Raw genomic sequence first — 55,798 nt, 5'->3', positions numbered from 1 at the left:
TCAGCATCGGAAGCTCCTGGACCGTGGCGGGCACCATCGGCATCGGCCTGATGGGCGTCGCGGCGAGCATGAACCTGTCGCCGGAGATCACGGCCGGCGCGGTCATCTCCGGCGCCTATTTCGGCGACAAGGCCTCCCCGCTGTCCGACACCGCCAATCTGGCGACTGCGGTGACGGGATCCGGGATCTACGAGCATATCCGGGAATCGCTGTTCACCTCGGTCCCCGCCCTGCTCATCGCAGTCCTTCTCTTCGCGGGGCTGGGGGCTCCCGGTGATTTCGACGCGACTGCCATGCTGACGGGCATCGAAAGCCATTTCACGGTGTCGCTTTGGGCTTTCGCGCCGTTGCTGCTCGTTCTCGGCTTGTCGATCGCCCGGTTTCCGCCCTTCATCACGATCTTCTTCGGCGCCTTGGCGGGCGGCATCCTGGCGGTCGTCCAGGAGCCGGCGCGCGTCGTCGCCTTCGCCGCCACACCGGAGCTGCCGGCTGCCCTCGCCATGCTGAAGGGTGTGTGGGCGGCGCTCGCCAACGGATACGTCGCACACAGCGGCAACGAGTCCCTCGACGTCATCCTGACGCGGGGCGGCATGTCCAGCATGATGAACACGGTGTGGCTGATCATCACCGCGCTTTCGTTCGGCGCGACGGTGGAGCATGCCGGGCTTCTCAATCGCCTGATCGATCCGGTGATCCATCGGATGAGGTCCGTCGGCGGGCTTGTGACGGCTGTGGTCGCCACCTGCATTGGCGCCAACATCGTTACCTCGGACCAGTATATTTCGATCGCCTTGCCCGGCCGCCTGTTCAAAGTGGAATTCGCAAAGAGGGGCCTTGCCCCCGTGCTGCTGTCGCGTGTCGTCGGGGACTCGGCCACCGTGACGTCACCGCTGATTCCCTGGAACAGTTGCGGGGCCTATATGGCCGCGGCGCTCGGCGTGTCGGCGACCGGCTTCGCCATGTATTGCTTTTTCAACATCCTCAATCCCCTAATCACAATTCTCTTTGCCGCATGCGGTCTGCGGGTGTGGAGGACGGCCGTGGACACGCCGCCGGCCGACGCTCCGCCGCTGCGGGGCTAGAGCGGATTGATCGGCATCTGCATCGGGGATTTCCACGGCCGCGCGGTTGTGATTCAAGATTTGGACTGGTTGAAGGGGGCCAGTCTGGATGGCGAAAGCACTGTCGGTTGATCTTCGGCACCGTGTGGTGGAGGCGGTCGCAGCGGGAGCGTCTTGCCGGGCTGCGGCAGCGCGTTTCGAGGTTGGAGTTTCCTTGGCAATCCACTGGGTGGCGCTTGCGCGGAAGCGCGGAGACCTGAGCCTGGGCAAGCGTGGCGGCAATGTCCGTTCGCAGCGGATCGACGAGCACCGGGATTTGATTCTGGACTGGACGAAGTGAAACCGGATCTGACCTTGGCGGAGGCATTACCGCCCCTATGACGCTCGACGGCGCCAGAGGCGGCGTGGCCTTCCTCACCTATGTCGAGCTTGTTCTGGGGCCGACGCTGAGCCCCCGAAACGTCGTGGTGATGGACAACTTGCCCGCCCACAAGCTTCCGGCGGTGCGAGCGGCAACCGGGCGGACGGGTGCCACATTGAACTCCAACTGCACCGATCTTTTCAAATAGGCAGAGAGCGGCTTGAGGCAGCGGCAGAAACGGCCACGCGGTTCTGCCCACCTGGGTCCGCTTTGCGCCACGAGCGGACAATCCGCCTCCGATGGCTACACTCCTGAAGCCGATCCACCGCAGCCGTTGCCCTATCGCAGTGCGTTCCTGGCTAGGCTATCCGGTGCCGGCGCCATTTCGCTGCGGCGGACTGGCTGCGATGGAAAGTCGGTTCCGTGGCGTCAAAGCCGTTTACGGACTTCGGCGGCCACACGCTCGGGCGTGATGTCGAAGTGTGTATAGAGATCCGGCACCGGCCCTGAGGCGCCGAAGCCACTCATGCCGACGAAACCGCCGTCCTCGCCGATCCAGCGGTCCCAGCCCTGGCGGATGGCGGCCTCGACGCCGACCCGCATCGTGCAGCGTCCGATCACCTGCTGGCGGTAGGTGGCGTCCTGCTCCTCGAACAGCTCCCAGCAGGGCATGGAGACCACGGCGGTCGGGATGCCCTCGGCCTGGAGGATGCGGCGGGCTTCCCGCGCGATGGCGACCTCGGATCCGGTGGCGAGCAGCGTGGCGCGGCGCGGGCCGCCCTCCGCCTCCTCCAGCACATAGGCGCCGCGGCGCGATAGGTTTTCCGTGGCGTCGGACCGTGCCGTCTCCAGCGGTTGGCGGGAGAAGACCAGCGAGACAGGGCCGCTCCGGTGTTCCATGGCGATCTCCCAGCACTCCGCCGCCTCGACGGCGTCGGCCGGCCGCAGCACCAGCATGTTGGGGATGGCGCGGAAGGCGGCCAGGAACTCCACCGGCTGGTGGGTCGGGCCGTTGGTGCCGATGCCGATGGAATCGTGGCTGAACACGAACTTTACCGGCAACCCCATCAGTGCCGCCATGCGGATCGCCGGCCGCTCGTAGTCGGAGAACACCAGGTAGGTGATGCCGCTCGGCACCACGCCACCATGCGCCGCCATGCCGTTGAGCATCGAGCCCATGACGTGCTCGCGCACGCCGTAATGGACGTAGCGGCCGCCGCGCTCCTCCGCCGTGAAGGCGGGGAGGTTGCGCTTGTGCAGCGTCGCCCCCTCCAGGTCCGGCGCGCCGGAGAGCATTTCCGGGATCGCTTCGGTCAGGATTTCGACGATGTCGCCGGAGAGCTTGTAGCCGTGGTCGCTGTGGCCGCTCTCCGCCGCGCGGCGCTTGAAGGCGTTCAGCGCGTCCTTCCAGCCGTCGGGCAGGCGCCCCTCGCACAGGCGGTCGAACTCCCGGCGCTGGGCAGCAGGCAGGTTGGCGACGCGGGCGTGCCACGCCTCGTGCTCTGCCACCGCGCGCCGGCCGGTGTCGTGCCACGCCTGCAACACGTCCACCGGGATCTCGAAGGGCGGGTGCGGCCAGTCGAGGCGGGCGCGTGCGGCGTCGGTGTGCTCCTTGGACAGGCGGGCGCTGTGGGCGGCGCGGGTGGCCTCGTGCGGCAGACCGCGGCCGATGGCGGTGGTGCAGGCGATCATCGACGGGCGCGGGTCGCGCTTGGCTTCTGCGATGGCGGCGGCGACCGCCTCGATGTCGTGCCCGTCCACCTCCTGCACGTGCCAGTGGCTCGCGCGGAAGCGGGCGGGCATGTCGTCGGACAGAGCGAGGTTGATGTCGCCGTCGTCGGTGATGCGGTTGTCGTCCCACAGAAAGATCAGCTTGCCGAGCCGTAGGTGCCCGGCGAGCGAGATCACCTCCTGCCCGACGCCCTCCTGCAGGCATCCGTCGCCGACCAGCGCGTAGGTGTAATGGTCGATGATGCCGGAGCCAAAGCGGCTGTTCAGGAACGCCTCGGCCAGCGCCATGCCGGCGGCATTGGCGATGCCTTGGCCGAGCAGGCCGGTGGTCACCTCGATGCCGCAGGCCTGGTCGATCTCCGGATGCCCGGCGCAGTGCGAGCCCAGCACGCGGAAGCCCTTGATCTCGTCCAGCGTCATCTTCCCGTACCCCGCGAGGTGGAGCAGCGAGTAAATCAGCATGGAGCCGTGGCCGTTCGACTGCACGAAGCGGTCGCGGTCGAACCACAGCGGGTCGGCGGCGTTGAATTTCAGGTGCCGGGTGAAGAGCGCGGTGCAGATGTCGGCGGCGCCCAGCGGCGTGCCGGGGTGGCCCTCGCCGGCGCGCTCGATGGCGTCCATGGACAGGAAGCGGATCGCGTTCGCCATCCGGCGGAGATCGACGCTGTTCGTGGTTTCTGGGGTCATTATCTCTGCTTCCCTCAGGCGACGATGTTGCGGGGCTGGCCGGCGGCGAAGGCTTCGATGCAGGATGTCACTTGGTCGGCGACCTCCTGGCGCGCCTCGCGGCTGGCCCAGCCGACGTGCGGGGTGAGGATGAAGTCCGGGCGGCCGGTGAGGCGCATGAAGGGATGGTCGAGCGGCGGCGGTTCGGCGGACACGGCGTCCACCGCGGCACCGGCGATGCGGCCCTCCTCCAGCGCGCGGACCAGCGCCGCCTCGTCGATCAGGCCGCCGCGGGCGGTGTTGATGACCAGGGGGCGGCGGGTCATCCGCGCGAACTCGGCGTCGGACAGCAGGTCGCGGGTGCCGGCGGTGAGCGGGCAGTGCAGGCTCAGCACGTCGCAGCGCTCTAGCACCTCGTCGAACGGCGTGTAGAGCGGCCCCATGTCGGTGCGGCCCTTGTGCGCGGCGAACAGCACATTCATACCGAACGCCCGGCCGAGCGCCGCCACCGCCTGCCCGATGGCGCCCTCGCCGACGATGCCAAGCGTGGCGCCGTGCAGGTCGCGGATCGGGTGGGTAAGCAGGGTGAACTGCCCGGCCTTCTGCCACTCCCCGGTCTGAACGGACTCGCGGAAGGCGAACAGCGAGCGACGCAGCGCCAGGATCAGCGCGAAGGTGTGCTCCGGCACGGTGTGCACGGCGTAGGCGCGGACGTTAGCGACGGGAATGCCCCGGCGCCGGCAGGCCGCCACGTCCACGTTGTCGGTGCCGGTCGCGGCGACGGCGACGAAGCGCAGGTTCGGCAACTGCTCCAGCACCGGTTCGCGCAGCGGCACCTTGTTGACGATCAGGATGGTGGCGTCGCGGGCGCGCTCGACGACCTGTTCCGGCGCGGTGAGGCCGTAGGCCGTCCAGTCATGGGCCACGTCGGGGCGGCGCATGGACACCTCGGGGCCGAGGGTATCGTGGTCGAGGAAGACGATGTTTTCAGGCATAGGAGGTCCTTCGCGCCCGAGAGGGCGGCGGAAAGGGAGTTTTGGGATGGGGCGTTCAGGCCCCTTGGGCGGATCGCGTCAGCCCGGCCGCTGAGTCCCGTTCATGGCGTGGTAGGTGCGGATGACTTGGCTGTCGTCGACCGCGCCCTCGCCGCGCCCGGAGGTGGCGAGGAACAGCTGGTGCGCCACGGCGGCCAGCGGCAGCGCCGCCTTGGCGTCGCGGCCGGCCTCCAGCACGATGCCCAGATCCTTGACGAAGATGTCCACGGCGCTGGTCACCTCCGGCTCGCCCTCCAGCATGCGGGGACCCCGGTTCTTCAGCATCCAGCTTGACGCGGCCGAGCCGCCCATGATCTCCAGCAGGATGTTCAGGTCGACACCGACCTTGGCGGCCAGCGCGAAGGCCTCGGCCACCACGGCGATGTGGACGCCGCACAAGAGTTGGTTGACCGTTTTGACGGTGGCGCCCTGGCCGGGCCGCTCGCCGACGTGGAAGAGCTTGTCGCCCATCCCGGCGAGGACGGGCTTCGTCGCCTCGAAAATGGCGCGCGGGGCCGCCGCCATGATGGTGAGCGTGCCGTCCACCGCGCCGACCACCCCGCCGGACACCGGGGCATCGACGAAGCGCCGTCCGGCCGCCTCGACGCGCGCCGCCAGCGCCTCGACGGCGCCCGGCGGGCAGGTCGCCATCAGCACCACCACCCCGCCCGTCGGCAGCGCCTCCAGGGCGCCGCCGTCGAACAGCGCGGCCTCGGCCTGCGCCGCGTTCACCACCATCAGCACCAGCGCATCGGCGCCGTTGGCGGCCTCGGCGGCGGAGGCGGCGCGCACGCCGCCCTTGTCCGCCAGCGCCGCCACCGATTCCGCCCGCACGTCGTAGCCGCGGACCTGGAAGCCCTTGGCGAGCAGGTTTTTCGCCATGGGTAGGCCCATGGAGCCCAGGCCGATGAAGCCGACCGTTTCCATACCCGTTCCTCCCTTATCGTTCTTGGCTCAGTACAGGGTGAACGCGGGCACGTAGGAGACAAGCCCCAGCACCGTCAGCGCCACCATGTAGAACGGCCACAACTCCTTGACGATGGCGCCGATGGGCTCGCGCGAGATGGCGGCGGAGATGAACAGCGTGGTGCCGATGGGCGGCGTGAACAGCCCGATTGAGAGGTTCACCGCCATCATGATGCCGAGCTGGATCAGGTCCATGCCGATGGCCGTGCCGACCGCCACGAAGGTCGGGCCCAGCAGCAGAATCGCCGCCGGCAAATCGAGGAACATGCCCACCACCAGCATGATCAGGTTCATCGCCAGCACGATCAGCCAGCGCTCCTGAAGGACGTTCTGCGCGTACTCGGCCACCGCGTTGGGGATCGCCTCGGTGATCAGCACGTAGCCGACCAGGTTGGAGGCGGCGATCACCAGCATGACCACGCCCGTGGTGATGACCGTGCCGACCAGCGCGGCGTAGACCCGCTTGATCGTCAGGTCGCGGTAGATCAGCGCGCTGACCAGGATCGCGTAGGCGACGGCGACGACGCTTACCTCGGTCGGGGTGGCGATGCCGAAGCGCAGCAGGACCAGGATGAACACCGGCATCAGCAGCGCCGGCAGTGCGGAGAGCGTGGCTTGCAGGATCATCTTGACGCCGCCGGTGTCGGCCAGCAGCGGGAAGTTGCGCACGCGCCCGCTGACGTAGCAGACCATCATCATGCCCGCTGCCAGCATCAGCCCCGGCAGAATGCCCGCCAGGAACAGCGAGGCGATGGAGGCGTTGGACACCGCCGCATAGAGGATCAGCGGGATCGACGGCGGGATCAGGCCGGCGATGACCGAGGAGGAGGCGGTGGTCGCGGCACCGAAGGCGGCCGGGTAGCCCTCGCGCTTCTGCCAGGGGATCAGCATGGAGCCGAGCGCCGAGGCCTCGGCCACGGCGGAGCCGGAAACGCCGCCGAAGATGGTGGAGCCGACGACCGTCACCTGCGTCAGCCCGCCGGGGAAGCGCCCGACCAGCGCGGCGGCGAAGCGCACCAGCTTCTGGCCCAGCGTGCCGCTCATCATGAGGGCGCCGGAGAGGATGAAGAAGGGGATGGCCAGCAGCGGGAAACTCTGGGTCGGCTGGAACAGCTTGACCACGGCAATGACGGTCGGGACCGCCCCCATCGTCATCACGGCGGCGCCGGAGCTGATGACCAGGGCGTAGCCGACCGGAAAGGCCAGCAGGAGCAGGACGCCGAAGACGCCCATCATGACCAGTGTCATAGTTCTTCCTCCGCGACATGTGCCCGGACGGACATGGGATCCTCGGCGATCAGCAACCGCGCGAAGGTGGTCAGTGCGGTCAGCCCGACGCCGGCGAAGCCGACGATCAGCGACAGGTAGGCCCAACGGGCCGAGACACCGGTCACCGGGTAGACCTCGGTCCCGGTGATCTCGATGACAGCCATGCCGATCCAGGCGAGATAGAAGAAGGTCGCGGCGACCACGACCTGCATGCCCAGCAGCAGCGCGCGGGCGGCGCTGCGCCCGAGCAGGTCGAGCACCAGCGTGACTGAGATGTGCGACCCGTGCTGGGCGGCCAGGACGATCCCGCCCATGACCAGCCAGGGGAACAGGATGTTCGGCATCTCCGACGGCCAGCCCAGGCCCTGGGTGGTCAGGTAGCGGACGACGACCTCGGCCCCCAAGGACAGGAACAGCAGGACCAGGGAGCCGACGGCGACGACGGTGGCGGCGACGGTGATGGCCGTGTCCGCCAGTTGGATGAGGGAGGCGGGCGCGCCCGCCCCCGTCATCGCGCGATGGTGCGAGAGTTCCATCACTTCTTGGCCGCGGCCGCGGCCTCCTGCTGAACCATGGTCACCAGCTCGGGGAACTGGGTCTGCCACTTGTCGTAGACGGGCTTGGTCTTCGCCATGAACTGGGTGGCGTCGACCGTGTTGAACTTGACGCCGGCCGCTTCCATCTTGCCGCGCAGCTCGGCATCGGCCTTCTGCGACAGCTCGCGGTTGAACTTGCCGGCCTCCGCCGCGGCGTCGAGCACCGCCTGCTGGTCGGCCTTGGGCAGGGTGTCGAACACCATCTTGCTGGCGAGCAGCGGGGTGGATTCGTATTTGTGCCCGGTCAGCGAGATGTACTTCTGCACCTCGTGCAGCTTGGAGGAGTAGATGTTCATCAGCGGGTTCTCCTGCCCGTCCACCACGCCCTGCTGAAGCGCGATGTAGAGTTCGGAGAAGGGCAGCGGCGTCGGATTGGCGCCCAGCGCCTTGAAGATGTCCACGGTGATCGGGTCCGGCGGGGTGCGGACCTTCACGCCCGACAGGTCTTCCGGCTTTTCGATGGGGCGCACGTTGTTGCTGGTGTGGCGGATGCCATTGTCCCACAGGGCCAGGAGGACGAGCCCCTTCTCCTTGGCATAGTCGCCCAGCTTCTTGCCGACCGGGCCGTCCAGCACCTTCCAGGCCTGCGGCAGGTCCTGGAACAGGAAGGGCAGGCCGAGCACCGCGAACTGCGGCACCACGCCGGAGGTCGATCCCTGCGAGTTTGCGCTGAAGGCGAGCGTGCCCAGGCGCATGCTGGTCAGCGCCTCGACATCGTCGCCGTACTGGGCGCTGCCGCCGACGGTTACCTTGACGCGGCCGTTGGTCTTCTGCTGCACCAGTTCGGCGAACTTCAGCGAGGCGTCGGCCTTCGGGTTGCCGGGCGCGGCGTTGTGGGCGAGGCGGAGCGTCTGCTGCGCAAAGGCCGGCGAGGCCACCAGGGTGGCGCCCACGGCCAGCATGAGAAGGGTCTTGTACATCGTTTCCTCCGGTTTGGTTTGGATGATTGGTTTGCTTGGATGCACATCGTTTAGGGCGACTATCCTGACGATATGAACTTCTCCACCCCGTCATGGTCGGGCTCGACCCGGCCATGACGCAGAGAGGCGTTCAGCCCCTTAGAAAAGCCGCTTACAGCCAGCCCTTGATCCGCTCGGTCATGACCGAGGTCGAAATCCCATAGCGGTCGTGCAGAGTCGGCAGCGCTCCGGCCGCCAGGAACTCGTCCGGCAGGCCGATGTGGCGGAACACCGGCGTCACCCCGGAGCGCAGCAGCAGACCCGCCACGGCCTCGCCCAGCCCGCCGACCACCGTGTGGTTCTCGGCGACCACCACCATGCGGCCGGTGCGGCTGGCCTCGCGCAGGATGGTCTCGGTGTCCAACGGCTTGATGGTCGGCACGTGCAGCACCGCGGCGGCGACCTTGTCGGCCTCCAGTTCCTTGGCGACCTCCAGGGCGCGCATGGTCATGATGCCGGACGACACGATCAGCACGTCGGCGCCGTCGCGCAGCACCTTCGCCTTGCCCAGTTCGAACGTGTAGTCGTATTCGTCCAGCACCAGCGGCACGTGGCCGCGCAGCAGGCGCATGTAGACCGGCCCCTTGTGGGCGGCCATGGCCGGGACGACCTGCTCGATCTCGTGCGCGTCGCAGGGATCGATGACGGTCATGTTCGGCATGGCGCGGAACAGCGCCAGATCCTCGGTCGCCTGGTGGCTGGGGCCGTAGCCGGAGGTGAGGCCGGGCAGGGCGCAGGCGATCTTTACGTTCAGATCCTCCTCGGCGATGGTCTGGTGGATGAAGTCGTAGGCCCGGCGCGAGGCGAACACCGCGTAGGTGGTGGCGAAGGGCATGAACCCCTCGTGCGCCAGACCGGCGGCGGCGCCCATCAGCAGCTGCTCGGCCATGCCCATCTGGTGGTAGCGGTCCGGGAACGCCGCGCCGAAGATGTGCAGGTCCGTGTACTTGCCGAGGTCGGCGGTCATGCCCAGGACTTCGGGGCGGCTGCGCGCCAGCTCGACCAAGGCGTGGCCGAAGGGGGCGGGCTTGGTGCGCTGGCCCTCGGCGGCGATCGAGGCGATCATGGCCGAGGTGGTCAGGCGGGGCTTTGCGGTCGCGGTGTTCATGCGGTCCTCCCCGCGTCCAGCGCGTCGAGGGCGAGCTGCCATTCGTGCGCATCGACGCGGATGAAGTGGTTCTTCTCGCGGGCCTCCAGGAACGGGACGCCGCATCCCATCCTGGTGTCGCAGACGATCATGCGGGGCTTCGGCCCGACGTCGCCGCGGGCGGTGTCGAAGGCGGCGACCACGGCGTCGAGGTTGTTGCCGTTGATGCGCTGGACGTGCCAGCCGAACGCTTCCAGCTTGTCCACCAGCGGCTCGAAGGCCATGACCTGGGTGGACGGCCCGTCGGCCTGCTGGTTGTTCACGTCCACGATGCCGATCAGGTTGTCGAGCTTCCAGTGGGCGGCCGACATGATCGCCTCCCACACCGAACCCTCGTCCAGTTCGCCGTCCGAGAACAGCGTGTAGACGCGGGAAGTGGAGTTCTTACGCTTCAGGCCGAGCCCGATGCCGACGGCGATGCTCAAACCGAGGCCGAGCGAGCCGCCCGACATTTCCATGCCCGGCGTGTAGGCGGCCATGCCCGACATGGGCAGCCGGCTGCCGTCGCTGCCGTAGGTCTCCAGCTCCTCTTCCGGGATGATCCCGGCTTCGATGAGGGCGGCGTAGAGAGCGATGGCGTAGTGGCCGTTCGACAGCAGGAAGCGGTCGCGCTCCTCCCACTCCGGATCCTCGGGGCGGTAGCGCATGGCGTGGAAGTAGGCGGTGGCGAGCACGTCGGCGATGTCCAGCGCTTGGCCGATGTAGCCCTGGCCCTGCACCTCGCCCATTCGCACCGCGTTGCGGCGGATGCGGTAGGCGCGCTCGGAGAGGGCCACGTTGTGGCCCAGGGGGGTGGTGTCCACTTTGTTCTCCTGCGTCCGGGTCAGTGGATCAGCATGCCGCCGTTGACGTCGATGGTGGCGCCGGTGACGTAGGACGACAGCTCCGATGCCAGGAAGAGGCAGGCCCGCGCCACGTCGTCGGCGTCGCCGAGGCGGTTCAGCGGGATGCCCTTGAGGATCTCCGCCTTCAGCTCGGCGGTCAGCTTGCCGCCGGTGATGTCGGTCTGGATCAGCCCCGGCGTGATCGAGTTGACGCGGACGTTGTCCGGCCCGGCCTCGCGCGCCAGCGCCTTGGCGAGGCCGAGAACGCCGGCCTTCGCGGCGCTGTAGTGCGGTCCGCCGAAGATGCCGCCGCCGCGCTGGGCCGAGACCGACGACATGCAGACGATGGAACCGGAGCGGCGCTCGCGCATGTGCGGCAGCACCGCTTGGCTCATGTACAGCGTGCCGCGCAGGCTCACGTCCATCACCGCGTCGTAATTCTCCGGCGCGATGTCCATGAAGCGCAGGGGCTGGGTGATGCCGGCGTTGTTGACCAGCACGTCCACCCGGCCGAATTCGCCGACCACCTTCTCGATGGCGGCGAAGCAGGAGGCCTTGTCGGTCACGTCGCAGCGGAGGCCGCGGTGCGCCTCGCCCAGTTCGGCGGCGGTGGCCTCGGCCTGGGCGCCGTCGAGGTCGAGAATGATCGCGCGCCCGCCGTGCAGGGCGAAGAGCTGGGCGGTCGCGCGGCCGATGCCGCGCCGCGAGGCGGCTCCGGTGATGACGCAGACCTTGTTGGACAGCAGCATTTCCTCTCCTATTTGACAAAGCTTGCCCGTGGCGGCAGCGCATGCCGCGGCTGGCGTTCGGTCTTTTGTGGCTTGCGAGGCTCTGCGGACTGTTCGTTCCGCTGATCGCTGAAAGGACGGTATTCTGTTGAGGTGAATCTGACAAATGAATAAGATCGCCTATTGATGAACTGAATTCATGTGACGGCCGCAATGCGGAAACGGGTCTCCATCAAGGCGGTGCAGGCGTTTGAGGCCGCCGTGCGGCTCGGTTCCTTCGCCCTTGCGGCCGAGGATCTGGCCGTCACTCCGTCCGCGGTAAGCCATCAGGTGAAGTTGCTCGAAGAGCAGCTCGGCGTGCGACTGTTCCACCGGGCGCACCGCGCGGTGGTGTTGACCGACGCTGGCCGGCACTACGCGGAGGAGGTCACCGCCGCCTTCGCCCGCATCGAGGCGGCGACACAGACCGTCGGCATGATGGGCGGCGGCGCCATTCTCACCGTCCACTCCACGCCCAGCTTCGCCACGCAGTGGCTGATGCCGCGGCTGGCGCGCTTCAAGGAGCTGCGTCCGGGCATCGACATCCGGCTGCACGCCTCTGTGGCGCCGGTCGACCTCGCCCAGGGCATCGTCGACGTGGACATCCGCTACAACCCCGGCCCGCCGCCGGCCGGCGCGGTGATGGTGCCTTTCCCGGAGGACACCATCGTGCCGATGTGCTCACCGGCGCTGGCGAACGGGCTCATCCCGATCCGCAGACCGGAGGATCTGGCCCGGCACGCGCTGATCCATTCCGAGATCAACATCGTGGGATGGCGTGACTGGGGGCGGCGGCACAGGAAAGTGCAGCTCGATTTGGAGCGCGGCCCGCGCTTCGACCGCTCCTTCATGGCGATCAGCGCGGCGGTGGACGGGCTCGGCGTCTGCCTGGACAGCGTGCTGCTGGCCGAACGCGAACTGCTGGCCGGCAAGCTGGTGGCGCCCTTTCCCAGAGACTCCATGAAGGCACAAGGGCACGGGCTGGTGACGCTGAAGTCCACAGCCGACCTGCCGAAGATCCGCGCTTTCCGCGAGTGGCTGTTCGCCGAACTTGAGGAGGGGCGGCAGCGGATGGAACAATTCCTGAAGGGAACGTGGAGCCATCCATAGCGACGCTGCCACGGTGTTCGGAAGCCAGCCTTGATGTCCGCTTTGGGTCACTCTGCGAACAGCCACGGGCTCTCCCTGTCCCGCCAACCACTGGACGGCTACCCAGCCATCGTCCAAGCTTGCTACGATGCCTGCAATGCGCTCCCGTGATCCCACATCCGATGCTCATGAGTGTCACCTCTGCCGATCCGGAGAGGCATATGTTCACAAGGAGACCAAGGATGGGCCAAGATACTCAGGTGGATCGGGCCCCGTGGAACAAAGGTCGCCTGATCAGACCGAAGCCCCCGCTCAAGCCGAAGCATGTCTGGGGGATCCGCATTCGCCTTCAACTGTCGGACGTGGCACGCGACCTCGCGATGTTCGATCTGGCCATCGACAGCAAGCTGCGCGGGCGTGATCTCGTCTGCCTCAAAATTGGCGATGTCGCACCGCTCGGGTCGGTGCGCTCCCGCGCGACTATGGTGCAGCAAAAGACCGGCCGTAGCAGGGTAACCGCCCGACGGCTTCACGCCCCGGCGGCGTCCAGATAACGTCGTCGGGCCTGATCTCCCGCTTGGCCCCGCCTTTCTCCTGCACCCAGCCGGTTCCGCTGGTGACGATGAGGACTTGGCCGGCGGGATGGGTGTGCCACGCGGAGCGCGCCCCCGGCTCGAACGTGACGAGGCCGCCCGACGACGACGTGTGGTCGTTGGCCGGATAAAGCGGGTCCGCGACGACGGACCCGGTGAAGTGCTGAGCCGGCCCTTTGGCCGAGGGCCGCGAGCCGTTCGGCGAGAACACCGTGCTCTCGGCAAAGGCCGGTGCCGCACCGACGAGGGCGAGCGAGAGGGTGGTTGCGATGAGCTGTTTCATGGTCGTCCTTATCTAGGATTATGTGATTCCAAACCGGTTCTTCGATAGCGGCAGGCTGCGGACGCGCTGTCCGGTCAGCGCCGCGACGGCGTTAGCGACGGCCATCGGCACGCCGGGCAGACCCGGCTCGCCGATGCCGCCTATGGGTGCGCCGCTCTCTGCAGTTGTTCCGCGAATTGTTCGTCTGCGCGGCGGTCGTCGGCCCTGGCTTCGTGATCCCGGCGTTCGGAATTCCTGGCTGGTGGGCCGGAACAGGATCTCGTTGATGTCCACGTCTTCCGGTTGGCTCATGGCAAAGGCCACTGCTCGCGCGAAGGAATCCGCGGGAATGGCGCGCTCATAGGCCTTGCGCATGGTTTCCGCGACGTCGGGTTCGGTGATGCTGTCGGGTAGCTTGGTCGCGACCATGCCCGGCGAGATGATGGTGGTACGGATGTTGAAGGCTTGACCTCCTGGCGAAGGCCTTCGGAGATGACGCGGACGGCGTGCTTCGTCGCAGCATAGACGGCACCGCCCGCCCACACTTTGTGGCCGGCGGCTTCTCCGAGCCCGCTGCTGGCGCCGGTGATGACGACCACCTTGTTTTCGATGCCCTGCGTCATGGCTTGGCCTTTCCTGGTTCCGGCACCGTGCCGCCCGACCGGCACCCCATGCCATCGCGCTACGCGCCGTACTGCTGGTCCGTCACCTTCTCCATCCAGTCCACAGCCTTGCCGTCGATCTGCTCCTGGATGGCGATGTGCGTCATGAACGTGGTGGGCGACGCGCCATGCCAGTGCTTCTCGCCGGGCGGGATCCAGACCACGTCGCCGGGACGGATCTCCTCGACCGAACCGCCCTCTCGCTGCACCCGGCCGACGCCGGCCGTGACGATCAGGGTCTGACCCAGCGGATGGGTGTGCCACGCGGTGCGGGCTCCGGGCTCGAAGGTGACGCTGGCGGCCGTCGCACGCGCCGGGGCGTTGGCCTGAAAGAGCGGGTCGATGCGAACCGTTCCGGTGAACCAGTCGGCTGGCCCCTTGGCGGACGGCTGCGAACCGACGCGTGTGATGTCCATGGTTTCGGCCCTCCGGTCATGGCCCCGTCCGGGGCTGCTGTTGAGCAACAAGGTAATCCACGCCGACACACGCGATTAGCGGCCCCAAAGCGCATGAGCCTATCGGCTGGGCTCATGAATGCGGCATCATCAGGTCGCGGCTGGTGTCTTGAGGCGTCTCGCAACCCCGGCGGCACCGAGCACGACCAGCGTGCTGACGAGGAACACCGAGCCGAGGCCGGCCGGGGCGCCAACCAGATGAGCGCCTGACCAGCCGCGTCGACCAACACGCTGATCAACGCGACCCGGCCGCCGTGGCTCCTGCCAAACCCGTCACGACGGCGCCCTTGGCGCCCCGGCTGTCGGCGTAATGGCCCGCCCACACCCGCGAGACGAGCGACGCCGCGAACTGGCTTCCGGCGACGAGGCCAACCGCGACGGTGCCGAGACCGAGACCTTGGTGCACATGCAGCGGCAGCACCGGCAAGGCGAGGCCGATGATCAAGAAGGCGATCAGGACCACCGCCATGATCGGGAGCAGCACCACCACAACGCCAAGTGCAGCCGAGGTGTGGGAGTTTGTGGCGGACATCGGAGACCCTTGAGACATTTGGCTTGAGACATTCGAGACGAAGGGCGATGCCGCCCTACTACCGTGCAGCCTTCATTTGATCGAACGTGTGGACGAAGTCCTGCCGCTCCTGCGGCTTGTGGCGGGAAAAGCAGCGGTCGAGGTTTTCGCACGCACGCCCTCGGCATAGGTCTCGGGGAACGTGACGAGTTCACTGCCGGCTTCGGCGTCCCAGGCGAGCGTTGCGGCCACACCCAGGGTCAGCGCCGCCGCGACGGCGCGGATCGACTTCGCGTTCATGACGACGTCTCCTTGGACAGATTCCGGCTTCGGAAGTGATCTTTGCCGCTGTGCCGGTGTGCGACTAGATGGCGGGTTCCGCATGGGCTTATGAGCACGGCTCATGAATGCCGCGCGGGAGGGCGGTAACGCGCCGCTCCTGTTTGCGGTAAGGTGCCGAAATACGCTTGGTCTCATGAGGAAGGCTCATCAATGCCGCGCGAGAATGTCCAAGACCTCCTCGCCTTCCTGGCCGTCGCGCGGGAGCAGAGCTTCACCAAGGCGGCCGCCAAGCTCGGCGTGTCCCAATCGGCGCTTAGCCACACCGTTCGCCAACTTGAGGAACGGCTCGGCATCCGGTTGCTGACCCGCACCACACGCAGCGTCTCCCCGACGAACGCCGGCGAGCGCCTGCTGCGGACCATCGGTCCCCGTTTCGACGAGATCGCGGCCGAACTCGAGGCTCTGAGCGAGTTCCGGGAGAAGCCGGCCGGCACCATCCGGATCACCGCCACCGATTACGCGATCGACGGCCTCCTCTGGCCGAAGCTGGAGCCGTTCCTGCGCGAGTATCCGGACATCAAGGTTGAACTCATCAATGACTACGGCCTGTCCGACATCGTCGCCGAGCGTTATGACGCCGGTGTGCGTTTCGGCGAGCAGGTCGCCAAGGACATGATTTCGGTGCGTATCGGGCCCGACGTCCGCTTCGCGGTGGTGGGCGCGCCCACCTATTTCGCCGGGCACCCACCGCCGGAGACGCCACAGGACCTGATCGGCCACACCTGCATCACCCTGCGGCTTCCCACCCACGGGGGCATCTATGCGTGGGAGTTCGAGAAGGACGGTCACGAGCTTCGCGTGCGCGTGGACGGCCAGCTCGTCTTCAACAGCATCTTCCACATCGTCAACGCGGCGGTGGCCGGCTTCGGGCTCGCCCACATGCCCGAGGATCTGGCGCAGCTGCACATCGGAGAAGGACGCCTCCAGCGGGTGCTGGAAGATTGGTGCCCGTCCTGGTCGGGATACCACCTCTACTACCCGAGCCGCCGCCAGTCCTCACCGGCCTTCGCGCTGTTCGTCGATGCGCTGCGCCACCGTGGCACGTGAAGACCGGAGGGATGGCCGAGGGCATTGTCAGCCGGGGCGCTTCTCGAACACCTCCTTGAACACGGGCAGCGCCGAAAAAGCGTTGGGCCAGCCGGCGTAGAAGGCGAGGTGGGTGAGCGCCTCCGCGGCCTGCTCGCGCGTCAGGCCGTTGTCCATCGCCCGGTTCAGGTGATAGGGGATCTGCGCGACCTGCCCGGAGGCGACCAGGGCGCTGACGGTGACCAGACTGCGGTCCCGCGGCGCCAGGTCCGGGCGCGGCCAGAGGTCGCGGAACAGCACGTCCGTCGTGTACTGCACGACTCCCGGCGCGACTGTGCCGAAGTTCTGCGCCACGCCCGTCGCGCGCCGCGCCTCGGTGGCCTCGTCGAGGGGAAGCGGCTCGGGCGAGGCCGGGGGAAGCTGGTCGGCCGCGATGCGCCGCTGGGCGAAGACGTCCTTCGTGACCGCCACCGCCGCCATGGCGTTCGCCCAGCCGGAGTAGAAGGCGAGATGGGTGATGATCTCGGATAGCTCGCCCGGCTTGACGCCGTTGTCGAGCGCCAGGGTGACGTGGCGCGGCATCTCGCCCGGCTGGTTGCGTGCGATGAGGGCCGCCACGGTGACGATGCTGCGGTCGCGCGGCGACAGGCCGGGACGCTTCCACAGATCGCCGTCGATCGGGCCTTGCGCGTACTTCTCCAGCGCCGGCGATACCGCCCGTATGTCGTCGGGCGTCAGCGTTCCCACAAGGGTTCCGGAACCCGACGTAGCCGCGCCCTGCTGCGCATGGGCGACCGACGAGACAAGCAGAGCGAGTGATGCGATCGTCGCGGCAAGACGTTTCATCGGTACCTCCATTGGGCCAAGTCTTGAGACGTGAGAGGGCGCGGACGTGCGTCTCCCGGGAACCAGTTCAAACTTGCATGAAAGGTTGCGTTTGATTAGGAGCTGTCCGGCGATAAGGCTTATCGCGCCAGCTCATGAATGAGCCGTGCCGGAACGGGCCGGCGCGATGCACCGGCCCTGTCTCTCGTCCCGGTTGTCGCGATCAGGCGCCCAGGGAGGCGGCGTCGATCACGAACCGGTACTTCACGTCGCCCTTGAGCATGCGCTCATAGGCCCCGTTGATCGCGTCGGCGCAGATCAGCTCGATGTCGGAGACGATGCCGTGCTCCGCGCAGAAGTCGAGCATCTCCTGCGTCTCCGGAATGCCGCCGATCATCGAGCCGGCGATCGCCCGGCGCTTGGTGATCAGGTTGAACACGTTGGGAGAGGGATGCGGCGTCGCCGGCGCGCCCACCAGCGCCATCGTCCCGTCACGCTTCAGCAGCACGAGGAACGCATCGAGGTCATGCGGGGCGGCCACGGTGTTCAGGATGAAGTCGAAGCTCTTCGCATGGGCCGCCATCTCGTCGGGATTGCGCGATACGACCACCTCGTCGGCGCCGAGTGCCTTCGCGTCCTCACGCTTGGATTCCGAGGTGGTGAAAGCGACCACATGCGCGCCCATGGCGTGGGCGAGCTTGATGCCCATATGGCCGAGACCGCCGATGCCGACCACGCCCACCTTTTTGCCCGGACCGGCGTTCCAGTGCCTCAGCGGCGAATAGGTGGTGATGCCCGCGCACAGCAGCGGCGCGACCGCGGCGAGTTGCTCCTCCGGATGTTTGATCCGCAGCACGTAGCGCTCGTGCACCACAATCCGCTGCGAATAGCCGCCGAGGGTGTGGCCCGGAGGATCGTCGGTCGGAGAATTGTAGGTGCCGACCATGCCGTCGCAATAGTTCTCCAGCCCGTCCTCACAATCCGGGCAGTGCCGGCAACTGTCGACGATGCAGCCGATACCGACCAGGTCGCCCGCGCGGAAGCCCGACACATGCGCGCCGACGGCGGACACGCGCCCCACGATCTCGTGGCCGGGAACGCACGGCCACTGCGTGCCCGCCCATTCCGCGCGCGCCTGATGCAGGTCCGAGTGGCAGATGCCGCAATAGGCGATGTCGATCTGAACGTCGTGCGGACCGGGAGCTCGCCGCGTGATCTCCATCGGTTCGAGGGGTTTGTCGGCACCGTAGGTGCCATAGGCCTTGATGGTCATGGAGCGCTCCTTGGTTTTCATGTCATGTTTGAGGTGTTCCCGTCAGCCCGGCTGAAGCCGGTCCGTGCGCGATGCGGCGAAGGCCAGGAGAGCGGCCATCACGAGCAGGACGGTGCTGACGCCGAAGGTGGCCTGATAACCGCTCAGGTCGAACAGCGTCCCCCCGACGGTGGCGCCCAGCGTGATCGCGAACTGGATGGTCGCGACCATCAAGCCGCCGCCGGCCTCCGCGTCCGCCGGCAGGATCCGCGACAGCCATGTCCCCCAGCCGACCGGTGCCGGGGTGCCGATCAGGCCCCACGCCCCAAGCAGCAGCGCCGTCCCGGCGACCCATCCGCCGAAGGCGACCAGCGACACGGCGATGCCGGCCATCAGCAGCGGGATCACGATGAGGACGCCATAGACGCTCCGGTTCAGCACCGGTCCGATCAGCATCGTGCCGGCGAGGCCGGTCACCCCGACCACCAGCAGAAGAAGCGACAGCGTGGAGACATCGACACCGGTCACCGTTTCGAGGAACGGCCGCAGGTAGGTGAACAGCGCGAACTGCCCCATGAACAGGAACAGGATCGCCGCCATCCCGAACGCCACGTTGGGCCGGCCGAGCAGCCGGAACACGGTCCCGCTGCCGGACCGGCGCTCGCCGCGCATCGCCGGCAGGCTCATCAGCTGCCAGCACAGCGCGAGCGCCGCAAGCGGCACCACGCAGAAGAAGGCGCCACGCCAACCGATGAAGGCGCCGAGGAAGCTGCCCAGCGGAGCCGCAATGGTGGCCGCGAGCGCGTTTCCGCCGTTGAGGATGGCCAGAGCCCGCGGCACCGAAGCTTCCGGCACAAGCCGCATCACCGTGGCCGTCGACATCGACCAGAAGCCGCCGATGGTGACGCCGAGCAGCGCCCGGCCGATCATCAGCGTCGCGTAATCCGGTGCAAAGGCGACGATGCCCCCCGACAGGGCCATCAGGCCGGTTAGGGACAGCAACACCACCTTGCGGTCGAGCCGCCCGGTCACCGAAGTGATGAACAGGCTGGTCAGCACGGCGAAGATGCCGGACACGGAGATGGCCTGTCCGGCTTGGCCTTCCGTCAAGGTCAGGTCCGTGGCGATCGGTGTCAGCAGGCTGACCGGCATGAACTCGGACGCGATCAGCACGAAGACGCAGAGCGACATCGCGAAGACGGCGCCCCACGCGGCTGGCCTGGGCGCGGCCGTGCCGTTCCCGGAAGAGATGTGAACCTGCATGCGATTGCCTGAGTGTGGAGGATGGTCTTCGGTCGGGCAGCGGACCCTGACCGTCAGGGCCGGGTTGATCCGGTGGGGCATAGATAATCGAGACGCGCGTCGGCCATTAGCGGCCCAAAACCGCATGCAGTTATGAGTTCCATTCATCAATCAGCGCGATGCACCCCGACCCCGGCCCCCGGCTTGGCCGCCGACGATTGATGAGCGGAATTCATAACGACAAGCAAAACGCGCCGCCTAACAAAACGCGCCGCCTAATGCGCGCGCTCCGCATCGCTTAGATTTCCGCAGTGAAGCAGCCAAGCCCACACAGGCGTAAAAGGTGCCATTGCAATGAACAGGCAAAACGCGGACGACCGCGCCGTGGAAACGCATGCCGGCATGGACATCGACCGGCGCAGCCTCCTGAAGATGACCGGTGCCGGCGTTGCCACGCTCGGCATCATGCCGGTCTTCGATCTGCCGGTTGCGATGGCTCAGGGCCTGTCGAACGGCGCGAACAACTTCTACACCAGCGACCGGGTGACCCTCCAGAAGGTCACCTTCAAGAACCAGTATCAGATGAACGTCACCGGGAATCTCTTCACTCCCAAGACCCTCGATTGGAATGCGAAGAGTCCGGCGATCGTCGTCGGCCATCCGATGGGCGCAGTGAAGGAGCAGAGTGCCAATCTGTATGCCACGAAGATGGCAGAACGGGGATTCGTGGCTATGTCCATCGATTTGCCTTTCTGGGGCGAAAGCGATGGTCAGCCCCGCAATCTGGTCTCCCCGGATATCTATGCCGAGGCTTTCAGCGCTGCGTAGCTTCCGGAAGCATCGTCAACTTGTTGGCAGCGGGGCGGAGCGAGCGCCGCTACACCGCTCATCAGCGGCGCGCAACCCTGGTTGCCGTGCTGTTCGACCTGGGATACCGGTTGATCGATGCCGCTCTCGAACCTGCGCATCGGCGAGACCTGCGACATCGAGAACGCGCTGCTCGCCGCCATCCTGGCCGACGGCACCAACCTGGGCCTGACACACATGGCCGAGGCCAGCCAGGGCGTAACCCGTGGGCTAAACTTCTCCGACAAGTCGGATGAGGCTCACTCTGCCATATGGCCTGACGAAGCCGGCGCGAGGGTTGCGAGAACTCTTCCTATGCCGACGTTCCATTGATGGGGAAGCGCGCTGCCAGAACGAAGGGCATGTCCGTATCGGCCTGCGTGAACAGGCACAGCGATCGCACTTCCACCGGTTCGGCCAAGGCCAGCTTGAACAGCCGCTCCAGAAGCGGTTGGACCGTCTCCCGCTCGCCTTGCTGCAAGCGCCGCGTCAGGGTCATATGAAACCGGAAGTCTTCGAGGACATACGGGTACCCCCAAGCGTCCATCTGCGCCTTTTGACGATGCGTCAGTGGCGTGCGGAGACGCTTCCACCTCTCTTCGGCACTCTGCGGCGCGCGAAAGCGGTCGAACGTACGGACACAGTCGTTCGCCAGCGCGTCGAGATCGGCCGATGGCCGTCGGGGACGGAGGGCGAGGAAGCCATGAAGGGCTTCGAGCACGAAGGAAGGCTCCCGAAACGGACGTCGCCGCGAGGCGAAGGCGGCCACGGCTTCCCGCAGAGATGCTTCGTCTGCGCCCTCCGCCAGACGGAAGGGAGCCTTCAAGGTGGCGTGAAAGCCGTAGCGGCGAGCGTCGGAGACCAGACCGGCCTGATGGCTCGGATCAAGCCCAACCGCTGGCAGCGGGTCGAGCCCGGTGCCTTCCGGGCGGCGGCCCAGCCAGCGCCAGCCGCAATCGGCCAGAGCCGTTCCATCCTCAGGCGCGAAGTAGAGGGCGAAGCGGCGCCGGTCCATCATGCCAGCTCCCGCCCAGCGAAGACGAGGCGGCCGGCCACCAGGGTGGCAACGACACGCGGCAGCTCCGGCGTGCGGTCATCGATCAGCACGAGGTCGGCGCGCCGCCCGACGGCAATGCTGCCGCGGTCGGTAAAGCCAGCCAGACGGGCCGGGTTGGTCGAGATCAGCCTCCAGGCGTCGGCCAGCCCCAGGACGCCATAGCGCGCCAGCCGGAAGGCGGCGTGCGTCAGCGCCGGGTAGTAGTAGTCTGAGGTCAGCGCGTCGGCCAGACCGGCCACCGCCATGTCGGCGGCGCGCATGCCGCCCTCGATGTGGCTGCCGCCGCGCAGGACGTTGGGAGCGCCGAGAATGACGCCGCCGCCGAGACGGCGGCTTTCCTCGGCGGTGGCGCGGTTCAGCGGAAATTCGCAGATGCCGCAGCCGAGATCGTGGAAATGCCGCCGCAACTCGGGCGATTCGTCGTCGTGAGAGGCGAGCGCCACCCGATGGCGGCGCGCGGCGTCGGCCAAGCGCCGGTTGGTCGGATCGACCTCGCCCCGCCGTTCCACCACCGCGTGCAGCAGGTCGGTGAAGGCGGACAGCGTCATGTGCGCCCGCTCGGCATACTGCGCCAGCTTGGCGGGCTGGGCGATGCGCGCCGTCAGCATCGGCAAATGGTTGTTGAAGGCCAGCAGCCGGATGCGCCCCTCGGCCAGCCAGCCCTCGATCTCGTCGGCGGCGTCGATGTTGTAGATCTCGTGGCGCAGATGCACGTGGCTGTCACAGGCCAGGGTCGGGCGCAGCCGCTCCAGGGTGTCGAGAAAGCTCACCGCCGCCTCGCGCCCGCGCAGGCCCGGCTCCCACGACCACGTCAGGCCGTGCAGCGCGGTGGTGATGCCGTTGGCGACGAGCTGGCGGTCGGTGTCCAGCAGCGCCACGTCGGTCGGGAAATGCACCCGCGGGCGTGGCATGAGCTGCCGTTCGAAAGCGTCGCCGTGCAAGTCGACGATGCCCGGCAGCAGCAGCAGCCCTTCGGCCCCGATCACCCGGCCGGTGGCGCGCCCGGTCGGGGCGTCGCCGATGGCGGCGATGCGTTCTCCGGCGATGGTGACGCCGGCCTCGATGAAAGAGCCGTCCGGCATCAGGACGCGGGCGTTGCGGATGTGCGTTTCCAACCTGTTTCCCCTGGCGCGCATGGTCTTGAGCGGCCCCGCACATAGCGCCGCGGCGGGGTGGGCCGGTATGAAACTTTGGTGAAAGATCGTTCGGCGGGCGGATGTCCGGCTGATTGGTCGAGATCAGGTGCCCGGTTCGAAGACGATCTGGACGCGGTCGGACGCCCAGCGCGCGACGCTGTACTCCACCGGCCGGCCGGTGGCGTCGACGTTGACGCCTTCGGTCAACAGGATCGGCTTGTTGGGAGATTGCTGCAGCAGCTGGGCGTCGGCCGCGCGGGCGGTGCGGGCGGTGACGCGGGTGACCTTGCGGGTGTAGTCGCCCACCCCAAGGCGCTCCATGGCGAGGCTGATCGATCCGGTGTCGCGGATGGTGTCGGGCAGCGACGGGAAGCGTCCCTTGGGGAAGTAATGCGATGCGACGCTGAGCGGGCGCCCGTCCGCCTCGCCCAGCCGCTCGACCACCACGACCATGGTGCCCTTGCGGATCTCAAGCGCCTTGGCGACCGCTTCCTCCGCCGGTTCCTCGCGGATCGCCAGCAGCTTGCCGGACGGCTCCCGCCGGTGGCCGAGGACATTCTCGGAAAAGCGCGTGCGCTTCTTCACCCGGTAGTCGATCACGCTCTCCTGGACGAAGGTTCCGCGCCCCTGCTCGATGCGGACCAGCCCCTGCTCGGCCAGGGCCGCCACCGCCCGCCTTATGGTGTGACGGTTGACGCTGAACTCTTCGGCCATCCGCAGTTCCGTGGGCAGGCGGTCACCCGGCTGGTGTGTTCCGGAGACGATGTCGCGCTTCAGCCGCTCGGCGATCTGGCGCCACAAGGCAGTGCCCGTACCGCGCGAGAGATCCTGGTCCGTCATGGAAACTTCATCCTTCAAGCCTTGCGCCCCCGCCGGGACGATCGCATAAAGATGCCCGCACATGGTATAGATGTCTAGACAAATTTGAGATTGATCCATGCCCGCATTCGCCACCGAGGACCGCCGACGCTGGATGGGGGTGCTGGCCAAGGCCGCCCCCGATGAAATCGCGACCGTATGGTCCAGCCTCGCCCCCACCCCCGACTACGCTCTGCTGCGCCGCCCGGAAACCGGGCTGGTGATGGTGCGTGGCCGGATCGGCGGCGACGGCGCTCCCTTCAACCTGGGTGAGATGACGGTTACCCGCTGCTCCGTCCGGCTGGCCGGCGGACTGGTGGGGCACGCCTGGGTGGCCGGTCGCCGGACCGACCACGCCGAGCGCGCGGCCGTGCTGGACGCCCTGATGCAGGCTCCCGCCCGCCGACCCGCCGTCGAAGCGGCGATCGCCCATCTGGACAGCCTTCAGGCGGCCCGCAGCGACCGCGCCGCCCGCGAGGCGGCGGCGACGCGGGTCGATTTCTTCACCATGGTTCGCGGGGAGAACTGACGTGACGATGAAAATGGCCATGGACACGGGTGCGGACGCGCTGCTGCCCGGCCTTGGCGACCCGGTGATCGACTCCCAGCGCGTCTTTCGCGCCGTGTTGGACGCCATGGCGCGGCCCGGTACGCTGCACGAGCTGCCCCAGGCCGTCGCCGGCTCCGTCGGGGCGCCGGCGCCCTTCGAAGCGGCCACCGCCGCCGTCGTCCTGGCGCTGGCCGACCAGGAGACCCCCGTCTGGCTCGATCCGTCGGCCGATTGTGCGGCTGTGCGTCAGCATCTGCGCTTCCATTGCGGCTGCCCATTGACCGGAAACGCCGCAGCGGCCGTATTCGCCGTCGTTGCCGATCCCGGCGCGATGCCGCCCCTGTCCGCCTTCGACCAGGGCAGCGACGAGTTCCCCGACCGCTCGACCACCGTGATCGTGCAGGTGCCGGCGCTGACCGGCGGGGCGCCGCTCGAGCTGGCGGGCCCTGGCATCCGCGACCGCGTCCGGTTCGCGCCCGGCGGCCTGCCGGCCGGTTTCCGCCGCTGGGTGGCGGACAACCACGCCGGCTTCCCGCGCGGCGTCGACCTGATTCTCACCAGCGGCGCCCGGCTGGCGGCGCTGCCGCGCAGCACGCGCCTGGAGGGCTGACCCATGTATGTTGCCGTCAAGGGTGGCGAGAAAGCCATCGACAACGCCCACCGCCTGATGGCGGAGGAGCGGCGCGGCGATCCGGCGGTGCCGGAACTCGGGCTCGACCAGATTGCCGAGCAGCTCGGGCTGGCGGTGGACCGGGTGATGACCGAGGGATCGGTCCATGACCGCGAGCTGGCCGCCCTGGCGGTCAAGCAGGCGCAGGGCGATCTGGTGGAGGCCGTCTTCCTGCTGCGCGCCTACCGCACCACCCTGCCGCGCTTCGGCGGGTCCGAGCCGATCGACACCGCCGCCATGGCGATCCGCCGCCGCATCAGCTCGGCCTTCAAGGATCTGCCGGGCGGGCAGGTGCTGGGGCCGACCTACGACTACACCCACCGGCTGCTCGACTTCACGCTGGCGGCCGAAGGCACGCCTGAACCGGCGGCGCTGGCGGAACAACCCGTCGAGGCGCAGATGCCGCGCGTCGCCGACGTGCTCGGCCATGAGGGGTTGATCGAGCGCAGCGTGGAAGCGGACGGGCCAGCCAACGCAACGGCGGAGGAGCCGCCCGGCGACCTGACCCGACAGCCGCTGTCCTTCCCCGCGGGCCGCGACCTACGCCTGCAAAACCTGGCGCGTGGCGACGAGGGCTTTCTGCTGGCCCTCGCCTACTCCTCGCAACGCGGCTACGGCAACACCCACCCCTTCGCCGGCGAGATCCGCATGGGCGACGTGACGGTCGAGTTCGCTCCGGAGGAGTTGGGCTTCGCCGTCGAGATCGGCACCATCACCGTCACCGAATGCCAGATGATCAACCAGTTCAAGGGCTCAAAGGACGTGCCGCCTCAGTTTACCCGCGGCTACGGACTAACCTTCGGGCAGAGCGAGCGCAAGGCGATGGCGATGGCGCTGGTCGACCGCTCGTTGCGCGCCGGGGAGCTGGGCGAGGACGCGGTCAACCCGGTGCAGGACGAGGAATTCGTGCTCGCCCATTCCGACAACGTCGAGGCCTCGGGCTTCGTCCAGCACCTGAAGCTGCCGCACTACGTCGATTTCCAGTCCGAACTGGAGCTGATCCGGCGGCTGCGCGCCGCCACCCCCACCGCCGACCGGGAGACGGCCGAATGACCAGCGCGCCGGGCTACAACTTTGCCTACCTCGACGAGCAGACCAAGCGGATGATCCGCCGCGCCATCCTGAAGGCGGTGGCGATCCCCGGCTATCAGGTGCCGTTCGGCAGCCGCGAGATGCCGCTGCCCTACGGCTGGGGCACCGGCGGCATCCAGGTCACCGCCGCCGTCATCGGTCCCGAGGACCGGCTGAAGGTGATCGACCAGGGCGCCGACGACACCACCAACGCCGTGTCGATCCGCCGCTTCTTCGCCCGCACCGCCGGGGTCGCCACCACCGAGCGGACGGCGGCGGCGACGGTGATCCAAACCCGCCACCGCATCCCCGAGACGCCGCTGAGCGAGGGTCAGATCCTCGTCTATCAGGTGCCGATCCCCGAACCGCTGCGCTGGCTGGAGCCGCGCGAGACCGAGACGCGCAAGATGCACGCGCTGGCAGATTACGGCGCCATGCACGTCAAGCTGTACGAGGACATCGCCCGCTTCGGCCGCATCGCGACGACCTACGACTACCCCGTGCTGGTCAACGGCCGCTACCTGATGCGGCCCTCGCCGATCCCAAAATTCGACAACCCGAAGATGAATATGAATCCCGCTCTCCAACTGTTCGGCGCCGGGCGCGAGAAGCGCATTTACGCGGTGCCGCCCTACACCCCGGTCAAGAGCCTGGATTTCGAGGATCATCCCTTCGAAATCCAGAGCTGGGATCAAGCCTGCGCGCTGTGCGGCGGCACCGACAGCTTCCTCGACGAGGTGGTGACCGACGACCGTGGCGGGCGCATCTATGTCTGCTCCGACACCCACCACTGCGCGACGCGCCGCGATGCCGTCCAGGAGGCCGCGGAATGAACCCGCTGCTGACGGTTTCCGGCCTGACCCGGATGTACGGCAACCGGGTCGGCTGCCGCGACGTGTCGTTTGAGCTTTGGCCCGGCGGGGTCATGGGCATCGTCGGCGAGTCCGGATCGGGCAAGTCGACCCTGCTGAGCTGCCTGTCGGCCCGGCTGGAGCCGACGGCGGGCCGCGTCCTCTACGACACCCGCGAAGACGGGCCGGTGGACATCTACGCGATGGGCGAGCCGCGGCGGCGGATGCTGATGCGCACCGACTGGGGCATCGTCCACCAGAACCCGCGCGACGGGCTGCGCATGGGCGTGTCGGCCGGCGCCAACGTCGGCGAGCGCCTGATGGCGGTCGGCGCCCGCCATTACGGCGAGATCCGCGCTCAGGCCGACGACTGGCTGCGCAAGGTGGAGATCGACGGCGAGCGGATCGACGACCTGCCGCTGACCTTCTCCGGCGGCATGCTGCAGCGGTTGCAGATCGCCCGCAATCTGGTCACCCATCCCCGCCTCGTCTTCATGGACGAGCCGACCGGCGGCCTCGACGTCTCGGTCCAGGCCCGGCTGCTCGACCTGCTGCGCCGGCTCGTCACCGATCTCGGACTGGCCGCCATCATCGTCACCCATGACTTGGCGGTCGCCCGCCTGCTGGCGCACCGGCTGATGGTGATGCGCCGAGGCGAGGTTGTGGAGACCGGCCTGACCGATCAGGTGCTCGACGACCCTCACCACCCATACACACAACTGCTGGTTTCCTCGGTGCTGCAGCCATGACCGACCAGATCCGTGTCGACTCCCTGTCCAAGACCTACGTCCTGCACACCCAGGGAGGCATCGAAATCCCGGTCTTCGCCGATGCCGCGCTCAGCGTCGCGTCCGGCGAGTGCGTCACCTTGCACGGCCCGTCGGGCGCCGGAAAATCGACGCTGCTGCGCTGCCTCTACGGCAACTGCAAGCCCGATTCCGGGGCCATCCACGTGAGTCACGGCGAGGGGACGGTGGACATCGCATCGGCCCCGCCGCGCGTGGTGATGGAGGTGCGCCGCCGCACTCTGGGCTACGTCAGCCAGTTCCTGCGCGCCATCCCGCGCGTGCCGGCGCTGGACGTGGTGGCCGAGCCGCTGCGGGCGCTCGGCGTCCCGGTGGAGACGGCGCAGGCGCGCGCCGGCGAGTTGCTGGCGCGGCTGCGCATTCCCGAACGCCTGTGGTCGCTCGCGCCCGCCACCTTCTCCGGCGGCGAGCAACAGCGGGTGAATATCGCCCGCGGCTTCGCCGCCCGCCATCCGATCCTGCTGCTCGACGAACCCACCGCCTCGCTCGACGCCCGCAACCGCGCCGTGGTGATCGAACTGATCGCCGAGGCGAAGGCCGCGGGCACCGCGCTCGTCGGCGTCTTCCACGACGACGAGGTCCGCGAGGCCGTCTCCACCCGCGTCCACACCATGCAGGGCTGACCCATGACCCGTGAATTCGCGCTCTGCAACGCCCGCATCGTGGCGGGCGACGAGGATTTTCCCGGCTGCCTCCTGGTCCGCGACGGCCGGATCGCCGCCATCGACCGGGGGGCCACCGGCGTCCCCGGCGCCATCGACTGCCAGGGCGACACCGTCGTGCCGGGACTGGTCGAACTGCACACCGACAATCTGGAGCGGCACATGACGCCGCGCCCCAAAGTGCGCTGGCACGCCGGCTCGGCGCTGCTGGCGCATGACGCGCAGATGGCGGCAGCGGGCATCACCACGGTGTTCGATGCTCTCGCTTGCGGCGATGTCATCGAGGGGTCGGCCCGGCTGGAGAATCTCCAGGCCATGGTGGATGCCGTCACCGACGGTCAGGCACGCGGCTTTCTGCGCGCCGAGCACCGGCTGCACCTGCGCTGCGAGGTGTCCTCAGCCAACATCGTGGAATTGTTCGGGGCGCTGGCCGACAACCCCCTGGTCGGCATCGTCAGCCTGATGGACCACACGCCCGGCCAGCGCCAGTTCGTCCATGAGGAGAAGTACCGGGACTATTACATGGGCAAATACGGCTTCTCGGAGACCGAGATGGCCGCCTTCACCCAGCGCCAGCGGGAGAACGCCGCCCGTTATTCCGACACGCACCGCCGTGTCCTCGCCACGGCCTGCCGGGAGCGCGGTTTCACCCTGGCCAGCCATGACGACGCCTCCATCGCGCATGTCGACGAGGCGGCGGTGCTCGGCACCCGGCTCGCGGAATTCCCGACCACGCTGGAGGCGGCGCGGGCATCCCGGCAGGCGGGCATGGTGGTGATGATGGGCGCTCCGAACCTGATGCGCGGCGGTTCGCATTCCGGCAACATCGCCGCCGCCGAGTTGGCGGCGTCTGGCGACCTCGACGCGCTGTCGTCGGACTATGTGCCGGTCAGCCTGATGGCAGCGGCCTTCCGTCTGCACCAGGGGCCGCTCGGCTTCCCTCTGCCGATGGCGATCGACACGGTCACCCGCAACCCGGCGCGCGCTGCCGGGCTGGAGGATCGCGGCGTCATCGCGGTCGGCAAGCGCGCCGATCTCGTGCGCGTCCACATCGCCGACGACATGCCGGTGGTCCGCGAGGTCTGGCGGGAGGGCCGGCGGATCGCCTGACAGCGGCGAGCCAAAATCACGTGCGCTAAAGCGGATTTCGATCCGCTTTGGACCGCGACGGCGGTCCTGGACGCCCATGCGTCCGAAGCCCGGCCTCTCGCGGGAACTTCGTTCCCGCTGGCGGCAGGCGGATGCCAGAGGCATCCGCTGAGAGCCGGCACATGAGGCCATATGAATCGAAAGCGAATGCAAATTCGCTTTAGCGGCATGGGCCGGCGGTCAACCGACCGCCGGCCCATGCCGTTGTGGAATGCCGTTGCCGGTGGACGATGTCAGGAAAGGGCCGGCGCCGGCACACCTATGTGCGCGAGGTCCCGGAGTGCGGCGAGGAACGCGTCAACACCCGTATCCAGATCGGCGCCGTTGACCACCACGCGCACGTCCCGGCCGCTCGGCTGGGCGGCGACGGCGCGCTCCAGCCGCCGCCGGATGTCGTCCTCGCGCTCACGCCCGCGCGCGGCGAGGCGCGCGGCCAGCACAGACGGCGGGGCGGTGACGACGATCACGCCGACCGGCCGCAGGCGGACCCGCGCCTCGTCGATGACCGAGCGGGACACGTTGACGACCACCGTGGTCCCATCGCGGCGGAGTCCGTCGAGCACCGCCGGCACACCGTAGGCCAGCCCGTGCGCCCGCCAGGACAGCAGGAACCCGCCGTCGGCCTCCCGTCGCTCGAAGGCGTCCAAAGACAGCGTGTCGTGCGCCTCGGCCCCGGCGAGAGCCGGGCGGGTCACGACACGGCAACCGAAGTGTATGCGGCGGTCGTCTGCCAAACGCTGGCGCGCACCCTCCATCAGGCTGTCCTTGCCGGCCCCGCTCGGCCCGACCACCAGAATCAGGGGAGCGGGGATTGGGCGCGGGACAGTCATTGATCGTACTTCTCGGCAAAGGCCGTGGCGTCGAGTTTGCGGAAATCGGCAAGCGCCGCGTCAATCCGCTCGCGCGGCCAATCCCACCAAGCGATGCGCATCAGCTTCTCGGCGGTGCGCGCATCGATGCGCGGGCGCAGAACCCGCGCCGGCACGCCGACGACGATGGCGAAAGGCGGCACGTCCTTCGTCACCACTGCGCCGGAACCGACGGCGGCGCCGGCACCGATGGTCACGCCCGGCATCACGATGGCGTTGTGGCCGATCCACACGTCGGGGCCGATCACGACTTGGTCGGCACGGCGCCATGCGAAGATTTCCTCGTCGTCGGGCAAGCTGAAGCCATGCGAGGCGGAGCGGTAGGTGAAATGGTGCAGGGTGGCGCGCCACCAGGGATGGTTGCTCGGGTTGATGCGCACCCCGGTGGCGAGGTTGGCGAACTTTCCGATCCTCGCATGGGCGATCTGATTATCGCCCATGGCGTAGCCATAGTCGCCCAGTTCGCTGTTCGCGACGACCGAGCGCGGGCCGAGATAGGTGTAGCGGCCGAAGTCGGAGTTCCGCACCACGGCGCTGGGATCGATCTCCGGCGTCTCGGTCATGGGCCGCCCGGCGGTCCATGGGTCCCAGGCGGAGCCGCAATTGATGAGCATGAGAACCTCAGATGAAGAGCTTGCGCAATTGCGCCGACGCGACGTCGATCAGGGAGACGGTGGCGACGATGATGATCATCACCGCGCAGGTTTCGGCGAAGTAGAAGCCGCGGATGATCTCCCACAGCACGACGCCGATGCCCCCGGCCCCGACCATGCCGACGACGGAGGCCGAGCGGACGTTCGATTCGAAACGGTAGAGCGCGTAGCTGATCCACAGCGGCAGCACCTGGGGAATCACGCCGTAGACGATTTCTTCCAGCGGGTTGGCGCCGGTGGCGCGGATTCCCTCGACCGGACGCGGATCGATGGCCTCGACCGCCTCGGAGAACAGCTTGGCGAGGACGCCGGTGGTGTGGACGAACAGCGCCAGCACGCCGGCGAAGGGGCCGAGGCCGACCGCGACGACGAACAGCATGGCGAAGACCATCTCGTTGATGGCCCGCAGCGCGTCCATGAGCCGACGCACAGGCTGCCGCACCCAGACCGGCGCGATGTTCTCGGCGGCGAGCAGACCGAAGGGCACCGCGGCCACCACCGCCAGCACCGTGCCCCAGATGGCGATCTGGACGGTGATCAGCATCTCCTGGACGTAGAAGCGCCAATCGCGGAAGTTGGGCGGAAAGAAGTCGGACAGGAAGGTCGCCATGTTGCCGGCGTCCTTCACCAGGATCTCCGGACGGATCTCCGCGCCGTGCCACGACCAGGCCAGCAGGGCGAGGGCGATGCCGTAGACGGCCAGCTTGGTGAGCGACGTCCTCGGCGGATGCAGGAGGCGGGCGTCGTCGGTTGTCGTCATGTCGGGGGGTCGCAGTCCGTGGATGTGAAAAAGGGGCGCCGCGGCGGCCGCAACGCCCCTGTGGATCGGGTGGCCCCATGAGCCGCCCCCGCAAGGCGCCGGGAGCGGCTCATGGGGTGCGGATCACTTGGCGGCGGCCATCTTCGTCTTCAGCTCGGCCAGTTTGGCGTCGATGTCCGCCAGCTTGGCCTTCTTCTCCGCGTCCGGCAGGGCCGCGTCGGCTTCAAGCTTGGTTCGGGCCTTGAAAAGCTCCAGCTGGCGGATCGGCACGAGCTGGTCGTCATTGGATTCGCGGAACACGCCCCACTTCAGGCCGGCGAGCACCTCGCCCTCCCGCTTGAGCTGCTCGGGGCTCTTGCCCGGCGTGGCGACGCCGTAGGTGAGGAAGAAGGACTTCAGCTTGTCCTTGACGTTCTGGTCGAGATCCTTGCGCCAGACGATCGGGTCGGAGGGGATCAGCGGCGAGGTCCAGATCACCTTGATCTGCGCGAACTTCTCCGGCTGGCGCTCCTGGATGCGCGGCAGCACCTCGGAGTTGCAGGTGGCGACGTCCACCTGCTTGTTGGCGACCGCCATGGCGTTGGTCTCGTGGTTGGCGTTGATCACCCGCTTGAAGACCTTCTTCGGGTCGTCCACGCCGTTCACGGCGAACACGTAATAGCCCGGTACCAGGTAACCGGAGGTCGAGTTGGGATCACCGTTGCTGAAGCTCAGGCTGCTGGCGTTCTTCAGCATGTCCTCGATCGAATTGATCGGGCTGTCCTTCTGGGCCAGGATGTAGGAATGGTAGCCGTTGTTGCCCTCCGGATCGGAGGACTGCGCGAAAATCTCGCCGTTCGAGCGGTCGACCGCCTCCATGGCGGACTTGTTGCCGTACCAGGCGACCTGCACCTTGTTGAAGCGCATGCCCTCGATGATGCCGGCGTAGTCGGAGGCGAAGAAGGGCTTCACCGCAAGGCCGGTCTGCTTGCCCATCGCCTCCAGGAACGGCTCCCATTGCGACTTCAGGTGCTGCGTCGACTCGGTCGAGATGATGCCGAAGTTCAACGCCTCCTGGGCGGCGGCAGGCAGTGCGGAACCGGCCGCCAGGAGGGCGGCGGCGGCAAGAGACGCGATCTTCATGGGGACGATTCTCCTGGGGGGATGGGCGGCCGGGGGAAGGCCGTTGGTCAGAGCGTCAGGCGTTGGCGGCCAGCGCCAGCCCGGACGGAAGCCCGGTGACGAAGGAGGCCGACCCTTGCACGCCGGTACCGAGTTCCTCGGCTTGGCTGCCGTACAACTCCCTGAGCAGCGACGGGGTGAGGGCAGCCGAAGGGCCGTCGTAGATCACCGCACCCTTCTTCAGTGCGATGGTGCGCGGGCAATAGCGGATGGCGAAATCGACTTGATGGAGCGACACCACCACGGTCACCCCGTCCTCGGTGTTGATGCGGGCCAGCGTCTCCATGACGCGCCGCGAGGACACCGGGTCGAGGGAGGCGATCGGCTCATCGGCCAGGATGACCTCGGCCTTCTGCACCAGGGTGCGGGCGATGGCCGCGCGCTGCTGCTGCCCGCCCGACAGGGCGGAGGCACGCGTCCAAGACTTGTCCGCGATGCCGACACGGTCCAGAGCGTCGAGCGCCAACCGGCGCTCCTCGGTGGTGAAGCGGCCGGTCAGCGAGCGCCAGAGCGGCACCCGGCCAAGGGAGCCGGTCAGCACATTGGTCATCACCGGCAGACGACCAACGAGGTTGAATTGCTGGAAGACAAAGCCGACCCGGCTGCGGGTGCGGCGGATGTCGGAGGCGAGCTGGCCGCGGGATTGGACACGCGTGCCGAGCACATCCACGCTGCCGGTGCCGTCGTCGCCCAACGCCAGCCCAGCGAGGTGCCGCAGCAAGGTCGACTTGCCCGAGCCCGAGGCGCCGATCAGCGCGACCATTTCGCCGGGAGCGATGTCGAGGCTGACGGTTTCGAGCGCCTTGCAGCCTTTGAAGGTCTTGCTGAGCTTGCTCACCCTGATGGCGGGCTTGTCCGTCGGCATGGCGGCATTCATGGGAAACCTCGCTTCGAACGCTTTCTGGCCGCGTTCTAACAAGGAGGCAGTGACAGTATTATTTTCTCAAGATTACGTTTTCGTGAAAGCGGGGATTTGCCAAATATTACAGGCGCGATCGAACAGAAAACGAAGATATTTCCCGGAGGGCGCTATATAGGCTCCACAATGGATACAAATTTAAAATTCATCTATACATGCATCTGATTTGTTGAGTGGGGTGCCATGCCGATGGTGCCAGGGGAGTTTCGGTAGCTTTTGTGCCAGCCAGTATGGTGCAGGGATACCTTCTCGACCAGCGCCTTGAGCACCTTGGCGACGGCCAGCGGCTGGGTCTCGGCCTCGGTCTGCACCAGGATGCCGCGATCCGCACCCATGGCCAGCGCGGTGCGCAACGTCTCCTGCGATGCTGCCGGGCCGACCGACACGACGATGATCTCCGAAGCCTTGCCGGCTTCCTTGCACCGAACCGCTTCCTCGACGGCGATCTCGTCGAAGGGGTTCATGCTCATCTTCACGTTGGCGGTCTCAACGCCCGAACCGTCCGCCTTCACGCGAACCTTCACGTTGTAGTCGACCTCCCGCTTGACCGGGGCGAGGATTTTCATGGAGGCCAGTCCCTCTGCGGCTGGGCCGCGCTCGCGGCGCGGGACAGGATGCGGCGCGCCTTGCGCGCCATCGCTTCGTCGATCATGCGGCCATCGACCACAGCGACGCCCTTGGTGCTCTCCGCCACGATGCGGCGGGCCTGAGCGGTTTCGGCTTCGGTTGGGGTCAGGGCGGCGTTGATGGCGGTGATCTGGCCGGGGTGGATCGCCGCCTTCGCGCCGAATCCCAGCGCTAGGGCGGCGGCGGCTTCCCGCTCCAGTCCGGCGGGGTCGTTCAGGGCGAAGAAGGGGGAATCAATCGCCTCGACGCCAGCCAGGGCCGCCGCGTTGACAAGGCGCGAGCGCGCCGACAGCAGCGGCTCCCAAGCCATCGCGCAGCCGAGGTCGGCGGACAGATCGGCGGCCCCGAAGAACAGCGCGGCCAGCCGGGGCGAGGCGCGGGCGATGTCCTCCGCCACCGCGATGCCGCGCGCCGATTCGATCAGCGCGATCAGCGCCAACGGGTTCCCGGCCCCGGCCAGCAACCCGTCGATCCAGCGGATCATGTCGGCGCTGTCGGCCTTCGGCAGGATGACGCAATCCGGCAGGCCATTCGCTGGAGCGCGCACCAGCGCCAGCAGATCCTCCAGCCCGTCGGTGGTGGACGGCGCGTTGATGCGCAGCGCCCGCAGGATCGGCCGGACGGGCGGCGTGGCCAGGGCGGCCAGAGCCGCGTCGCGCGCCGCCGCCTTGTCGGCGGGCGCCACCGCGTCTTCCAGGTCGATGATCAGCACATCAGTGCCGGATTCCGCGGCACGGTCGAAGCGGTCAGGTCGGGTCGCCGGGGTGAACAGCCAACTGCGGCGGGGCCGCCCATCGTGAAACAGCCCGTTCATGACGCGACCGCGACGTCGGCGGTCATGGCGGCCGCGCCGTCGGGGCCGGCGGCCCATGCCTCGATCCGCCCGTCCCCCCGGTCCGCCGCGTTCAGGGTGAAGGGAGCCGTGTCGAACAGCGGCCGGCGGGCGCGGAAGCGGAAACCCTCGATCCGTCGTCCGCCGACGTTGCGCAACACCAGATCCATCAGCAGCGTCGCGGTCAGCGGCCCATGAACCACCAGTCCCGGATAGCCCTCCACCTCGCGGCAGTAAGGGCGGTCGTAATGGATGCGGTGGCCGTTGAAGGTCAGCGCCGAATAGCGGAACAGCAGCACCGGATCGGGGGTGACGTCGCGGCTCCAGCCGGCGTCGGGCAGGGGATCGGCTCCGGCGGGGGAGGGCGGTGCCGCCTCGCCCGGTTTCGCCGCGTCGCGATAGACGATGTCCTGCCGTTCGCGGATGGCCACGCCGGCGTCGGTCGCGATCTCGTGCAGCACGCTGACGAACACCATGTCGCCCGACCGGCCGGTCTTGTGCTCCACCGCCTCGATGGTGGAGGTGCGGTGCATCTCGGCGTCCAGTGGGATCGGCGCCAGGAAGCGCAGGTCGCCGCCGGCCCACATCCGCCGTGGCAGCGGCACAGGCGGCAGGAAGCCGCCCTTGTGCGGGTGGCCGTCCTCGGCGATCTCCCGTTGCGGCGCGCGCGGCAGGAAATGCAGCCAGTGGCCGAGCGGCGGCAGTTCCCCCACCGGCCAGGGCGGGGCATCGTGGTCCAGCGTGGCGGCGAGGCCGGCCAGCGGGGCGGCGGCAGCACGGTCCGTCTGCACCTCCACCCGGCCGATCCAGTCCTTCAGATGACCGAAGCTCATCGCGCGTCTCCGGAGGAGCGCAGGATCTTGCCCGGATTCATGATGTTGTGCGGATCGAAGGCGCGCTTCAGCGTCGCCATCATGTCCAGCTCGACTGCCGACTTGTAGCGCGGCATCTCGTCGATGCGCAGCCGGCCGATGCCGTGCTCGGCGGAGATGGAACCGCCAAGTTCGACGACGATGTCGTGGACGATGGCGTTCACCGTCGCCAGCTTCGCCCGCCACTCGGCCGGGTCGCCGTCTTCCGCCTGGATCGGGTTGAAATGGATGTTGCCGTCGCCGAGATGGCCGAAGGCGAAAGGACGGATGCCCGGACAGGCCCGCTCCAGCGCCGCGTTGGCGCGGTCGAGGAAGCGCGCCACGCGTGAGATTGGGACCGACACGTCGTGCTTGAAGGACACGCCCTCGCGCTTCTGCCCTTCCGGGATGCCCTCGCGGATGCGCCACAGCGAATCGGCCTGGGCCTTCGAGGCGGCGACGACGCCGTCCAGCACCTCGCCGGCCTCCATCCCCGCTTCCAGGATGCCTTCCAGCATCTCGGCCAAGCGATTGCCGCTGTCCTGGTCGGCCAGTTCGACCAGCACGTACCAGGGATAGCGGTCGCGCAGGGGGTCGGGCACGTCCGGCACGTGGCGGCGGGCCACGTCGATGCAGTCGCGCTGGATCAGCTCGAAGGTGACGATGCGGTCGCCGGCCACGCCCTTGGCGCGGGTCAGCAGATCGACGGCGTCGCTGGGCGCCGACACCGCGACCAGCGCCGTGGCGGTGGCGCGCGGCAGCGGCGACAGCTTCAGCACCGCGGCGGTGACGATGCCCAGCGTGCCCTCCGACCCGATGAAGATCTGCTTCATGTCGTAGCCGGCGTTGTCCTTGCGCAGGCCGCGCAGCCCGTCCCAGATCCGCCCGTCCGGCAGCACCACCTCCAGCCCGGCGACGAGGTTGCGCATGTTGCCGTAGCGCACGACCTGCACGCCCCCGGCGTTGGTGGCGATGTTGCCGCCGATCTGGCAGGAGCCCTCGGCGGCGAGGCTCATCGGGAACAGCCGGCCGATGTCGCGCGCCGCGTTCTGGATGTTGGCAAGGATGCAGCCGGCCTCCACCGTCATCGTGTCGTTGTCGATGTCGATCTCGCGGATGCGGTTCAGCCGGTTGGTGGAGATGACGATTTCCGACCCGTCGGCGTGCGGCTGGCTGGCCCCGGTCAGGCCGGTGTTGCCGCCCTGGGGCACGATGGGCGTGCGGGTTTCGGCGCAGATGCGCACCACGGCGGCGAGATCCTCGGTGCTGTCGGGCAGCACCACGGCGGGCGAGCGGCCGACCCAGCCGTCGCGCCAGGATTCCATGAAGGGCTTCATGGTGTCCGGGTCGGTGATCAGCCCACGGTCGCCGACGACGGCGCGGATGGGGGCGAGCACGGCCGTCGCGAAGTCCGGCCGCCCGGTGGTCAGGGTGTCGTTGGACAAGAAGGCTCTCCCTGGGCTTCGGTTTCGCGTCACAGCGCGCGATAGGCCGTCTTGATGATGGTGTAGAACTCGATGGCGGAGCGTCCCTGCTCGCGCGGGCCGTAGCTCGACATCTTCCGGCCGCCGAAGGGGACGTGATAATCGACGCCGGCCGTCGGCAGGTTCAGCATGGTCATGCCGGCCTGGATGTTGGCCTGGAAATGGCGGGCGTGCTTCATCGAGTTGGTGATGATGCCCGACGACAGGCCGTAATCGGTGTCGTTGGCGACGGCCAGGGCCTCCTCGTAATCCTTGACGCGGATGACGCTGGCGACCGGGCCGAACACCTCCTCCCGGTTGATGGTCATGGCGTTGCTGGTGTCGGTGAACAGGGTCGGCGCCAGGAACCAGCCGCGCGTCGGCCGGTCCAGCCGCCCGCCGCCGGACGCCAGCCGGGCGCCCTCGTTCAGGCCGGTGTCGATGTATTGCAGGTTCTTGGTCAGCTGGAACTCGTCGATGACCGGGCCGATCTGCGTCTCCGGCAGCAGGGCGTGGCCGACGCGCAGCGCCGCCATCCGCTCCGTCATCGCGGCGACGAAGGCGTCGTGGATCGAGTCCTCGACGATGAAGCGGCCGGTGGCGGTGCAGCGCTGGCCGGCGTGAAAATAGGCGCTGTTGACGCCGATCTCGGCGGCGCGCTCCGGGTCGGCGTCGCCCAGCACCACCAGCGGGTTCTGGCCGCCCAGCTCAAGCTGGACGCGGATCATGCGTTCCGCGCAGCGGACGGCGATGCGCCGTCCGGTGTTGACTGACCCGGTGAAGGACACGGCGTCCACCGCATCGACCACGGCGGCGCCGACGTTGGGGCCGGCGCCGATCACCAGATTGAAGAGGCCGGCGGGCATGCCGTGGGCCTCCAGCGCCTCCGCGATGATACGGGTGACGGCGATGGAGATGCCGGGGGTCTTTTCCGACGGCTTCCAGATCACTGCGTTGCCGAAGGCCAGCGCCGGGGCGATCTTCCACATCGGCGTGGCGACCGGGAAGTTCCAGGGCGTGACGAGGCCGATGACGCCGACCGGCTCGCGCGTCACGTCCACCTCGACCCCCGGCCGGACCGAGCCGAGCGTCTCGCCCGGCGCCCGCAGTGCCTCTGCCGCGAAGAAGCGGGCGAGATGGGCGGCGCGGGTGATCTCGCCCAGCGCGTCGGGGATGGTCTTGCCCCCTTCGGTCGCGGCGATGCGTGCCAGCTCGTCCTTGCGGTCGAACAGCGCGCGGGAGATGGCGTCGAGCACCAACGAGCGCTGCTCCACCGTGGCGGCGCGCCAATGCGGCTGAGCGGCGCGGGCGGCGGCCACCGCTTCCGTCACGTCGTCGGCGCCGGCCAGGGAATAAGACCCGGCCAGCTCGTCCAGATCCGACGGGTTGAAGATGTCGAGCCGGTCGCGGCCTGGACGCCACGCACCGGCGATGAAATTGGTTATCAAATGGGGGACGGGGGACATGAGGGTCTTCTCCGGAAAACGGTTTGTAAGGGGGCTGGTGGCGTCCGCGCTCAGTCGGCGCGCGCCACCCGCTCCTTCAGGGCGGTCATTGCCCACAAAGTCTCGATGGTCGGTACCGGCACGCTGCGGCGGCGGGCCAGTTCCAGAACGGCGGTCACGATGGGGTCGATCTCCATGCTCCGTCCCGCCTCGAAATCCTGGAGCATCGATGGCTTGTGGCCGGGCACGCCGCTGCCCCGGCTCAACCGTTCGTCGATGTCGTCGGGCAGATCGACGCCCCAGGCGCGGGCCACATCCAGACATTCGCGCATCAGCCGGCCCTGAACGGCGGCCATGCCGGGGGCCTGCTCCATAGCGCCCATGGTGGCGCCGGTCAGCACGCTGGTCGGGCCGACCGCCATGTTCAGCATCAGCTTGCTCCACAGCGGCACGCGGATGTCGGCGGGCAGGCGGGCGGTGGCGCCGGCCGCGTTGAAGGAGTCGGCCAGGGCCGCCAGCTTCTCCGCGTGGTCGCCGGGGCGGGGAGCGCCGAAGGCCAGGACCGGCATAGCGGTGTGGGCGACGACGCCCGGCTCGACGATGCGGGCGGGCAGCACCTCCATCACGCAGGCGGCGACCCGCTCCGGCCCGATGGCCGACCAGACGGCGCCGCCGGGATCGACCACCTCCAGCGGCTCCGGCGTCACGCCGTCCCCGGCGCCGTACAGATACCACCAGGGGATGCCGTTTTGCGCCGCCACCACCAGCGTGTCCGGCCCGCACAGCGCCGGGAAGGACGGGGCCAAGGCCGGCAGCCCGTGCCCCTTCACCGTGACGATCACCACATCCTGCGGGCCGAGGTCGTCGGCGTCGTCGCTGGCCCGTGGCCGGCAGGACAGCGTCCCTTTCGGGGTCTGCACGGTCAGCCCGCCTTCGCGGATCGCCGCCAGATGGGCGCCGCGCGCCAGCAGCGACACCTCGTGCCGGTCCGTGGCGGCGAGATACCCCGCCAGCGCGCCGCCCACGGCGCCGGCTCCTACGACGGCGATGCGCATGTCGTTCTCCCTTCCTCGGTCTCGATCACTTGAATTCCAGCGGCGGCAAGTCGTCGTCGAGGTCGCCGCCCAAACCCTTGAACTGCTCCTCGATCTGCGTGTCGTTGAGTTTCGTGGCGGCCGACTTGTAGTGCATGACCATCTGCGGGAAGGCGATCACCAGCGCCACCATGACGAGCTGGATGACGACGAAGGGCACGGCACCCCAGTAGATCTGGTTGGTCAGGACGGGGGCCGTCTCCTTCTTCGTGATGCGGTCGATGTAGGGCAGCTTCGGCGCCACCGAGCGCAGGAAGAACAGGGAGAAGCCGAAGGGCGGGTGCATGAAGCTGGTCTGCATGTTCACCGCCAGGATGACGCCGAACCACACCAGATCGATGCCCAGCCGGTCCGCCGCCGGAGCCAGCAGTGGGATGACGATGAAGGCCAGCTCGAAGAAGTCGAGGAAGAAGGCCAGCAGGAACACCATCACGCTGACGGCGATCAGGAAACCCATTTGACCGCCGGGCAGGGAGACCATCAGCTCCTCGACCCAGATGTGACCGTTGACGCCGTAGAAGGTCAGCGAGAACACCCGCGCGCCGATCAGGATGAACAGCACGAAGGCCGCCAGCTTGGCTGTCGCGTAAGTGGCCTGCCGCACCATGTCGAAGGTCAGTCGCTTCTTCAGCGCCGCGAGCGCCAGCGCGCCGACTGCGCCCATGGCGCCGCCCTCGGTCGGGGTGGCGAGGCCGATGAAGATGGTGCCCAGCACCAGGAAGATCAGCGCCAGCGGCGGCACCATCACGAAGGTCGCCTGCTCCGCCATGCGGGAAATCAGGCGCCGGCCGCTCGCCCGCTCCACCAGCGCTACGGCCAGGGCGTAGAGCGCCCCCGCCGCGATGGAATCGCTGATCAGGGCTATGGTGGTCCAGTCGTTCACCGTCAGCCACGCGGCCACCGCCGTCAGCGCCGCCGTGGCGACGATCTGAAGGGCGAGGCGTTGCGCGCCGAAGCCCCGGTTGAACGCGGCCGCCAGGAAGGCGACCAGTACCGCCACGGACAGCAGCAGCACGACGTAGTCGGCGCCGGACTTCACGTCGGTTCGTCCCATAACCCAATAGGCGACCCCGCCCGAGAACAGCGCCAGCAGGCCGAGTTGCCAGACACCGCGCGCGCCGTTCGGCTCGCGGTAGGCGATGGCCTCCGGAGGCAGGCCGGGGGCGGCCTTGGGCCAGATCATCGAGACGACGAAGACGTAGAGGGCGTAGAGGCCCGACAGCAGCAGGCCGGGAATGAAGGCGGCCTCGTACATGTCGCCGACCGAACGGCCGAGCTGGTCGGCCATGACAATCAGCACCAGCGACGGCGGGACGATCTGGGCCAGCGTGCCCGACGCCGCGATGACGCCCGACGCCAGCCGCCGGTCGTAGCCGTAGCGCAGCATGATCGGCAGCGAGATCAGGCCCATGGAGATGACCGAGGCGGCTACCACGCCGGTCGTGGCGGCCAGCAGCGCGCCGACGAAGATGACGGCGTAGGCCAGACCGCCGCGGATGGAGCCGAACAGCTGCCCGATGGTGTCGAGCAGATCCTCGGCCATGCCGGACCTCTCCAGCACCAGCCCCATGAAGGTGAAGAAGGGCACCGCCAGCAGCACGTCGTTGTTCATCGTGCCGTAGACGCGCTCTGGTAGCGCTTGGAACAGGTCGGGGCGGAACAGCCCCAGCTCGATGCCGATCAGGCCGAACAGCAGGCCGTTGGCGGCCAGCGCAAAGGCGACCGGATAGCCCAGCAGCAGCATCACCACAAGCGTGGCGAACATGATCGGCGCCATGTTGTGGCCGACCCAGCCGCGCCAGCCGTCCTGCTCGGCGAGCGCGGCGGCGCCCGGCACCGGCAGCACGTAGAGCGCCACGGCGACCACGGCCAGCAGCACCACGGAAATGACCGACAGCCGGACGGCGCGCGGCGAAGGGGTGGGGGACGTCGTGCTCATCGCGCGTTCACCGGCTGGGAAGGGTGTCGGGGTGGGCGGTGCGCTCGCGTTCAGCCGTCAGCAGGCGATCCGCCTCGGCCTCCGCCGCCGCCTGATGGCCGCCGGCCCGGTGGTCGGCGTCCTCCAGGTGGCCGGTCATGATCGCGGCGCGCTTGGCCAGCTCGGACAGTCCCTGGACGAACAGCACGGTGAATCCCAACGGAATCAGCATTTTCGCCGGCCATTGCGGAAGACCGCCGGCGTTCATCGACTGCTCCTCAATTGCGTAGGAAGCGACGGCGAAGGGCCAGGAGGTGACCATCATCACGAAGCTGAAGGGCAGCAGGAAGGCCAGATGGCCGAACAGGTCGATGCCGTCGCGGGCGCGCTTGCCAAGCTGCGCGTTCACGATGTCGATGCGGATGTGCTCGTCCTCCTTCAGCGTCCAGGGCGAGCAGAGCAGAAACACGGCGGCGAACAGCACCCATTGCAGTTCCAGCCACGAGTTCGAACTGACGTCGAACAGTTTGCGGACGACGGCGTTGACGGCCGATACCAGGATCGCCAGCAGGATCAGCCAGGATATCGCCTTGCCCAGCCGCGCGGTGACCGCGTCGACCAGCCGGCAGACCCCGACCAGGGCCGTCATGAAAGGGGAAGAGTTGGGGCTCGGCATGGTGGGCAGGCCCTCCCGGAAAAGCCGGCCGCGAATGACGCGGCGATGCCACGACCGAGGGACGGCTCCGCCCCCCGGTTATGGTTGGAGATTTGCCGGATCAGCGCCGGGCGAGGCGAAGGGTGGCGCTGTCGTAGGCGTATTCCGACGCCTGCACCCACAGGTTCGAATCGGTCTGGAACTGGCGGTAGCTCTCGTAGAACTTCTTGAAGGTCGGGTTCTTGTCCGACAGCTCGTCGTAGAGTTCCAGCGCCGCCTTGTGGCTGGCCTGCAGAACGTCCTGCGGGAAGGCGCGCAGCTTCGCGCCGTTGGCGACCACGCGCTTCAGCGCCGCCGGGTTCAGCACGTCGTAGCGCGCCACGCTGTCGACGTTGGCCAGCGCCGCCGCCGAGGTCAGCGCCGCCTGGTAATGCTTGGGCAGGCTGTTCCAGCGGTTGGTGTTGATGAAGAAGTGCTGGAGCGAGGTGCCGTCCCACCAGCCCGGATAATAGTAGTTCGGCGCGATCTTGTAGAGGCCGAGCTTCTCGTCGTCGTAGGGGCCGTTGAACTCGGCGGCGTCGATGGTGCCGCGCTCCAGGGCCGGGTAGATGTCGCCGCCGCTGACCTGCTGGGGCACGACGCCCAGCTTGGACAGGATCTGTCCGCCCAGGCCGGAGATGCGGAACTTCAGCCCCTTCAGGTCGTCCACGCTCTTGATTTCCTTGCGGAACCAGCCGCCCATCTGGGAGCCGGTGTTGCCGCCCGCAAGCGCCTTCAGATTGTGGCCGGCGTAGAACTCCTCCAGCAGCTTGCCGCCCTCGCCGTGATAGAACCAGGCGTTCTGCTGGCGGGTGTTCAGGCCGAAGGGCAGACAGCAACCGAAGGCGAAGCTCGGGTCCTTGCCGACGTAATAGTAGGACGCGGTGTGGGCCATCTCCACCGTGTCGTTGCTGGCGGCGTCGAGGGCCTGAAGCGCCGGGACCAGTTCGCCGGCGGCGAAGACCTGGATCTGGAATTTGCCGTCCGTGGCCTCGGCGATGTTCTTCGCCATCACCTCGGCGCTGCCGTAGAGCACCTCGATGTTCTTCGGGAAGCTGGACACGCAACGCCAGCGGATCGTCGGCTCCGACTGGGCGATGGCCGGCGCGGCAAGGGTGGAGGCGCCGGCCACGACGGCGGCACCCTTGAAGAATTGACGGCGCTTCATGCTGATCTTCCTCCCGAAATTTTTGTTGTGCGGACGTTTTGTTGTGCGGACGGCGCGATGCTGGTCCGACGCGCTTGGTCCCTGTTGTCTCCAGGACGTCGTTGCGCCTGATCGGGCAATCGAGCGTCCTGTCTTCAAAGCGGTGACGGCGGCCTGTGACGGGGGTGGCGTCATCTCCTTTGCGCGTGGCCGGGGACGGTGTGGTGACCCTGACAGTGGATCAGGCGGCGGCACAGCGGAATGCGTTTCGCCGGCATATCAGCCATAAGCGCGGCAAGCCATCAGTGAAGCGAACGGTTTCCTCCGAAACCCGTGGTGGCCTGCCGCGAACGGTTCGGGCGCGGACGGTTTGATATGCCCGCAATGAATATCTGTTACAGGCACGCCATGCGCTCCGCACCGCGCGGCGGGTCGATAAGCTGGGGGCAACTCGTCTTCAACCGCCATCAAACCGACGGATGTTCAACCGCATGAACGGTGTGCGCCATGTCTAGGCTGTCCTCTCCGCTCAACGCCGCCGGGGCCGCCTATCTCGAAGCGTTGCAGGAACGTTTCCGCGAGGACCCCGCGTCGGTCGACGTGAGCTGGCGCGCCGTCTTCCAGATCCTGGATGAATTGGGCGCCGTCCCCGCCGGGTTGCCGGTGGCCGATCCGTCCCTGCCGCTGCTGCGCGAGGAGATCCGCCAGCGCGGGCATGCCGCCGCCGCTCTCGACCCTCTGGGCCGCGCGGCGCCAACGGCTGCGGTTTCGCCCGAGGATGCCGAGACCGCACGCCTGCGCCGGCTCTACCAGGGCACACTGACGCTGGAAACCGCGCACATCGACGATCCGGCTCTCCGCTCCTGGCTGCGCGACGCTTATGAGGGGGCGGAGGCCGTTCCGCCCGCCGAGGCGCGCCGCCGCGCGCTGGCGCTGCTGACCGCGGCGGAGGAGTTCGAAAGACTGCTCGCCGTCCGCTACCCGACCAAGAAGCGCTTTGGGGCGGAAGGCATGGAGACGCTGATCCCCCTGCTGGACCGCATCCTCGCGTCGGCGGCGGCGGCGGGCGTCACCGAGGTGCAGGTCGGGACCATGCACCGTGGCCGGCTCAGCCTGATGGCCAACGTGCTGGGCAAGCCTCTGGTCGAGCTGTTCGCTGGGGTCAAGGGCATGCACCCCTTCCTGGCCGACCCGCCGGTTCCCGCCGACGTGCCCTATCACATGGGGGTGGAGAGCAGCCTGCCCTTCGGCGAGCGGTCGCTGGCCCTGACCCTGTCGCCCAACCCGTCGCATCTGGAGGCGATCAACCCGGTCACGCTGGGCCGCGCGCGGGCGCGCCAGGATCTGGTGAAAGATCAGGGGGGCGACGCCAAGCGGTTGCTGTGCGTGCTTCTGCACACCGATGCCAGCGTGATCGGCCAGGGCAGCGTGACGGAGGCGCTGCAACTGTCCGGAGTCCCCGGATTCACCGTCGCGGGCACCATCCACGTCATCGTCAACAACCAGATCGGCTTCACCACCGAGCGGGACGAGGCACGGACCTCGCTCCACTGCACCGGCCTGTGGAAAGCCGTGGACAGCCCCATCCTGCACGTCAACGCCGACGATCCTGACGCCGCGTTGCGTGCCGCCGATCTGGCCGTGGCTTTCCGGCAGGCGCACGGGCGCGACGCGGTGATCGACGTCGTCGGCTACCGCCGCAACGGCCACAACGAGATCGACGAACCGCGCTTTACCCAGCCGCTCGACTACAAGGCCATCGACACCCACCCGCCGGTCCGCGCGCTCTACGCAAAGCGGCTGGCCGGCGACGGGCTGGTCGGTTCCGACGAGGCCGAGGCGCTGGCCGCCGGACACAAGACCCGTTTCCAGGAGGCGCTGGCCGCCGCCGCCGATCACCGGCCGAACCATGACGGTTTCCCCGGCGGGCGCTGGGCGCCGTTCGCCCCGGCTGGCATGATCCCCGCCGAACCGGACACCGGCGTCGCCGACGACCGGCTGCGCGGGCTGCTGGCCGCGCTGGCCGCCGTGCCGGACGGACTCAGCGTGGACCGCAAGGTGGAGCGCGTGATCCGTCGCCGCGCGGAGGAGCCGCTGGACTGGGCGACCGGCGAGGCGCTGGCCTTCGCCTCGCTGCTGGCCGAGGGGACGCCGGTGCGGCTGACCGGCCAGGACGTGGTGCGCGGCGCCTTCTCGCATCGGCATTTCGCGCTGACCGACACCGTCACCGGGCGCCGCCACGTCAGCCTGAATCATCTGGGTGTGGAGCAGGCCCGTTTCGACGTGGTCAACAGCCCCCTGTCGGAATACGCCGTCCTCGGCTTCGAATACGGCTACAGCCTGGAGCGGCCCGACGCGCTGGTGATCTGGGAAGCGCAGTTCGGGGACTTCGCCAACGGCGCGCAGATCATGATCGACCAGTTCGTCGTCAGCGCCGAAGACAAATGGCGCCAGCCCTCCGGCCTCGTCATTCTGCTGCCGCACGGTCTGGAAGGGCAGGGGCCGGAACATTCCTCCGCCCGGCCGGAGCGCTTCCTCCAGATGGCGGCGCGCGACAACATCCGCGTCGCGCACCCGTCCACCCCGGCCAACTATTTCCATCTGTTGCGCCGGCAGATGCTGCGCCGCGACCGCAAGCCGCTGGTGGTGCTGAGCCCGAAGACCCTGCTGCGCCTGCCCGCCGCCGTGTCGGCGCTGGCGGATTTCGCGCCCGGCACCGCCTTCCAGCCGGTCGTCGCCACGGCTGGGGAGCGGACCGAGCGCATCCTGCTGTGCAGCGGTAAGCTGGCCTACGAGTTGGAGCGCGAGAGGGCGGCCCTGGGGGCGGAGGACGTGGCGGTGGTCCGGCTGGAAATGCTGTACCCTCTGCCGGAGGCCGCGCTGTCGGCCCTGTTCCGCCGCTGGCCGGGCGCGTCCTGCGTCTGGGTGCAGGAGGAGCCACGGAATATGGGCGCTTGGACCTATCTGGACCGCCGGCTGGAGGCGTTGCGCGAGGCCGCCGGCTGCGCCGAACCCCGCGTCGCCTGCGTGGCTCGCGATGAGGCGGCCTCTCCGGCCGGCAGCTTCCACGGCGACCACGAGGCCGACCAGCGCCGGCTGGTGGAACAGGCCTTCGCCGGGATCGCCACCTCTTCCCCGCCCCGCGAGAAGGTTGCGGCGGCGGAGTGACGTTCGGCCCTCTCGCAAAGGGGGCGGCAAAACGGGTTGAACCGAACAACAAACACCGAGGAAGCGTGCCATGTCGTCCACCCTGACCACCGCCAGCCCGACCGGCACCAACCCGACCGGCACCAGCCCGACGGGAGCCCGTCCGCTTCTGCTTCCCGACCTGCTGTCCAGCACGGCGGCGGCGCTCGACGCGGTGGCGCGGCTGGCCGAGGCCGCCGAGCGCGGCGTCATGGCGCTGGTGGCGCCGGACGGGTCCGTGGACGCGGCATTGCTCGACCGCCATCAGGTGGCGGCGCACGGCTTCGCCTGGGTGGCGACCTACGCCGAGGCGCTGCGCCAGATACAGGGCTGGGCGGAGCGGCTGGACCGGGTGGGCCGGCTGGGCGAACTGGAGGCGAGCATGCTCCAGGCCGCCTTCGGCGAATATCTGGCCCAACTCGACGGCGGCTTGGCGATGAGCCAGGGCGAGATCGTCCGACCCGCCGACTTCGGGCTGGGCGACGAGGACCGGGCCGCATTCCGCACCGACGCGGTGCACCGGCTGATCGCCGCCGGCAACGCCTCTGCCCTGCGGCTGCGCATCGCCGAATTGCTGACCGATGCGCTTCACGGCGGAGGTTTCGGCGACGCGGCGTTGGAGGACGAGGCGCTGGACATGGTGCGCGACCAGTTCCGTCGTTTCGTCGCCGACGTGGTGGAGCCGCACGCCCACGAGTGGCACCTGAAGGACGAGCTGATCCCCATCGCCGTCGTCGAACAGATGGCGGAGATGGGCGTCTTTGGCCTGACGGTGCCGGAGGAGGATGGCGGGCTCGGCATGGGCAAGCTCGCCATGTGCGTGGTGACGGAGGAGTTGTCGCGCGGCTACATCGGCGTCGGCTCGCTCGGCACCCGCGCGGAGATCGCCGCCGAGCTGATCCGCCTGAACGGCACCGCCGAGCAGCGGGCGCGCTGGCTGCCGCTCATCGCGTCGGGCGAGATCCTGCCGACCGCCGTCTTCACCGAGCCCAACACCGGGTCCGACCTGGGCAGCCTGCGCACCCGCGCGGTGCTGGACGGCGACACCTACCGCGTCACGGGGGCAAAGACCTGGATCACCCATGGCAGCCGCTCCGACCTGATGACGCTTTTGGTGCGCACCGATCCGGACGCCCCCGGCTACCGCGGCCTGTCGATGCTGCTCGCCGAGAAGCCGCGCGGCACCGAGGCGGACCCGTTCCCGGCCGAAGGCATGAGCGGAGGCGAAATCCCGGTTCTCGGCTATCGCGGCATGAAGGAGTACGAGATCGGATTCGACGGCTTCACGGTGCCGCGCGGGAATCTGCTGGGCGGCGTCGAAGGCCAGGGTTTCAAACAGTTGATGGCGACCTTCGAATCCGCCCGCGTGCAGACCGCCGCCCGCGCCGTCGGCGTGGCGCAGAACGCGATGGAGCTTGGCCTGCGCTACGCCCAGGAGCGCGTCCAGTTCGGGCGTCCGCTCGCCGCCTTCCCACGTGTCGCCGGCAAGCTGGCCTGGATGGCCGTGGAGACGATGATCGCCCGCCAGTTGACGTACTTCGCCGCGCGCGAGAAGGACAGCGACCGCCGTTGCGACATCGAGGCCGGCATGGCGAAGCTGCTGGCCGCGCGCGTCGCCTGGTCGAACGCCGACAACGCGGTGCAGATCCACGGGGGCAACGGCTACGCCGTCGAATATCCGATCAGCCGTGTGCTGTGCGATGCCCGCATCCTGAATATTTTCGAAGGAGCGGCAGAAATCCAGGCCCAGGTTGTGGCGCGCGGTCTGCTCACCCGGCGCAATTGACGGCGAGATGCGGCGGAGGACGGGGCAGGACTGACCTGTCGCGACTCCGCTTGTATCATACCAGAGTATTCGTTATCCGACATGGAGGCCGAACGACGAGACCCGCCGCTCATGGAACTTCTGGAACTGCGCTACTTTGTTCAGGTGGCTGACCTTGGCAGCTTTTCCAAGGCATCGGTCAAGCTTGGCATCACCCAGCCGGCGCTCAGCCGGCAGGTGCAGAAGCTGGAGCACGAGCTGCGCACCAGCCTGTTCTACCGTCATGGGCGCGGCGTCTCGCTGACCCAGCAGGGGCGCAAGCTGTATGATGTGGTCCGTCATCTGCTGGGCGCGCTGTCGGAGATCAAGGAGGAAATCCAGGACCAGTCGGAACGGCTGACCGGGTCCGTCACGCTGGGTCTCCCCCCGTCGATCTGCGCCACGTTGGGGGCGCCGCTGGCCCGCCGTTTCCACGAGAACTACCCCGACGCCACGCTGCGCATCCACGAGGTGTTCAGCGGCACGCTGCTGGAATGGGTCGAGGGCGGACGCCTCGACCTCGCCGTGCTCTACGACGCGCGGCGCGGGCGCAGCATGCTGTCATCTCCGTTGCTCGTGGAGAACCTGCTGCTCGTCCAATCCGCCAAGGACACGGACGCCGCCGGGAACGACGGGCCGGTCGGGGTGGAGACGCTGGGTGATCTGCGCTTCGTGCTGCCGGGCCTTGAGAACGGCTTGCGCCGGGTGGTGGACGCGGCGGTGCGGCGGGCCGACATCGACCTCCAGGTCGATATGGAGATCGATTCCGTCACCGCCATCAAGCAGCTGGTGGAGGAGGGAATGGGCTCGACCATCCTGCCCTTCGGCGCCGTCCACCGCGAGGTGCGCCAAGGCCGGCTGATCGCGCGCGAGGTCACGTCGAAGGACATGCACGCCATGCTGGTCACCGCGACCCCGCTGCATCAGCCGGTGTCGAAGGCGACGCGCGCCCTGCTGCGGCTGATCCATGCCGAGGTGGCGAAATGCGTTGCCAACGGCGTGCTGAAGGGCAAGGTCGTCGCTCCCGGCAGCGCCGGAGAGAACAGCGCCGGATGACACGCTGTGCGGGCTGATAGCAGCTATGACGGATGGTCCATAGCACGGCGCGTGCGCCGCGGATAGCCTCCCCATCACCACATAATCCCTTGGGGAGGAAGCAAGAATGACGAAGCGCCTGGACGGCAAGGTCGCCCTGATCACCGGGGCGGCGCAGGGGCTGGGCCTCGCGATGGCCGAGACCTTCGTGCGCGAGGGCGCCCGCGTGGCGGTCGTGGACATCAACGGCGACGCCGCACGGTCGGTCGCGGCCAGCCTGGGCGAGGCGGCCATCGGCATTCCGGCCAACGTGACCAGCATGGCCGACGTCGAGATGACCATCGCCACCACCGTCGAGACGTTCGGGCGGCTTGACATTCTGGTCAACAACGCCGGCTCCACCCACGCCAACGGCCCGTTCGAAAACGTCACCGAGGAGGAGTTCGACCGCGTCTTCGCGCTGAACGTCAAGTCGATCTACCTCTATTCCAAGGCGGTGGTCGCGACCATGCGGGCGCAGAAGTCCGGCGTGATCCTGAATCTCGGCTCCACCGCCGGGCTGCGGCCCCGTCCGGGGCTGGTCTGGTACAACGCGACCAAGGGGGCCGTGCACAACATCACCAAGTCGCTGGCGCTGGAACTGGCGCCCGACAACATCCGCGTCTGCGCCCTGGCACCGGTTGCCACCGAGACGCCGCTGCTCGCGACCTTCATGGGTGGCGATACCCCGGAGAAGCGGGCGCGCATGCTGGGGATCGTCCCGCTCGGCCGCCTGGGCCAGCCGACCGACGTCGCCAACGCGGCCCTTTACCTCGCGTCGGACGAGGCGGCCTTCCTGACCGGCGTGGTGCTGGAGATCGACGGCGGCCGTTGCGTGTGACGACCTCGTTGTTTCTCCACCGGGTCATTTGATGATCCTTCCCGCCACCCGCGGCCCTTCTCCTCTTGTGGGAGAAGGGTGGGGATGAAGGGGAATGCGGCGATGCCGCAGTTTTCCCTAAAGCGGATTTTGATCCGCTTTGGACCGCGACGGCGGTCCCGGACGCTCGTGCGTCCGAAGCCCGGCCTCTCGCGGGAACGCAGTTCCCGCTGGCGGCAGGCGGATGCCAAAGGCATCCGCTGAGAGCCGGCGAGTAAGGCCATATGAATCTAAAGCGAATGCAAATTCGCTTTAAGCGCATCGTCCACATTCTCCTCACATGGAACCGCTCGCCATGTCCTCGCTTCTCTCCGATCTGCGCGTCGTCGAGGTGTCGGCCTTCGTCGCCGCTCCGCTGGGCGGCATGACGCTGGCCCAACTGGGCGCGGAGGTGATCCGCATCGACCCCATCGGCGGCAACATCGACTATCGGCGCTGGCCGGTGGCGCCGAATGGCACCAGCCTCTATTGGACCGCGCTGAACAAGGCGAAACGGTCGGTGACGCTGGCGCTCGACCGGCCGGAGGGGCGGGAGATCGCGCAGGCGATCATCACCGCCTCGGGCGAGAACGCGGGCTTCCTGCTGACCAACCTGCCGGCCAGCGGTTGGATGGGGTATGAAGCGTTGTCCGCCAGACGCGACGACTTGATCATGCTGCGGCTGACCGGCAATCCGGATGGTTCCGCAGCGGTGGATTACACCGTCAATTGCGCCAGTGGCTTTCCGATGGCGACCGGCCGGGGTGGCGAGCCGGTGAACCATGTGCTGCCGGCCTGGGACGTGGCCGCTGGCCTCTATCTCGCGACCGGGCTGCTGGCGGCTGAGCGGCACCGCCGCCGCACCGGCCGGGGACAGGAAGTGACGGTGGCGCTGGCAGACGTGATGCTGGCGACCGTCGGCAACCTGGGTTACCTCGCCGACGTGCGCGTGAACGGCACCGTGCGTCCGCCGATGGGCAACGATCTCTACGGCGCTTACGGCCGCGACTTCGCCACCGCCGACGGCCGGCGGGTGATGGTCGTCGCCATCTCGAACCGCCAGTGGAAGGCGCTGGGCAAGGCGACCGGACTGACCGACCGGCTGGCGATGATCGGTCCGCTGATGGACGTGGACATGGACGACGAGGGGGGGCGTTTCTTGGCGCGCGACGCGATTTCTGCGGTGCTCGCCCCCTGGTTCGTCGCGCGCACCCTATCCGAGGTGGAGGGCGCCTTTGCCGGGGCGGGAGTGCTGTGGGGCCCTTACCGGGATTTCGGCCAGTTGGTGACGGAAGACGCGCGCTGCTCCACCGCCAATCCCCTGTTCCGCCAGATCGACCAGCCGGAGGTCGGACCGCTGCTGGTTCCTGGCTCGCCCCTCAGCTTTCCCGGCCTGGGGGAACGCACCGACCATCGCCCGGCACCTCGGCTGGGGCAGGATACCGATGCGGTGCTGGCCGACCTGCTCGGCTTGCCCGCGGCCGAGATCGGCCGCCTGCACGACGCCGGCATCGTCGCCTGATTGTGTGATACCGAAGGCGTTTGACGGTTTCCATCAAACGCCGGTCGGAACCGGCGATCACCAGCAGCCGCAAAGGGCGCCCGCCGGGTGGCCGATGGCCATTGGAATCGTCGGGTTGCATGCGAGGTCAGCAGCATACCGCCCGAGGCGTCGCGATCGTCGCCTTCGGAACGTCTCCGCCGTCATCCTGTTGCACGGCGGCACGCTCGGTATCCGCCGCTGGAGTTCTCATGCCGCATCCAATGGGATTTGCACCTCCTCCGCCAGAGGTCATGGCGGTCACGCTGACGGTCAACGGGGTCGAGACGACGCTCCAGGTCGCCCCCTGGACCAGCCTGCTGGACGCGCTGCGCCTGCACCTCGACCTGACCGGGACGAAGAAGGGCTGCGACCATGGCCAGTGCGGGGCCTGCACGGTGCTGGTGGACGGGCGGCGGATCAATTCCTGCCTGACGCTGGCGGTGATGCAGGACGGCCGCTCGGTGACCACCATCGAAGGGCTGGCGAGCGGCGACACGCTCCACCCGCTCCAGAAGGCGTTCGTCGAGAACGACGCCTTCCAGTGCGGCTACTGCACGCCGGGGCAGATCTGCTCGGCCGCCGGGCTGCTGGCCGAGGGCAAGGCCAAAACCGACGACGACATCCGCGAGCTGATGAGCGGCAACCTCTGCCGCTGCGGCGCCTATCCCAACATCGTCAAGGCGATCCGGCAGGTGATGGGGGAGGGCGGGGCATGAGGGCCTTCACCTACAGCCGCGCCGACACGGTGGAGGACGCCGTGCGGGCGCTGGCCGGCAACCCGGACGCGCGCTTCGTCGCCGGCGGCACCAACCTGCTCGACCTGATGAAGGCGGACGCCATGCGCCCGGCCCATCTGGTGGACATCTCGCGCCTGCCGCTCGACCGCATCGAGGAGACGGAGGACGGTGGCCTGCGCCTCGGCGCGCTCGCCCGCAACGCCGACACCGCCTGGGACGAGCGCGTGCGAAGCCGCTATCCGATGCTGTCCAAGGCGATCCTGGCCGGCGCCTCGGCGCAGCTGCGCAACATGGCGACCAACGGCGGCAACCTGCTCCAGCGCACGCGCTGCTATTACTTCTACGACAGCGGCACGCCTTGCAACAAACGCGAACCGGGCTCCGGCTGCGGCGCCTTGACCGGCGTGAACCGCATCCACGCCATCCTCGGCGCCAGCGAGCACTGCATCGCCGTGCACCCATCCGACCTGTGCGTCGCCCTGGCGGCGCTGGAGGCGACGGTGCGCGTGACCGGCCCGCGGGGCGAGCGCACCATTCCCTTCGCCGAGTTCCACCGCCTGCCCGGCGACACGCCGCACATCGACACGACGCTGGGCGCGGACGAGATCGTCACCGCCATCGACCTGCCGGCGCGGGGCTTCGCCGAACACTCCACCTACCTGAAGGTCCGCGACCGCGCCTCCTACGCCTTCGCGCTGGTGTCGGTCGCCGCCGCGCTGGAGATCGAGGGCGGCACCATCCGCGCCGCCCGGCTGGCGCTCGGCGGCGTGGCGCACAAGCCTTGGCGCGACACCGAGGCGGAAGCGATGCTGGTCGGCAAGCCGGCCGAGGCCGCGAGCTTCGCCGCCGCCGCCCAGGCGGTCCTGCGCGGCGCCAAGGGGCACGCGCACAACGCCTTCAAGATCCCCCTGGCCGAGCGCGCCATCGTCCGTGCGTTGAGTGAAGCCGCCGGAGTGCAGACCCCATGATCGCCAAGCCCAGCATCCCCGACGTCCTGCGCGAGCCCGGCGCCCAGATCGGCAAGCCGGTCAGCCGCGTGGACGGCCGCCTGAAGGTCACCGGCGGCGCCAAATACGCGGCCGAGTTCAGCGCCCCCGGCCTTGCGCACGGCTACATCGTGTCCAGCACCATCGCGCGCGGGCGCATCACGCGCATCGACACCAGCGCGGCGCTGGCGCTGCCCGGCGTGCTGCACGTCTTCACCCACGAGAACCGGCCGAGCCTCGCCTGGTTCGACCGCAAGTGGAAGGACGACGACGCGCCCAAGGGCTCCCCCTTCCGGCCGCTGTACGACGCCGAGATCATCCACTCCCTGCAACCGGTGGCGCTGGTGGTGGCCGAAAGCTTCGAGCTGGCCCGCTACGCCGCCCGCCTCGTGCAGGTCGAGTATGAGGCCGCACCCCACCGCACCGACCTGCACGCCCATCGCGACGACACCTTCACCCCCGGCAAGGACAAGGGAGGGTTCCAGCCGCCGCCCAAGCCGCGCGGCGACGCCGACAGGGCGCTGGCCGAGGCGGAGGTGAGCGTGGATCTGGAATTCACCCAGGCCACCGAGCACCACAACCCGATGGAGATGCACGCCTCCACGGTGATCCATCACGAGGACGGGACGCTCGCCGTCTACGACAAGACCCAAGGCGCGCAGAACAGCCACAGTTGGATCTGCAACGTCTTCAACCTGTCGAAGTCCGACGTCCGGGTGCTCTCTCCCTTCGTCGGCGGCGCCTTCGGCTCCGGCCTGCGGCCGCAGCACCAGCTGTTCATGGCCGTGCTGGCGGCCACGCAGCTCAAGCGCTCCGTCCGGGTCGAGCTGTCGCGCCCGCAGATGTTCAGCTTCGGCCACCGGCCGGAGACCATCCAGCGCGTGGCGCTGGGCGCCCGCAAGGACGGGACGCTAACCGCGCTGATCCACGAGGCGGTGCAGGAAAGCTCCCAGAACGAGAACTACGTCGAGATCGTCGTCAACTGGTCGGGTCAGCAGTACAAATGCGACAACGTCCGGCTCGACTACAAGCTCTGCCGCCTCGACGTGCACACGCCGCTCGACCAGCGTGCGCCGGGTGCCGCCACCGGCGTCCCCGCGCTTGAGATCGCCATGGACGAGCTGGCCCACAAGCTGGGCATGGACCCGGTTGAGCTGCGGCTGAAGAACTACACGGACACCGATCCGAACACCGGCAAGCCATTCTCCAGCAAGGAACTGCGCGCCTGCTTCCAGCAGGGGGCAGAGCGGTTCGGCTGGGCGAAGCGTAACCCGAAGCCGCGTTCCATGCGGGAGGGGCGGCAGCTCATCGGCTGGGGCATGGCGTCGGGCGTGTGGGACGCCATGCAGGGGCAGGCGGTCGCCAAAGCGACTCTGGGCGTAGACGGCAGGCTGACGGTTGGCAGCGCCACCGCCGACATCGGCACCGGCACCTACACGGTGATGACGCAGATCGCCGCCGACGTGCTGGGGCTGTCCGTCAAGGACGTGACCTTCCACCTCGGCGACTCCTCGCTGCCGATGGCGCCCATCGAGGGCGGGTCGTGGACGGTGTCGTCGGTCGGATCGGCGGTGAAAGCGGCCTGCGACCGGGTGCGCGACCGACTGGTAACGGCGGCGTCCAAAATGAAAGGCGGGCCGCTGGCCGGGATCGGGAACCAGGAGGTGGTCTTCGCGGATGGCCATCTGGTCGCCAAGGCCGACCCGTCGCGGCGCGTGTCGATCACCGACGTGATGCGGGCTTCCGAACTGCTGACCATTGAGGAAGAGGCGCGCTCGGTCCCCTACCTCCTGGCGCGGTCGCGCCACGCGCTCGGCACCCATTCGGCGATCTTCGCCGAGGTGCGGGTGGACGAGGGTCTGGGCACGGTGCAGGTCACC

General features: G+C 68.3%; 54 protein-coding genes and 2 pseudogenes (2 of these 56 only partly in view). 22 read left to right on the top strand and 34 right to left on the bottom strand.

Annotation, left to right across the window (positions count from 1 at the left end):
• The 3 genes and pseudogenes from J2852_RS23690 to J2852_RS23680 all read left to right on the top strand — a co-directional run.
• On the top strand, positions 1-1,082 hold the 3' portion of the coding sequence (locus tag J2852_RS23690) for a Na+/H+ antiporter NhaC family protein (protein WP_209880478.1). It extends 412 nt beyond the left edge of the window; 1,082 of the gene's 1,494 nt are visible here — the last part of the coding sequence; the start codon falls outside the window, past its left edge; its stop codon occupies positions 1,080-1,082.
• Positions 1,083-1,170: 88 nt separating this feature from the next.
• Positions 1,171-1,273: pseudogene (locus J2852_RS32405) on the top strand (IS630 family transposase); the annotation flags it as partial.
• Between the two features lie 165 nt (positions 1,274-1,438).
• Positions 1,439-1,630 carry a hypothetical protein gene (locus J2852_RS23680; RefSeq protein WP_209880476.1) on the top strand — a complete coding sequence of 64 codons (192 nt, stop codon included), beginning with the start codon at positions 1,439-1,441 and terminating at the stop codon, positions 1,628-1,630.
• A gap of 221 nt (positions 1,631-1,851) precedes the next feature.
• Here J2852_RS23680 and tkt read toward each other — a convergent pair whose 3' ends face one another.
• The 9 genes from tkt to J2852_RS23635 all read right to left on the bottom strand — a co-directional run bounded on the left by tkt (position 1,852) and on the right by J2852_RS23635 (position 11,363).
• Positions 1,852-3,840 (bottom strand): transketolase, encoded by a 1,989-nt coding sequence (gene tkt, locus J2852_RS23675; protein WP_209880475.1) that lies wholly within the window; start codon positions 3,838-3,840, stop codon positions 1,852-1,854.
• Positions 3,841-3,854: 14 nt separating this feature from the next.
• Positions 3,855-4,814 (bottom strand): D-2-hydroxyacid dehydrogenase, encoded by a 960-nt coding sequence (locus J2852_RS23670; RefSeq protein ID WP_209880474.1) that lies wholly within the window; start codon positions 4,812-4,814, stop codon positions 3,855-3,857.
• A gap of 78 nt (positions 4,815-4,892) precedes the next feature.
• Positions 4,893-5,780: an NAD(P)-dependent oxidoreductase gene (locus J2852_RS23665; RefSeq protein ID WP_209880472.1), complete on the bottom strand. Its 888-nt coding sequence runs from the start codon at positions 5,778-5,780 to the stop codon at positions 4,893-4,895.
• Between the two features lie 27 nt (positions 5,781-5,807).
• Positions 5,808-7,067, bottom strand: coding sequence for a TRAP transporter large permease (locus J2852_RS23660; protein WP_209880470.1), 1,260 nt, complete (start codon positions 7,065-7,067; stop codon positions 5,808-5,810).
• Positions 7,064-7,624, bottom strand: coding sequence for a TRAP transporter small permease (locus J2852_RS23655; RefSeq protein WP_209880469.1), 561 nt, complete (start codon positions 7,622-7,624; stop codon positions 7,064-7,066). Before J2852_RS23655 ends, J2852_RS23660 begins: the two co-directional genes overlap by 4 nt.
• The gene (locus J2852_RS23650; RefSeq protein WP_209880468.1) at positions 7,624-8,604 is read right to left on the bottom strand and encodes a TRAP transporter substrate-binding protein; all 981 of its coding nucleotides are present in this window, start codon (positions 8,602-8,604) and stop codon (positions 7,624-7,626) included. Before J2852_RS23650 ends, J2852_RS23655 begins: the two co-directional genes overlap by 1 nt.
• A 151-nt stretch (positions 8,605-8,755) precedes the next feature.
• Positions 8,756-9,751 carry a transketolase family protein gene (locus J2852_RS23645; protein ID WP_209880467.1) on the bottom strand — a complete coding sequence of 332 codons (996 nt, stop codon included), beginning with the start codon at positions 9,749-9,751 and terminating at the stop codon, positions 8,756-8,758.
• Positions 9,748-10,593, bottom strand: a complete 846-nt coding sequence (locus J2852_RS23640; RefSeq protein WP_343206807.1) for a transketolase — start codon at positions 10,591-10,593, stop codon at positions 9,748-9,750. The genes J2852_RS23645 and J2852_RS23640 overlap by 4 nt, the downstream gene beginning before the upstream one ends.
• Before the next feature lie 20 nt (positions 10,594-10,613).
• On the bottom strand, positions 10,614-11,363 hold the full coding sequence (locus tag J2852_RS23635) for an SDR family NAD(P)-dependent oxidoreductase (RefSeq protein ID WP_209880466.1): 750 nt from the start codon (positions 11,361-11,363) through the stop codon (positions 10,614-10,616).
• A gap of 192 nt (positions 11,364-11,555) precedes the next feature.
• Here J2852_RS23635 and gcvA point away from each other — a divergent pair, with 192 nt between their 5' ends.
• On the top strand, positions 11,556-12,491 hold the full coding sequence (gcvA, locus tag J2852_RS23630) for a transcriptional regulator GcvA (protein WP_209880465.1): 936 nt from the start codon (positions 11,556-11,558) through the stop codon (positions 12,489-12,491).
• 459 nt (positions 12,492-12,950) lie between these two features.
• Here gcvA and J2852_RS23625 read toward each other — a convergent pair whose 3' ends face one another.
• The 5 genes from J2852_RS23625 to J2852_RS23605 form a co-directional block, all read right to left on the bottom strand.
• Complete coding sequence (locus J2852_RS23625; RefSeq protein ID WP_209880463.1) at positions 12,951-13,346, bottom strand: cupin domain-containing protein; 396 nt, start codon at positions 13,344-13,346, stop codon at positions 12,951-12,953.
• Between the two features lie 18 nt (positions 13,347-13,364).
• Complete coding sequence (locus tag J2852_RS23620; RefSeq protein ID WP_209880462.1) at positions 13,365-13,754, bottom strand: SDR family oxidoreductase; 390 nt, start codon at positions 13,752-13,754, stop codon at positions 13,365-13,367.
• Positions 13,755-14,007: 253 nt separating this feature from the next.
• Entirely contained in the window at positions 14,008-14,403 is a 396-nt protein-coding gene (locus tag J2852_RS23615) for a (R)-mandelonitrile lyase (protein WP_209880460.1), read from the bottom strand.
• Between the two features lie 274 nt (positions 14,404-14,677).
• Positions 14,678-14,974 carry a hypothetical protein gene (locus J2852_RS23610; protein ID WP_209880458.1) on the bottom strand — a complete coding sequence of 99 codons (297 nt, stop codon included), beginning with the start codon at positions 14,972-14,974 and terminating at the stop codon, positions 14,678-14,680.
• A gap of 72 nt (positions 14,975-15,046) precedes the next feature.
• Positions 15,047-15,253, bottom strand: coding sequence for a hypothetical protein (locus J2852_RS23605; RefSeq protein WP_209880456.1), 207 nt, complete (start codon positions 15,251-15,253; stop codon positions 15,047-15,049).
• A gap of 192 nt (positions 15,254-15,445) precedes the next feature.
• Here J2852_RS23605 and J2852_RS23600 point away from each other — a divergent pair, with 192 nt between their 5' ends.
• Positions 15,446-16,342: a LysR family transcriptional regulator gene (locus J2852_RS23600; RefSeq protein WP_209880454.1), complete on the top strand. Its 897-nt coding sequence runs from the start codon at positions 15,446-15,448 to the stop codon at positions 16,340-16,342.
• A gap of 27 nt (positions 16,343-16,369) precedes the next feature.
• Here the strand turns inward: J2852_RS23600 and J2852_RS23595 are convergent, their stop codons facing one another.
• From J2852_RS23595 to J2852_RS23585, 3 genes are all read right to left on the bottom strand, one after another.
• Positions 16,370-17,167: a carboxymuconolactone decarboxylase family protein gene (locus J2852_RS23595; RefSeq protein WP_209880452.1), complete on the bottom strand. Its 798-nt coding sequence runs from the start codon at positions 17,165-17,167 to the stop codon at positions 16,370-16,372.
• Positions 17,168-17,369: 202 nt separating this feature from the next.
• Positions 17,370-18,419, bottom strand: coding sequence for an NAD(P)-dependent alcohol dehydrogenase (locus tag J2852_RS23590; protein WP_209880451.1), 1,050 nt, complete (start codon positions 18,417-18,419; stop codon positions 17,370-17,372).
• Between the two features lie 42 nt (positions 18,420-18,461).
• On the bottom strand, positions 18,462-19,661 hold the full coding sequence (locus J2852_RS23585; protein ID WP_246499936.1) for an MFS transporter: 1,200 nt from the start codon (positions 19,659-19,661) through the stop codon (positions 18,462-18,464).
• A 333-nt stretch (positions 19,662-19,994) separates the two neighbouring features.
• On the opposite strand from J2852_RS23585, the gene J2852_RS23580 reads away from it, so the two are divergent.
• Complete coding sequence (locus J2852_RS23580) at positions 19,995-20,468, top strand: alpha/beta hydrolase (protein WP_209880449.1); 474 nt, start codon at positions 19,995-19,997, stop codon at positions 20,466-20,468.
• 117 nt (positions 20,469-20,585) lie between these two features.
• On the top strand, positions 20,586-20,819 hold the full coding sequence (locus J2852_RS23575; RefSeq protein WP_209880448.1) for a Tn3 family transposase: 234 nt from the start codon (positions 20,586-20,588) through the stop codon (positions 20,817-20,819).
• On the opposite strand, the gene J2852_RS23570 is transcribed toward J2852_RS23575, so the two are convergent.
• The 3 genes from J2852_RS23570 to phnF form a co-directional block, all read right to left on the bottom strand.
• Positions 20,800-21,504: a DUF1045 domain-containing protein gene (locus J2852_RS23570; protein WP_209880446.1), complete on the bottom strand. Its 705-nt coding sequence runs from the start codon at positions 21,502-21,504 to the stop codon at positions 20,800-20,802. The genes J2852_RS23575 and J2852_RS23570 overlap by 20 nt on opposite strands.
• A complete protein-coding gene (locus J2852_RS23565; protein WP_209880444.1) occupies positions 21,501-22,658 on the bottom strand; it encodes an alpha-D-ribose 1-methylphosphonate 5-triphosphate diphosphatase in 1,158 nt (385 codons plus the stop codon). The genes J2852_RS23570 and J2852_RS23565 overlap by 4 nt, the downstream gene beginning before the upstream one ends.
• A 123-nt stretch (positions 22,659-22,781) precedes the next feature.
• Positions 22,782-23,519, bottom strand: a complete 738-nt coding sequence (gene phnF / locus J2852_RS23560) for a phosphonate metabolism transcriptional regulator PhnF (RefSeq protein WP_209880442.1) — start codon at positions 23,517-23,519, stop codon at positions 22,782-22,784.
• Between the two features lie 97 nt (positions 23,520-23,616).
• Here phnF and phnG point away from each other — a divergent pair, with 97 nt between their 5' ends.
• The 7 genes from phnG to J2852_RS23525 are packed head-to-tail and all read left to right on the top strand — an operon-like array spanning position 23,617 to position 29,257.
• Positions 23,617-24,066, top strand: coding sequence for a phosphonate C-P lyase system protein PhnG (gene phnG / locus J2852_RS23555; RefSeq protein WP_209880440.1), 450 nt, complete (start codon positions 23,617-23,619; stop codon positions 24,064-24,066).
• A gap of 7 nt (positions 24,067-24,073) precedes the next feature.
• On the top strand, positions 24,074-24,697 hold the full coding sequence (gene phnH / locus J2852_RS23550) for a phosphonate C-P lyase system protein PhnH (protein ID WP_209880496.1): 624 nt from the start codon (positions 24,074-24,076) through the stop codon (positions 24,695-24,697).
• 3 nt (positions 24,698-24,700) lie between these two features.
• Positions 24,701-25,810: a carbon-phosphorus lyase complex subunit gene (locus tag J2852_RS23545; protein ID WP_209880439.1), complete on the top strand. Its 1,110-nt coding sequence runs from the start codon at positions 24,701-24,703 to the stop codon at positions 25,808-25,810.
• Positions 25,807-26,661, top strand: a complete 855-nt coding sequence (locus J2852_RS23540) for an alpha-D-ribose 1-methylphosphonate 5-phosphate C-P-lyase PhnJ (RefSeq protein WP_209880438.1) — start codon at positions 25,807-25,809, stop codon at positions 26,659-26,661. The genes J2852_RS23545 and J2852_RS23540 overlap by 4 nt, the downstream gene beginning before the upstream one ends.
• Positions 26,658-27,428, top strand: a complete 771-nt coding sequence (gene phnK, locus J2852_RS23535) for a phosphonate C-P lyase system protein PhnK (protein ID WP_209880437.1) — start codon at positions 26,658-26,660, stop codon at positions 27,426-27,428. Before J2852_RS23540 ends, phnK begins: the two co-directional genes overlap by 4 nt.
• The gene (phnL, locus tag J2852_RS23530; RefSeq protein WP_209880436.1) at positions 27,425-28,108 is read left to right on the top strand and encodes a phosphonate C-P lyase system protein PhnL; all 684 of its coding nucleotides are present in this window, start codon (positions 27,425-27,427) and stop codon (positions 28,106-28,108) included. Before phnK ends, phnL begins: the two co-directional genes overlap by 4 nt.
• 3 nt (positions 28,109-28,111) lie before the next feature.
• A complete protein-coding gene (locus tag J2852_RS23525; RefSeq protein ID WP_209880435.1) occupies positions 28,112-29,257 on the top strand; it encodes an alpha-D-ribose 1-methylphosphonate 5-triphosphate diphosphatase in 1,146 nt (381 codons plus the stop codon).
• 272 nt (positions 29,258-29,529) lie between these two features.
• On the opposite strand, the gene phnN is transcribed toward J2852_RS23525, so the two are convergent.
• The 14 genes and pseudogenes from phnN to J2852_RS23455 all read right to left on the bottom strand — a co-directional run bounded on the left by phnN (position 29,530) and on the right by J2852_RS23455 (position 43,750).
• Positions 29,530-30,126 (bottom strand): phosphonate metabolism protein/1,5-bisphosphokinase (PRPP-forming) PhnN, encoded by a 597-nt coding sequence (phnN, locus tag J2852_RS23520; RefSeq protein ID WP_209880434.1) that lies wholly within the window; start codon positions 30,124-30,126, stop codon positions 29,530-29,532.
• Positions 30,123-30,779, bottom strand: a complete 657-nt coding sequence (locus J2852_RS23515; RefSeq protein WP_209880433.1) for a DapH/DapD/GlmU-related protein — start codon at positions 30,777-30,779, stop codon at positions 30,123-30,125. The genes phnN and J2852_RS23515 overlap by 4 nt, the downstream gene beginning before the upstream one ends.
• Positions 30,780-30,786: 7 nt before the next feature.
• Positions 30,787-31,578 carry a phosphonate ABC transporter, permease protein PhnE gene (phnE, locus tag J2852_RS23510; protein ID WP_209880432.1) on the bottom strand — a complete coding sequence of 264 codons (792 nt, stop codon included), beginning with the start codon at positions 31,576-31,578 and terminating at the stop codon, positions 30,787-30,789.
• Positions 31,579-31,701: 123 nt separating this feature from the next.
• Entirely contained in the window at positions 31,702-32,700 is a 999-nt protein-coding gene (gene phnD / locus J2852_RS23505; protein ID WP_209880430.1) for a phosphonate ABC transporter substrate-binding protein, read from the bottom strand.
• Between the two features lie 55 nt (positions 32,701-32,755).
• Positions 32,756-33,604, bottom strand: coding sequence for a phosphonate ABC transporter ATP-binding protein (phnC, locus tag J2852_RS23500; RefSeq protein WP_209880429.1), 849 nt, complete (start codon positions 33,602-33,604; stop codon positions 32,756-32,758).
• A 299-nt stretch (positions 33,605-33,903) separates the two neighbouring features.
• Positions 33,904-34,224: pseudogene (locus J2852_RS23495) on the bottom strand (electron transfer flavoprotein subunit beta/FixA family protein); the annotation flags it as partial.
• Positions 34,221-35,099: an aldolase/citrate lyase family protein gene (locus tag J2852_RS23490; RefSeq protein WP_209880427.1), complete on the bottom strand. Its 879-nt coding sequence runs from the start codon at positions 35,097-35,099 to the stop codon at positions 34,221-34,223. The pseudogene J2852_RS23495 and the gene J2852_RS23490, both read right to left, overlap by 4 nt.
• Positions 35,096-35,950, bottom strand: a complete 855-nt coding sequence (locus J2852_RS23485) for an HTD2 family dehydratase (protein ID WP_209880424.1) — start codon at positions 35,948-35,950, stop codon at positions 35,096-35,098. Before J2852_RS23485 ends, J2852_RS23490 begins: the two co-directional genes overlap by 4 nt.
• Complete coding sequence (locus tag J2852_RS23480; RefSeq protein WP_246499935.1) at positions 35,947-37,413, bottom strand: FAD-binding oxidoreductase; 1,467 nt, start codon at positions 37,411-37,413, stop codon at positions 35,947-35,949. Before J2852_RS23480 ends, J2852_RS23485 begins: the two co-directional genes overlap by 4 nt.
• Positions 37,414-37,442: 29 nt before the next feature.
• The gene (locus J2852_RS23475; RefSeq protein WP_209880422.1) at positions 37,443-38,897 is read right to left on the bottom strand and encodes an aldehyde dehydrogenase family protein; all 1,455 of its coding nucleotides are present in this window, start codon (positions 38,895-38,897) and stop codon (positions 37,443-37,445) included.
• Between the two features lie 50 nt (positions 38,898-38,947).
• Positions 38,948-39,931 carry a ketopantoate reductase family protein gene (locus J2852_RS23470; RefSeq protein ID WP_209880420.1) on the bottom strand — a complete coding sequence of 328 codons (984 nt, stop codon included), beginning with the start codon at positions 39,929-39,931 and terminating at the stop codon, positions 38,948-38,950.
• A 25-nt stretch (positions 39,932-39,956) separates the two neighbouring features.
• Positions 39,957-41,909 (bottom strand): TRAP transporter large permease, encoded by a 1,953-nt coding sequence (locus J2852_RS23465; protein WP_209880419.1) that lies wholly within the window; start codon positions 41,907-41,909, stop codon positions 39,957-39,959.
• A 7-nt stretch (positions 41,910-41,916) separates the two neighbouring features.
• Positions 41,917-42,564: a TRAP transporter small permease subunit gene (locus tag J2852_RS23460; RefSeq protein ID WP_246499934.1), complete on the bottom strand. Its 648-nt coding sequence runs from the start codon at positions 42,562-42,564 to the stop codon at positions 41,917-41,919.
• A gap of 100 nt (positions 42,565-42,664) precedes the next feature.
• Complete coding sequence (locus J2852_RS23455) at positions 42,665-43,750, bottom strand: TRAP transporter substrate-binding protein (protein ID WP_209880417.1); 1,086 nt, start codon at positions 43,748-43,750, stop codon at positions 42,665-42,667.
• A gap of 486 nt (positions 43,751-44,236) precedes the next feature.
• Between J2852_RS23455 and J2852_RS23450 the strand changes: the two genes are divergently transcribed.
• The 8 genes from J2852_RS23450 to J2852_RS23415 form a co-directional block, all read left to right on the top strand.
• A complete protein-coding gene (locus J2852_RS23450) occupies positions 44,237-46,897 on the top strand; it encodes a 2-oxoglutarate dehydrogenase E1 component (RefSeq protein ID WP_209880415.1) in 2,661 nt (886 codons plus the stop codon).
• 70 nt (positions 46,898-46,967) lie between these two features.
• On the top strand, positions 46,968-48,701 hold the full coding sequence (locus J2852_RS23445) for an acyl-CoA dehydrogenase family protein (protein WP_246499933.1): 1,734 nt from the start codon (positions 46,968-46,970) through the stop codon (positions 48,699-48,701).
• A gap of 111 nt (positions 48,702-48,812) precedes the next feature.
• Positions 48,813-49,775, top strand: coding sequence for a LysR family transcriptional regulator (locus J2852_RS23440; RefSeq protein ID WP_209880413.1), 963 nt, complete (start codon positions 48,813-48,815; stop codon positions 49,773-49,775).
• A gap of 106 nt (positions 49,776-49,881) precedes the next feature.
• Positions 49,882-50,634, top strand: a complete 753-nt coding sequence (locus J2852_RS23435) for a glucose 1-dehydrogenase (protein ID WP_209880411.1) — start codon at positions 49,882-49,884, stop codon at positions 50,632-50,634.
• 334 nt (positions 50,635-50,968) lie between these two features.
• A complete protein-coding gene (locus J2852_RS23430) occupies positions 50,969-52,174 on the top strand; it encodes a CoA transferase (RefSeq protein WP_209880409.1) in 1,206 nt (401 codons plus the stop codon).
• Between the two features lie 272 nt (positions 52,175-52,446).
• Positions 52,447-52,911: a (2Fe-2S)-binding protein gene (locus tag J2852_RS23425; RefSeq protein WP_209880408.1), complete on the top strand. Its 465-nt coding sequence runs from the start codon at positions 52,447-52,449 to the stop codon at positions 52,909-52,911.
• On the top strand, positions 52,908-53,900 hold the full coding sequence (locus J2852_RS23420; protein ID WP_209880406.1) for an FAD binding domain-containing protein: 993 nt from the start codon (positions 52,908-52,910) through the stop codon (positions 53,898-53,900). Before J2852_RS23425 ends, J2852_RS23420 begins: the two co-directional genes overlap by 4 nt.
• On the top strand, positions 53,897-55,798 hold the 5' portion of the coding sequence (locus J2852_RS23415; protein WP_209880404.1) for a xanthine dehydrogenase family protein molybdopterin-binding subunit. The gene runs 390 nt beyond the window's last position; only the first 1,902 of its 2,292 coding nucleotides appear in the window; the start codon lies at positions 53,897-53,899; its stop codon lies beyond the right edge, outside the window. Before J2852_RS23420 ends, J2852_RS23415 begins: the two co-directional genes overlap by 4 nt.

It is taken from the genome of Azospirillum soli (genome assembly GCF_017876165.1).
GTDB classification, from domain to species: Bacteria; Pseudomonadota; Alphaproteobacteria; order Azospirillales; family Azospirillaceae; genus Azospirillum; species Azospirillum soli.
The sequence above is the reverse complement of the archived record's forward strand: the minus strand, read 5'-3'. Positions and strand labels throughout refer to the sequence as shown.

Bases quoted from the DNA above. Each gene is read 5' to 3' on its own strand.
- J2852_RS23680 (WP_209880476.1), top strand. From the start codon at position 1,439: ATGACGCTCGACGGCGCCAGAGGCGGCGTGGCCTTCCTCACCTATGTC.
- tkt (WP_209880475.1), bottom strand. From the start codon at position 3,840: ATGACCCCAGAAACCACGAACAGCGTCGATCTCCGCCGGATGGCGAAC.
- J2852_RS23670 (WP_209880474.1), bottom strand. From the start codon at position 4,814: ATGCCTGAAAACATCGTCTTCCTCGACCACGATACCCTCGGCCCCGAG.
- J2852_RS23665 (WP_209880472.1), bottom strand. From the start codon at position 5,780: ATGGAAACGGTCGGCTTCATCGGCCTGGGCTCCATGGGCCTACCCATG.
- J2852_RS23660 (WP_209880470.1), bottom strand. From the start codon at position 7,067: ATGACACTGGTCATGATGGGCGTCTTCGGCGTCCTGCTCCTGCTGGCC.
- J2852_RS23655 (WP_209880469.1), bottom strand. From the start codon at position 7,624: ATGGAACTCTCGCACCATCGCGCGATGACGGGGGCGGGCGCGCCCGCC.
- J2852_RS23650 (WP_209880468.1), bottom strand. From the start codon at position 8,604: ATGTACAAGACCCTTCTCATGCTGGCCGTGGGCGCCACCCTGGTGGCC.
- J2852_RS23645 (WP_209880467.1), bottom strand. From the start codon at position 9,751: ATGAACACCGCGACCGCAAAGCCCCGCCTGACCACCTCGGCCATGATC.
- J2852_RS23635 (WP_209880466.1), bottom strand. From the start codon at position 11,363: ATGCTGCTGTCCAACAAGGTCTGCGTCATCACCGGAGCCGCCTCGCGG.
- gcvA (WP_209880465.1), top strand. From the start codon at position 11,556: ATGCGGAAACGGGTCTCCATCAAGGCGGTGCAGGCGTTTGAGGCCGCC.
- J2852_RS23625 (WP_209880463.1), bottom strand. From the start codon at position 13,346: ATGAAACAGCTCATCGCAACCACCCTCTCGCTCGCCCTCGTCGGTGCG.
- J2852_RS23620 (WP_209880462.1), bottom strand. From the start codon at position 13,754: ATGGTCGCGACCAAGCTACCCGACAGCATCACCGAACCCGACGTCGCG.
- J2852_RS23615 (WP_209880460.1), bottom strand. From the start codon at position 14,403: ATGGACATCACACGCGTCGGTTCGCAGCCGTCCGCCAAGGGGCCAGCC.
- J2852_RS23610 (WP_209880458.1), bottom strand. From the start codon at position 14,974: ATGTCCGCCACAAACTCCCACACCTCGGCTGCACTTGGCGTTGTGGTG.
- J2852_RS23605 (WP_209880456.1), bottom strand. From the start codon at position 15,253: ATGAACGCGAAGTCGATCCGCGCCGTCGCGGCGGCGCTGACCCTGGGT.
- J2852_RS23600 (WP_209880454.1), top strand. From the start codon at position 15,446: ATGCCGCGCGAGAATGTCCAAGACCTCCTCGCCTTCCTGGCCGTCGCG.
- J2852_RS23595 (WP_209880452.1), bottom strand. From the start codon at position 17,167: ATGAAACGTCTTGCCGCGACGATCGCATCACTCGCTCTGCTTGTCTCG.
- J2852_RS23590 (WP_209880451.1), bottom strand. From the start codon at position 18,419: ATGACCATCAAGGCCTATGGCACCTACGGTGCCGACAAACCCCTCGAA.
- J2852_RS23585 (WP_246499936.1), bottom strand. From the start codon at position 19,661: ATGCAGGTTCACATCTCTTCCGGGAACGGCACGGCCGCGCCCAGGCCA.
- J2852_RS23580 (WP_209880449.1), top strand. From the start codon at position 19,995: ATGAACAGGCAAAACGCGGACGACCGCGCCGTGGAAACGCATGCCGGC.
- J2852_RS23575 (WP_209880448.1), top strand. From the start codon at position 20,586: ATGCCGCTCTCGAACCTGCGCATCGGCGAGACCTGCGACATCGAGAAC.
- J2852_RS23570 (WP_209880446.1), bottom strand. From the start codon at position 21,504: ATGATGGACCGGCGCCGCTTCGCCCTCTACTTCGCGCCTGAGGATGGA.
- phnF (WP_209880442.1), bottom strand. From the start codon at position 23,519: ATGACGGACCAGGATCTCTCGCGCGGTACGGGCACTGCCTTGTGGCGC.
- phnG (WP_209880440.1), top strand. From the start codon at position 23,617: ATGCCCGCATTCGCCACCGAGGACCGCCGACGCTGGATGGGGGTGCTG.
- phnH (WP_209880496.1), top strand. From the start codon at position 24,074: ATGAAAATGGCCATGGACACGGGTGCGGACGCGCTGCTGCCCGGCCTT.
- J2852_RS23545 (WP_209880439.1), top strand. From the start codon at position 24,701: ATGTATGTTGCCGTCAAGGGTGGCGAGAAAGCCATCGACAACGCCCAC.
- J2852_RS23540 (WP_209880438.1), top strand. From the start codon at position 25,807: ATGACCAGCGCGCCGGGCTACAACTTTGCCTACCTCGACGAGCAGACC.
- phnK (WP_209880437.1), top strand. From the start codon at position 26,658: ATGAACCCGCTGCTGACGGTTTCCGGCCTGACCCGGATGTACGGCAAC.
- phnL (WP_209880436.1), top strand. From the start codon at position 27,425: ATGACCGACCAGATCCGTGTCGACTCCCTGTCCAAGACCTACGTCCTG.
- J2852_RS23525 (WP_209880435.1), top strand. From the start codon at position 28,112: ATGACCCGTGAATTCGCGCTCTGCAACGCCCGCATCGTGGCGGGCGAC.
- phnN (WP_209880434.1), bottom strand. From the start codon at position 30,126: ATGACTGTCCCGCGCCCAATCCCCGCTCCCCTGATTCTGGTGGTCGGG.
- J2852_RS23515 (WP_209880433.1), bottom strand. From the start codon at position 30,779: ATGCTCATCAATTGCGGCTCCGCCTGGGACCCATGGACCGCCGGGCGG.
- phnE (WP_209880432.1), bottom strand. From the start codon at position 31,578: ATGACGACAACCGACGACGCCCGCCTCCTGCATCCGCCGAGGACGTCG.
- phnD (WP_209880430.1), bottom strand. From the start codon at position 32,700: ATGAAGATCGCGTCTCTTGCCGCCGCCGCCCTCCTGGCGGCCGGTTCC.
- phnC (WP_209880429.1), bottom strand. From the start codon at position 33,604: ATGCCGACGGACAAGCCCGCCATCAGGGTGAGCAAGCTCAGCAAGACC.
- J2852_RS23490 (WP_209880427.1), bottom strand. From the start codon at position 35,099: ATGAACGGGCTGTTTCACGATGGGCGGCCCCGCCGCAGTTGGCTGTTC.
- J2852_RS23485 (WP_209880424.1), bottom strand. From the start codon at position 35,950: ATGAGCTTCGGTCATCTGAAGGACTGGATCGGCCGGGTGGAGGTGCAG.
- J2852_RS23475 (WP_209880422.1), bottom strand. From the start codon at position 38,897: ATGTCCCCCGTCCCCCATTTGATAACCAATTTCATCGCCGGTGCGTGG.
- J2852_RS23470 (WP_209880420.1), bottom strand. From the start codon at position 39,931: ATGCGCATCGCCGTCGTAGGAGCCGGCGCCGTGGGCGGCGCGCTGGCG.
- J2852_RS23465 (WP_209880419.1), bottom strand. From the start codon at position 41,909: ATGAGCACGACGTCCCCCACCCCTTCGCCGCGCGCCGTCCGGCTGTCG.
- J2852_RS23460 (WP_246499934.1), bottom strand. From the start codon at position 42,564: ATGCCGAGCCCCAACTCTTCCCCTTTCATGACGGCCCTGGTCGGGGTC.
- J2852_RS23455 (WP_209880417.1), bottom strand. From the start codon at position 43,750: ATGAAGCGCCGTCAATTCTTCAAGGGTGCCGCCGTCGTGGCCGGCGCC.
- J2852_RS23450 (WP_209880415.1), top strand. From the start codon at position 44,237: ATGTCTAGGCTGTCCTCTCCGCTCAACGCCGCCGGGGCCGCCTATCTC.
- J2852_RS23445 (WP_246499933.1), top strand. From the start codon at position 46,968: ATGTCGTCCACCCTGACCACCGCCAGCCCGACCGGCACCAACCCGACC.
- J2852_RS23440 (WP_209880413.1), top strand. From the start codon at position 48,813: ATGGAACTTCTGGAACTGCGCTACTTTGTTCAGGTGGCTGACCTTGGC.
- J2852_RS23435 (WP_209880411.1), top strand. From the start codon at position 49,882: ATGACGAAGCGCCTGGACGGCAAGGTCGCCCTGATCACCGGGGCGGCG.
- J2852_RS23430 (WP_209880409.1), top strand. From the start codon at position 50,969: ATGTCCTCGCTTCTCTCCGATCTGCGCGTCGTCGAGGTGTCGGCCTTC.
- J2852_RS23425 (WP_209880408.1), top strand. From the start codon at position 52,447: ATGGCGGTCACGCTGACGGTCAACGGGGTCGAGACGACGCTCCAGGTC.
- J2852_RS23420 (WP_209880406.1), top strand. From the start codon at position 52,908: ATGAGGGCCTTCACCTACAGCCGCGCCGACACGGTGGAGGACGCCGTG.